We start from the raw sequence: 56,616 nt of genomic DNA on the forward strand, positions 1-56,616 counted from the left end.
TTCCACACGTACCCATCCCGAACACGACCGTTAAGCCCTCTAGCGCCGATGGTACTTGGACCGCAGGGTCCTGGGAGAGTAGGACGCCGCCAAGCGAAGAACCACTGCCGATGTTATTCGGTGGTGGTTTTTATTTGTTTATTTAAGGGGATGCGTAAGCATCTCTTATTTGACTTTGTAAGAATCCTCTGACACACTCTAAGGGGTACATATATCACATATCAGGCCATGATTTGGATTGATAATAACTCTAGCGAATGGGGTGTAGGACGACATGGAAATTCAAAAATTGACGGTAGATGATTTTGAACCAGCGATGGCACTCTCCGAATATGCTTTTCAGGTGGTAATGAATGATGAACAAAAAGAAAAGCGGCGGAGTCAGTTTTCGTCACAGGATATATGGGGTGTATATGAGGACGGGCAGCTAGGAGCCAAACTTCACATAATCCCTTTTCAAACCTATATTCATGGCAGATCGTTCGAGATGGGCGGTATTGCGGGTGTAGCCACCTGGCCAGAGTATAGACGCAAAGGCTGGGTAGCGGGTCTGCTGAAGCATGCATTGGAAGAAATGAATCGTAACAAACAAAGTATATCGTTCTTGCATCCATTCTCTTTTGGTTTCTATCGGAAGTATGGATGGGAGACTTATGTTGAATTTAAACGTTATAAAGTACCTACAGCTCATTTGCCTCTGAAAAAGGCGACACCTGGAACGATTCGGCGTGGGGATCCAGGTCTCAGCATATTAAAGGAAGTATACAGTGCTTATGCTGAGCGTTATAACGGAACTCTGGTTCGGGATGATGCAAGGTGGGAGAATTCAGTTCTTGTTAATGGGACCAGCCAGAAGGCTGTATATTACGATGAAGCTGATGCAGCACAAGGTTATCTTTTATATGAGGTTAAGGAAAATAAGTTTACCATTAAAGAGATCATCTATCTGAATGAAGAGGCTAGGCAAGGGCTGTGGACCTTCATTGCCAATCATGATTCCATGATTCAGGAAGTTACGTTGCAGGCACCAGCCAGTGATACGCTTGCTTTCCAATTGGATAACCCACGGATTCAGCAAGAAATCGTACCTTATTTTATGGCGCGTATCGTTAGTGTAGAGCAGTTTATATCCCAGTATCCATTTGCAAGCCAGGACTCACCGGTGCAGATTGTTCTACAGGTAGAGGATACCCACGCTCCGTGGAATGAAGGAGTATGGCAATTAAACGTAGCGATGAATGGAACAGCGTCCATATGGAAAACTTCAGAACCAATTACTGATGATCAGACCATTAAGGTGGATATTCAATCCCTTACCGCAGTGCTGATGGGGTATCGCAGACCAACGGAAATGGCACGGATCGGAAGAATTCACGGACCAGAAGCAGCAATTAAGGCTTTGGAACAAGCGATTCCTGAACGGGAAACCTATTTGCTCGATTTCTTCTGATGACTATTCCCACTGCTCCATTTAACTTGATTAGCTTATATAGAAATATGGCGTGATCGAAAGACAAATGGACTTCTCCAGCAATTTTGGGGAGGTTTTTTTGTGTCTGGGGAATATTTCGTGTAAAATCGTAAAAAATGAATAGTGACCCCACTTGGCAAAACCACAAAATATGCTATAATGGTTATAAAGTCAAAGAAAGTCAAAGTCAACTAAAGGTTTAATACTTAAGTAGCTTTCTTTCAACAATCTGATGCATGATCGCCAATATACGGGATTCATCTCATCGGAGGATCAAGGGAATATTAAAGGACCTTCGTGCTTCCTTCGCTCTCCTGTTGATACCTGTGGAAGCAAGATTCGCTGTTTTCCTGATTGGTTAAATGGGTAGAGAAGGTGTACTCTGTGGGGGCGTGTGGGTCCTTATTGACTTAACGTTTCAGACAGTGGAGGATGATTGGATGCGTAATATCTCTGATATTATCGAACGATATCTGAAGAGTATTTTGCATGAAAGTCCCGAAGGAATGGTTGAAATTCAGCGTAATGATCTGGCAGATCAATTCTCATGTGTACCTTCCCAGATCAATTATGTCATCAGCACACGTTTTACACTCGAGAAGGGATACCTGGTAGAGAGTAAACGCGGCGGTGGTGGTTATGTTCGCATACAGCGCATTGAATTACCGGCCCAATCAGCTCTGCATAATCATTTGCACCATAGTATTGGTGAAGAGATCGGGCAGACAGCTGCCGAAGGTCTGATCTATCAATTGGAAGAAGCACGCTTCTTGAGCAAGCGGGAAGCCGGGTTGATGCGAGCTGCTGTATCTAGAGAGGTTATATTAGTCAAACTTCCTTACCGGGATCAAATTCGTGCCAGAATGTTGAAGGCGATGTTAATATCTTTGCTCGGTAAATGAAAACTATCGGGGTCAAAGGAGGTACATCAATATGCTGTGCCAAGAATGCAATAAACGTCCGGCGACACTTCATTTTACGAAAATCGTAAATGGAGAGAAGACGGAATTCCATATTTGTGAGTCATGTGCCCGTGAAAAAGGGGAAATGATCCCTGGAACAGCAGGCGGGTTTTCCATTCACAACTTGTTGTCCGGATTGCTTGATTTTGATCCAGCCAGCAAAAGTGGATCGGCAGGAACACCACCTGCAAAAGCACTTCAGTGTGAAGAGTGTGGTATGACGTACTCACAATTCAGCAAGATAGGCCGATTTGGCTGCAGTTCATGTTATAAATATTTTGACAGCCGTTTGGACCCTTTGTTCAAGCGGGTTCATGGTAGTACGTCCCATGTAGGCAAAGTGCCTGCACGAGCTGGTGGTCGCATCAAGGTGAAACGGCAAATCGCTGATCTGAAGCGTGAGCTCCAGGAGAGCATCGCGCAAGAGGAATTTGAAGAGGCGGCTCAGATCCGTGACCAGATCAGAGGACTTGAAAAAGGAATAGCTCAGGAGTAAAGTTTGTCATGAGTAGGAGGGATGCGTAATGCCTAATCTGCGCTTTACAGAGAAGGCGCTCAGCGACTGGATGCGCAGTGATGCGGCTGATTCCGAAATTGTCATTAGCAGCCGTGTCCGGATTGCACGCAACCTTCAGCATGTTCCGTTTCCGATGCTGGCTTCCAATGAGCAATCGGAAGAGGTGCTGAATAAGCTGAGCGAAGTACTTCAATACGATGACGTTCATGTCTTTGGGGATTTTCATACGTTGGATCTGATCGATATTGACGAACTCGACAAACGGGTGCTGGTGGAGAAACATCTCATCAGTCCAAGTCTTGCGAATGAATCCAGGAATGGTGCGGTTATTCTCAGTGAGGATGAGTCGGTCAGTATTATGATTAATGAAGAGGATCATCTTCGTATCCAGTGCCTCTATCCGGGGTTCCAGGTGAAAGAAGCCTGGGAGAAAGCTTCCGCAATAGATGATGCTTTTGAAGCGCACGTGGACTATGCTTTTGATGATCGCAGAGGATACTTAACCAGCTGTCCTACCAATGTAGGTACAGGTGTTAGAGCATCGGTTATGATGCACTTGCCTGCCCTAGTGATGACGCAACAGATAGGCCGTATTCTAACCGCAGTTTCCCAAGTGGGATTAACTGTAAGGGGGATATATGGTGAAGGCAGTGAGGCGATGGGTAACCTGTTCCAGATCTCGAACCAGATTACATTGGGACAGACCGAACAGGAAGTCATCGAGAACCTGCATGGTGTTGTATTACAGATGATAGGTCATGAGCGTACAGCCAGAGAACGGTTAATTACCGACTCCAGACTTCGGATTACGGATCGTGTCATGCGTTCTTACGGCATATTGTCTCATGCAGCTATTGTTGATTCCAAGGAAGCTGCACAGCGATTATCGGATGTACGCCTTGGCGTGGATCTCGGCTTACTGGATGGATTGTCCATCACGGTAATGAATGAGTTGAATGTGATGACACAGCCGGGATTTTTGCAGAAAACATTCGGGGAAGATATGCGCACAGATGAGCGTGACATCTATCGTGCTCAGTTGATTCGTGATACGATCAATGCAGCGAAGCAGTCCTAGCTTAGCCTGATATTGTATTGAATTATGGTTTCATGCCGCATTGCGGCTTTTATATAATAAGGCATGTACGAATGCCAAATGACTTTATTCGCAGCACGGCTGCAAACAAAAATGATATGAAGAATACGACGGTTATTTTATTACATGACCCTCGTTTTATCCAAAACCATGGAGGTGCAGGAGATATGATGTTTGGAAGATTTACGGAACGGGCCCAAAAGGTGCTCGCACTCGCGCAGGAAGAAGCTGTCCGTCTCGGTCATAATAACATCGGTACTGAGCATATTTTGCTCGGCCTCATTCGTGAAGGCGAAGGCATCGCTGCCAAAGCACTGATCGGCCTGGGACTCGGATTGGAAAAAATTCAGGATGAAGTAGAAACGCTGATTGGCCGTGGCCAAGAGCAACCTACCAACATTGCATATACGCCACGTGCGAAAAAAGTAATTGAACTGTCTATGGATGAAGCTCGTAAATTGGGCCATACCTATGTAGGCACAGAGCATATCCTGCTCGGATTGATTCGTGAAGGCGAGGGTGTTGCAGCACGTGTGCTCAATAACCTGGGTATCAGCCTGAACAAAGCACGTCAACAAGTGTTACAGTTGCTTGGCAGCAGTGAAGCTGTATCCAGTCATAATGGAACACCTGCCAATGTCAGCACACCAACACTGGACAGTCTGGCACGTGACCTCACGGCTTACGCCAGAGAGAATAACCTTGACCCAGTCATTGGGCGTAGCAAAGAAATTGAGCGTGTCATCCAAGTGCTCAGCCGTCGTACCAAGAACAACCCGGTATTGATCGGTGAGCCAGGTGTAGGTAAAACAGCGATTGCTGAAGGCCTTGCACAAAAAATCATTGCAAATGAGATTCCGGAAACATTGCGCGACAAACGTGTAATGACCCTGGATATGGGTTCAGTAGTCGCTGGAACCAAATATCGTGGTGAGTTTGAAGATCGTCTGAAAAAAATTATGGATGAGATTCGCCAAGCAGGTAACATTGTCCTGTTTATCGACGAATTGCATACTTTGATTGGTGCAGGCGGAGCTGAAGGTGCCATCGATGCTTCTAACATTTTGAAACCGGCTCTGGCCCGTGGAGAACTGCAATGTATCGGTGCGACAACACTGGATGAATATCGTAAATACATCGAGAAGGATGCAGCGCTTGAGCGTCGTTTCCAACCGATTACTGTAGATCAGCCTTCTCCGGAAGAAGCGATTCAAATTTTGCATGGCTTGCGTGACCGTTATGAGGCGCATCACCGCGTGAAAATTACGGACGAAGCAATTGTACAGGCGGTTAAACTGTCTGACCGTTACATCACAGACCGTTTCCTGCCAGACAAAGCGATTGACCTGATTGATGAGGCGGGTTCCAAAGTAAGATTGAATTCTTACACGATCCCACCAAACCTGAAACAACTGGAAAGCCGTCTGGAAGATATCCGTAAAGAAAAAGACGCTGCAGTTCAAAGCCAGGAGTTCGAAAAAGCCGCAGCGCTTCGTGATACGGAACAAAAAATCCGTGAAGAGCTGGATGTAACGAAGAATCAGTGGAAAGAAAAACAAGGTCGCACGGATTCTGAAGTAACACCTGAGGATATTGCACAAGTGGTAGCCAACTGGACAGGAATTCCGGTGAACAAGCTGAAAGAAGAAGAGACACAACGCCTGATGAATCTGGAATCGATTCTTCATGAACGTGTCATTGGCCAGGATGAGGCTGTGAAATCGGTCAGCCGTGCGGTTCGTCGTGCTCGTGCGGGATTGAAAGATCCAAAACGTCCGATGGGTTCATTCATCTTCCTCGGTCCTACTGGGGTAGGTAAAACAGAACTTGCTCGTGCTCTGGCTGAAGCAATGTTCGGTGATGAAAATGCAGTAATCCGGATTGATATGTCTGAGTATGGCGAGAAACATTCAACTTCCCGACTCGTCGGAGCGCCTCCAGGATATGTTGGATACGAAGAAGGTGGTCAGCTGACAGAGAAAGTTCGTCGCAAACCATACTCCGTAGTCCTGCTTGATGAGATCGAGAAAGCACACCCAGAAGTATTTAATATCTTGCTGCAAGTGCTTGAAGATGGTCGTCTGACAGATTCCAAAGGTCGCGTTGTTGACTTCCGGAATACGCTGATTATCCTGACATCCAACGTGGGTGCCGAAGCGATCAAACGTAACTCTACACTTGGCTTCACAGCGGTTGTGGATGCAGGTGCGGATTACGATAACATGAAGGGTAAAGTTATGGATGAGCTGAAGAAAAGCTTCCGTCCAGAGTTCCTTAACCGGATTGATGAAATTATCGTATTCCACTCTCTGGAACAGAAACACATTGCAGAGATTGTTACCCTCATGAGTGAGGAACTTCGCAAACGGCTGCGTGAATACGAAGTTGACTTCGAACTCACCGACAATGCGAAGGACTTCCTTGCTAAAGCCGGCTTTGATCCAGCTTACGGTGCACGTCCGCTTCGTCGGGCAATTCAGAAGCATATCGAGGACAAATTGTCTGAAGAGTTGCTCACAGGTAACGTAACCAAAGGGGATTCATTGCTCATCGACGAAGAGAACGGTGCACTGTCTGTTACGAAAAAAGACGTGGTTGTTCCTTCGAATGAGGAAATCGAAACCAAATAATATACATCAAGCACTGGAGTTAAACTTAAGCTTGTATTAATCCTTAATCCTTCTCGGCTTCGGCCGGGGAGGATTTTTTGCACTTTGGACAGAAGACGGACATGATTATGTCAGGAACATGTGTAAAGTTTGCGATAATCCTTTACGAAAAATCTCAAACAATGGTAAACTTTTAGTAACCCTGCACGTCAGGGAGTTTGGGTGAAATTCGTCGAATAATGCAAAATGCTGTTATAAAACTAAATTATAGGAGTGCTGAAGTGGCCAAAGTTAAAACCAAGTTTCAATGTACGGAATGCGGCTATGAAGCCCCCAAGTGGTACGGTAAGTGTCCGGGTTGTCAGTCATGGAATTCAATGGTGGAAGAAACAGAGACGGTGGTCAAAACACAAGGGAGAAATTCTCCTCTGTTTGACAGTAAAGATAAACCGCTTCCTATCATAGATATAGATAGCGGTCAGGAACCGCGTGTACAGACTGGAATCGGAGAGTTGAACCGGGTATTGGGTGGCGGAATCGTTCCAGGTTCACTCGTTCTGGTGGGCGGAGATCCGGGTATCGGTAAATCAACGTTGATGTTGCAGACGTCTCATGCTTTGACGCACTCGGGTTTGCGTGTGTTATATGTTTCCGGTGAGGAATCAGTCAAGCAAACCAAATTGCGGGCAGACCGTCTCGGGGCACTCTCTGCCGAGTTGTATGTGCTGTGTGAAACCAATATGGAACGTGTAGAGGAAGCGGTGGATCAGATCCAGCCGCATTTTCTTGTCATCGACTCCATTCAGACGGTATATCTTCCCGAAGTTACCAGTGCGCCGGGTAGTGTAGCACAGGTAAGGGAATGTACGTCAAGGTTCATGCGCATTGCCAAAGGCAGAGGCATTGCAACGGTTCTTGTGGGGCATGTTACCAAAGAAGGTGCCATTGCCGGTCCACGTATGTTAGAACATATGGTGGATTGCGTGCTTTATTTTGAAGGAGAACGGCATCATACGTATCGCCTGCTGCGTGCGGTGAAGAACCGTTTTGGTTCAACCAATGAGATTGGCATTTTTGAAATGGGCGAGGATGGACTTCGTGAGGTGGGCAATCCGTCCGAACTCTTTTTGTCAGAACGTCCACTGGGTGTAGCAGGTTCAACGGTAGTTGCCAGTATGGAGGGTACACGCCCTCTGCTCGTGGAATTACAGGCGTTGATCTCGACTACTCATTTCCCTTCTCCCCGCCGTATGGCAACAGGGGTAGATCTGCATCGATTAAATCTGATCATTGCAGTGCTGGAGAAACGGATGGGCATGTTTTTACAGACCCAGGATGCATATCTGAACGTGGCTGGTGGAGTACGGTTGGATGAGCCCGCTGTAGATTTGGCGGTTGCTGTCAGCATTGCATCCAGTTTGAGAGATGTACCGACCAAGCCGGATGACGTCATCTTTGGCGAGATTGGTCTGACAGGTGAGGTTCGAGCCGTATCACGGGCCGAACAACGAGTGAAGGAAGCCGCGAAGCTGGGCTTCAAACGAGTCATTTTACCGGAAAAAAGCTTAAAGGGCTGGAAACATCCTCGCGGGATACAACTGATCGGTGTGAATACCGTGGCAGATGCACTAGCGGTTGCTTTAGATTAGGGGGCATAACAAGATGAAAGATTCGAGCCAACTGGATAATATGAATGAATTGTTAAGGCTGATCGCACCAGGTACACCTTTCCGCGAAGGTCTGGAAAATGTGCTGCGCGCCAAGACGGGCGCACTGCTTGTTGTAGGATACAGCCCTGAAGTAATGGAAGTGGTGGATGGGGGATTCTCAATTAACTGTGATTTCTCCCCGAACTACCTGTACGAACTTGCCAAGATGGATGGAGCCATTATTCTTAGCGAGGATTTGAAGCGTATTCTTTACGCCAATACCCAGTTAATCCCGGACTCTTCGATCTCTTCATCAGAGACGGGGATTCGTCACCGGACGGCAGAGCGTGTAGCAAAGCAAACGGGTAAATTAGTCGTATCCATATCACAGCGCCGGAATATCATTACCTTGTATCAGGGAACACTTCGTTATTCCCTCAAGGAAATCGGGGTTATTTTGACCAAAGCAAATCAAGCGATTCAAACCCTGGAGAAATACAAAGCGGTATTAACACAGTCCCTTACAAATCTGAGTGCCTCTGAATTTGAGGAACTGGTGACGATTCCTGAAGTGGTCAATGTAATTCAGCGTACCGAAATGGTGATGCGGATCAAAACGGAAATCAAACGATACATTCATGAACTCGGGAATGAGGGACGACTCATTTCCATGCAAATGGAAGAGCTTGTGGGTACAACGGAAGAAGAAGCCTGGTTGCTCTACAAAGACTATGCCCGTGACGACAGTGATGACAAAATCCGTGAAATTATCGTGGGACTGAAAAGATTGTCGGACGATGAGTTGCTGGATGCACATCATATTGTCCGTCTTCTCGGCTATCCTTCATCAGCCGCTACTTCTGAGGATTCGGTTGCACCTCGTGGATTCCGGGTATTAAATAAGATCCCCCGCCTGCCCAATGTCATTATCCATAACCTGGTGGATCAATTCGAACAATTGCCTCATGTTATTATGGCTACAATTGAAGAACTGGACGAAGTGGATGGTATTGGTGAAGTTCGTGCCCGGACCATTAAGGAAGGCCTCAAACGTTTGCAGGAGCAGATGTTTATCGACAGACAGATGTAAGGGTTTGCCTATATAAAGGCTTGAAATGGATGAGGTGAAACAACGATGCTAACCAGATTCATTCCGAATCTCTTTACCCTGGGTAATCTGTTTCTTGGAATGATGGCGATTTTGCTTGCGATTGATGGAAATTACAGTTTGGCTGCCATTATGGTCATTGTAGCGATGCTGCTGGATGGTCTGGATGGCCGAGTGGCACGTGCGCTTAATGCCCAAAGCGAATTCGGCAAGGAACTGGATTCCTTGTCTGACATGGTTTCCTTTGGTGCAGCACCAGCCTTGATCATATTTATGGTGTCGTTTCAAGATTCGATGCCGATCCTCGCCTGGATCGCAACAGCGGCTTTTCCGATCTGTGGAGCCATTCGTCTTGCTCGGTTTAATGTTCGTCCGGGAATCCCCGGTTACTTCACAGGTCTGCCGATTCCCGCAGCCGGTGGGGTGCTGGCTACACTGTCCTTGTTCAATAAGGATATTGGCCCGGTTAGCATGATGATTGCTACATTGCTGTTATCGTATCTGATGGTGAGTTCGCTTAAATATCCCAATTTCAAAAAGGTCGGTTTGCCACGCAAGGCAATCTGGATTGCACCGTGGGTTGTGTTATTTGCCATAGCCGTAGCCGTTATTTTTCCGGAGCAGTTATCCAAATTGATCTTTATTCCGCTGGTGTTATACGCCCTGTATGGAATGAAGCATAATGTGCGAACAGCGGCCTCGCGTAGTCGGGCGAAAAAGCGCAAGGATGAGAAATCTTCCCGTCCTTCCGATCGTTAAGTCGCCTTGGGGACAGACACTATACAAAGAAAGCACGTACTCTCCTGAACTGGAGAATGCGTGCTTTTTGTTTATTCAGATCTATTTACGGTAAAAGAAACCCTTGCGGACGACATGCATATCTTCTTACGACAGATTAAACATCCCTAACGTTGAACACTTCTGTGATTCGTGATTTACGACCTCTTCCATGTTAATGTCCAGTAGATTACAGAGAGCCGACATGTAGAACAGGTTCCGCCCTAGCTCAGAGCTGATGACCTCTCTGCAGTTCTCACACAACTCACCTTCCACATGCGTTTCCAGCAGGCCCTTGGTTTGAGCGATATCGCTCTCCGGGGCATATTTCTGCTTGGTGGCGTGCAGCTCGATGCAGCCGCATTCGGTAATGGCTTTGGACACGGCACGGTTAACAGACGCTCCGGCTTGTCCCGTTTTGGACAGTACATCAATCAGGCTGCGATGACGCAGCAACAGTTCAGAAACTTGATCCTGGAAAGCCTGTAAACTTAGCGTACTCATTTTGCCACTCACCTCGGGATATGAATTGAATTCATTATATGCCAATAATTTACCTACTTTCAACTGACGATTGCAACATTTCCAAAAAGTTCTTCCAGATGGGATTAGCAATTCAGGAATTGGATCATACTGGATATAAAGATCAAGATACATTGAAGGAGGTGCAGGGACTAATGTGGAAAAAAGGCATTTTAACTTTTACAGGATTGTGCGGTGCATGGTTCGGCTACACGGCATATCATCTGGCAGGAAAATCGGTCCCATGGATGGCTGAGTGGATTCAGTCAGCAGGATTACTGGGAGCTGGTATATCAACGCTGCTGGGAGCTGTAATGTTTATGGCTGTATGTAATATTGGTGGAACATTGATGGCAGACAGGCTGCATAGTGGGATCAATTCATTGGCGAAAGTACCTATGAACGAATTGGCTGCAGGTGCCGCAGGTACCGTTGCTGGGTTGCTGGTGGCTTTGTTGCTCTACCCTGTTGTGAGATGGATGGGGACGGCAGGAGAAGTGCTGCAAGTGGCGCTGACGGTGATTAGTGCTTATTCCGGTTATGCCCTTGCCATGGCGAAGAAAGACGATCTGGGGGCCTTCTGGATGTCTGGACGATGGGGTCATCCTGAGGTGGACGAGGATAGACGGATGGAAGAACATAAAATTCTGGATACCAGTGTTATTATCGATGGGCGTATAGCTGATATATGCAAAACCGGATTTATTGAAGGCACGATCGTAATTCCGGAATTTGTTCTTGAGGAGTTACAGCATATTGCCGATTCATCGGATCTGCTCAAGCGGAACAGAGGACGGCGTGGACTGGACATTTTGAACAAAATCCAGAAGGAACTCGATGTAAAAGTCCTGATCTACGAGGGGGATTTCGAGGAAATCTCCGAGGTGGACAGCAAACTGGTTAAACTGGCTAAAGTGCTCCAGGGTAAAGTGGTCACCAATGACTTTAACCTGAACAAAGTGTGCGAACTTCAGGGTGTATCTGTGTTGAACATTAATGATCTCGCCAATGCGGTTAAGCCAGTTGTTCTGCCAGGTGAGGAGATCATGGTGCAGATCATCAAGGATGGTAAGGAGCATGGTCAAGGTGTAGCCTATCTGGATGATGGCACAATGATCGTTGTGGAGGGCGGACGCGAGTATATCGGCATGATGATGGAAGTGCTGGTGACCAGTGTGCTGCAGACTTCAGCGGGGCGAATGATTTTTGCCAAGCCGAAACTGTTGGAAAAAGCCCAATAAAGCGGTATGATGGGTAGTGTATCGTTGAATGATATTGTATATCTTTGGACGATAAACTGACAGACAAGGCAGGGATTGCGGCATGGATAAAGGGTGGGGCGTTGTCATTGTGGCAGCAGGTCGCGGAACCCGGATGGGGACGACCGAGAGCAAACAGTTTCTGTTGCTGCAGGACAAGCCCGTTTTCATACATACGCTTGAGGTATTTGCTGCGCTGGACGAGATCCGCGAGATGGTGCTGGTCACAGGAGCCGCAGATGTTGAACGCTGCCAGGATTGGGTAAAAGAATACCAACTGGATTCACGTGTCCGTGTTATCCCCGGAGGGAAAGAGAGACAACATTCTGTCCATAAAGGCCTTGAGGCACTTGGGACTGATTGGGTTCTCGTTCACGACGGGGTACGTCCTTTTGTGAACCATGAGCAGATCAAGGGATGCATGGCGGCCGCCATATCCGGTGGTGGAGCAGCTGTACTGGCGGTTCCCGTGAAGGATACGATCAAACAAGTGAATGCGGAAGGAGTCGTTACGGCGACGCCAGACCGCAGCAGTCTGTGGAGCATTCAAACCCCGCAGGCTTTTCGTCTTTCCTCCCTGCTCTCCGCCTACGAATCAGCCGAGCAGGACGGATTTCTGGGGACAGATGACGCCATGCTGGCTGAACGTCAGGGAATGTCGGTCAAGGTTGTGGAAGGCAATTATACTAATATCAAATTAACAACGCCGGAAGATTTGCAATACGCTGCGTTTTTGCTGGGGGGAGAGAAGAAGCGATGATACGTGTAGGACAGGGATTTGATGTACATCAGCTGGTAGAGGGACGCCCGTGTATTATTGGCGGAGTAACGATTCCTTATGAAAAAGGACTGCTGGGTCACTCGGACGCAGACGTGCTGTTACACGCGATTAGTGATGCCATTTTGGGTGCGCTGGCACTTGGAGATATTGGAAAGCACTTCCCGGATACCGATCCGGAATTCAAAGATGCCGACAGCCTGAAATTGCTGGAGCATGTATGGCAGCTTGTGAAGGATCGCGGGTATAAGCTAGGGAATATCGACTCAACGATTATTGCCCAAAAGCCGAAGATGGCTCCTTACATTCCACAGATGGCTGAGGTTATTGCCAAGGCGCTAGAAGCGGATGTAACACAGGTGAACGTGAAAGCAACAACGACAGAGCAACTGGGATTCCCGGGACGGGGAGAGGGCATTGCCGCTCAATCCGTTGTTTGCCTTGTACGTGTGTGATATCATCAATCAATTAGTGACGGAGGGGATCATATGAGCACCGAAATTCGTGTGCGTTACGCGCCGAGCCCAACGGGACACCTGCATATCGGGAATGCCCGTACGGCGTTGTTTAACTATTTATATGCCAAACATAATAACGGTAAATTCATTATTCGTATTGAAGATACAGACGTGAAACGGAATATTGCCGGTGGTGAAGAAAGCCAACTGAAATACCTGAAATGGCTCGGAATTGAGTGGGACGAAAGTATTGACGTGGGCGGAGAATACGGACCATACCGTCAAACGGAACGTCTGGACCTCTATCGTAAATATACGCAGGAATTGCTGGATAAAGGTCTGGCTTACCGTTGCTTCTGCACGGAAGAAGAATTGGAGCAAGAGCGCGAGGAACAGTCAGCACGTGGAGAAACACCGCGTTATTCTGGCAAACACCGTGACCTGACTCCAGAGCAAATTAGTGCGTTTGAAGCGGAAGGCCGCGTAGCGAGTATTCGTTTCCGTGTGCCGGAAGAGCGCACATATACGTTTGATGACATGGTTAAAGGTACAATCTCGTTCAACAGCAAGGAATCCGGTGACTTCGTCATTGTGAAAAAAGACGGCATTCCCACATACAACTATGCCGTTGCTGTGGATGATCACTTGATGAAGATCTCCCACGTCCTGCGTGGGGAAGATCACATCTCAAACACGCCGCGTCAACTGATGATCTATGAAGCGCTTGGCTGGGAGCCACCGCAATTCGGTCATATGACGCTGATCGTGAATGAAAATCACAAGAAGCTGAGTAAACGGGATGAATCCGTCATTCAGTTTATTGAGCAGTATGATCAGCTCGGCTATTTGCCTGAAGCGATGTTTAACTTCATTTCCCTGCTTGGCTGGTCGCCGGAAGGGGAGGAAGAAATCTTCTCGCAAGAGCAGCTGATCTCCATTTTTGATACGAAACGTCTGTCCAAGAGCCCGGCGGTATTTGATACCCACAAGCTGGCTCACTTGAACAACCACTATATCAAACACGCTGATCCGGAACGTATTGCCGAAATGGCCATTCCGCATCTGCAAAAGGCTGGACGTATTTCTTCTGAGCTGTCTGCTGAACAAAAAGAATGGGCTTATACTCTGGTACACCTGTACCAGGAGCAAATGAATTCTGCCTCCGATATTGTCGAATTGTCGGAAGTATTCTTCCGTTCCAATCTAGAGCTTGAAAGTGAAGGAGAAGCAGTGCTTGCGGAGGAGCAGGTGCCAACCGTACTGAAGGCATTTGCGGATAAAGTACAGGCGAGCGAAGAGTTTACTCCAAGCAAAATGGCTGCATTGATCAAGGAAGTACAGAAAGAAACCGGCTTTAAAGGCAAACAGCTCTTTATGCCAATTCGTGTAGCCTTGACTGGACAGACGCATGGACGGGATTTGAACCAAACGATCGTGCTTCTGGGTCGTGATACGGTGATCGAACGTTTGCTTGCGCAAGTAAAATAATCTTAGTCGAGGACATTCCGTTTATTTGGAATCTGAACACAGTCCTATGATGTATGGATTACGTAGGAGGCTGTTGTCAGTCTGAAGCCTTTTCGCTATAATAACAACACAACGAATAATTGATATGATTTATCTAATAGAACAGCAAAGATCGGGAGGAGTAGACTGACCCGGACAGATTCAGAGAGGATGGTCCCGCAGCAAAGAAAGATTTCTTTGGTTGCGGTGGCTGTGAACCATCCACTGTCCATCAGTCGAAATGCGCCCGTGAGCTGCACAGCCGAATCCAGCCCCGCCTTTGTCGATCATGACATAGGAAAACGTTAGGATAGGTTGTGACGATTGGTTTCCGTTACCAAACCGCTTGAGGGCTTATTCTATTTAAGAATGAACCGAGCAGAGTGGGACCGCGATAAACGCCTCTGCAGCTAAATGCTGCAGGGGCGTTTTTTTGTTTAGGCGAGTGTGCAGTACACTACCAAGGAACGCGCCGTCCGGTAAGCCGGAGGACGGGAACCTGAACAAGAGGGGAACGAGCATGTTCAAGAAGATCAGATCAGATATCCAGGTGGTGTTTGAAAACGATCCGGCGGCCCGAGGTTGGTTTGAGGTGGTATTTACCTACTCAGGGCTGCATGCGATATGGGCACACCGGATCGCTCATTTTTTATACAAGCGAAGATGGTTCTCGGTTGCCAGGTTCATTTCGCAGGTTAGTCGATTTATGACAGGAATCGAGATACATCCTGGAGCTACGATCGGAAATCGGTTGTTTATTGACCATGGAATGGGCGTCGTTATTGGAGAAACATGTGAGATTGGCGACGATGTTGTTATCTACCAGGGGGTTACTCTTGGCGGAACAGGGAAAGAAAAAGGAAAGAGACATCCGACCATTGGTAATAATGTGGTTATCTCATCCGGAGCAAAGGTGCTGGGTTCATTTAGCGTGGGGGATCAATGCAACATTGGTGCGAACTCCGTTGTGCTTAAGGAGGTCCCTTCCAATAGTACCGTGGTAGGTATACCGGGCAGAATTGTAAAACAGGATGGCCGACGGGTAGATCGCCTCAGTCAGCAATTGCCCGATCCGGTCGTTGACTCCTTGCGCAGTATGCAAAAAGAACTCGAACGATTGCAGGAAGAAGTACGTACACTGCAGAATGCCCGTGAAAATGAGACTGTGCGTGATACGTGATACAATAAATAAAGGCAGTATAGTATGAAAGGATAAGTGACCATGACGCTTCAGATTTATAATACGATGAGTCGTACCAAAGAGGAATTTGTTCCCCAAGAGCCAGGGAAAGTAAAAATGTATGTCTGCGGACCAACGGTATATGACTACATTCATATCGGGAATGCACGCCCGGTTATCTTTTTCGACACGGTTCGTGGATACCTGGAACAGACAGGACATGATGTGAACTATGTGGTGAACTTCACGGATGTGGACGATAAGCTGATTCGCAAAGCAGAACAACTTGGAACAGACGTTCCTCACGTGGCTGAGAAATTTATTGCTGCCTATTATGAAGACCTTGAGGGATTGGGTATTCCCAAGGCGAGCAGTAATCCGAGAGTAACGGAAAACATGCCGCTGATCATTGATTTTATCCGTGAGCTCGTTGAAAAAGGATTTGCGTATGAAAATGGCGGTGACGTCTATTATCGTACAGGCAAATTCAGCGAATATGGCAAACTTTCGAAACAGAACCTGCAGGAGCTGCAGTTCGGAATCCGTGTGGGTGTAGACGAGCGCAAAGAGCATCCCGAAGATTTTGTGCTCTGGAAGGCTGCCAAACCAGGTGAGATCTATTGGTCCAGTCCTTGGGGCGATGGTCGACCAGGCTGGCATATTGAATGCTCCGCCATGGCTCGGGAGTACCTTGGGGATACACTGGACATTCACGGGGGTGGACAGGATTTGCAGTTCCCGCACCATGAGTGCGAATGCGCCCAATCCGAGGTATTAACAGGTAAACCACTTGCGAACTACTGGATGCATAATGGATTCATCCGGATTGATAACGAGAAGATGTCAAAATCACTCGGTAATGGTGTTCTTGTTAAAGACTTGCGGAATCAATATAAACGCGAAGCGATTCGTTATTTCATGTTGTCTACCCACTATCGCAACCCATTGAACTTCACGGATGATACGATGGAGCAGGCACAGAACAGTGTGGACCGGATTGCGAATGCGGTAGGTAACCTGAACCATCGTCTCAATGCAGTAACTGTTGATCAGGATATCACAGCAGAGTTTGCGGCAAGACTCGACCAAATTCGTCAACAATATCACGAGAAGATGCAGGATGATTTCAATACTCCTGATGCAATTACTGCGATGTTTGAGTGGGCAGGGGAAGCCAACCAACTGTTGCAGCAAGAAGTAGTTAATGCGGCAGACATTCGCGCGCTCCTCGAATTGTTCAGTGAATTGAATGCTGTACTGCGCATTTATACTGACGCAGAGCCAGAACTTCTGGATGAGGAAGTAGAACGTCTGATTGAAGAGCGTGTAGAAGCACGCAAGTCCAAAAACTGGGCAAGAGCGGATGAAATTCGCGATGAATTGTCTGCACGTGGCATTCTGCTTGAAGATACGGCGCAGGGCATGAGATGGCGGCGCAAATGAGCGAAGGACATCCAAATACACCAAAACAACAGGAGCAGGTCACAGAGGGAGGATGGTTCCCATATCCTCCTTCCAGACCTGCGAGGTTGATTCCACCTATTGCACTGGCCTATATTGGTGATGCGGTATATGAGGTAGCTGTTCGTCAATATCTGTTGTCGAAAGCCAACATGCGTCCCAATCATTTGCACCGTAGTGCAACAGGGCTGGTATCAGCGAAGGCACAGAGCCGCATACTTACAACGATTGAGGCTGAACTGACAGAGGAAGAACGGGATATCGTCCGGCAAGGGCGGAATGCCAAGTCGGGTAGTGTACCCAAAAATGCAGATGTGTTGGAGTACAGACATGCCACGGCTTTTGAATGTCTCATTGGTTACCTCTACAGTAGTGGTCATCATGATCGCATGATTGAACTGATCGGGCATGGCATTGAGCACGCGGAACAACAATCGCCATCACCGACAAAAAAATAGAAATTTCAACAAAACAACGCATTACAGAGAGGATCGAACAACGATGGAAGAAGAATGGATCGCCGGTAAACACTCCGTGACGGAGGCGCTGCGTTCAGGCCGGACCATTAATAAAATATGGATTGCCGATACAGCACAGAAACATCTGACTCAACCTATTATCTCAGAAGCTAAAAAACTAGGTATTGTCATTCAACACGTGGACAAGCGTAAGCTGGATCAAACGGTACCAGGCATTCAGCATCAGGGGGTAGTTGCACAAGCTGCACCTTACGCTTATGTGGAGGTAGAAGACATTCTTGCCGCAGCAAAAGCGAAGAATGAGCATCCTTTCCTGATTCTGCTGGATGAGATTGAAGATCCTCATAACCTGGGGTCAATTTTGCGGACAGCAGATTGCACGGGTGCACATGGCGTTATTGTACCCAAACGTCGTTCGGCAGCAGTAACCGTGACGGTATCCAAAACGTCAGCAGGCGCCGTGGAGTACGTGCCAGTGGCTCGTGTAAGTAATCTTGGTCAGACCATCGATCGCCTCAAAGAGGAAGGTGTATGGGTTGTAGGGACAGATGTCACAGCTCATGAAGGTGTCTTTGGTAATGGAGTCTTTACTGGTCCTGTGGCATTGGTAATCGGAAATGAGAACAAGGGAATGGGACGACTTATTCGCGAGAAATGCGATGTGCTGATCAAATTACCGATGCAAGGTCAGATTAATTCCCTGAATGCTTCCGTGGCAGCGGGTGTTGTCATGTATGAAGTGCTCCGCTCGCGTCAAGCGCAGGAATAGAAGGTATGGCTGATTCCCGTGATGTGCTTCTTGTAGACGGGTACAACATGATTGGTGACTGGCCGGAATTAACCAAACTGGCGGAAAGTGGGCTCGAAGAGGCGCGTAACAGGCTGCTCTTTCGTCTTGCAGACTACCAGGCTTTCTCCGGCCGTCGGGTCATTGTTGTGTTTGACGCCTACCTCGTGCCTGGACTCGGTAAATCCTTTACTCAGAGCAAAGTGCAGATCTATTTTACAAAGGAAAAAGAGACGGCAGACGAATGCATTGAGAGACTCGTTCGGGAACTAAGCATGCGAAGACGCCAAATCTATGTGGCTACGAGCGATATGGTAGAGCAACATGTCATTTTTGGACAAGGAGCGCTGCGTGTATCTGCAAGGGAATTGCTAATTGAAGTTGAGCAGAACGAAAAAGAATTAAAAAAACGACTGGAAGAAGATCAGGCGAAGACCACGCGTAACACACTTGGGGGCAAGTTGAGTCCGGATGTATTAAAAGAGTTTGAGCGATGGCGCCGGGAATAACAGCGCGTTTTTACAAAATTTAGAATATTGAAACTCTTGACATTTATGTTATTGATGTTCTTTTTTAGGCAGAGCGTGGTTGACGGTGTGAGGTACCATCATATATACTGATCCTATATTTCATAGAGTAGAGTAACGGGGTACCTTGCGTTGCAGCCGGAGGGATTGTCTGTGAGTGTCGACCTCAAAGATATCATGTTATCCAAGTATGATTACCAAAGTGACGAAGACATTGTCGAAGCTTTCCGTGAAGGCGAAAGCGAAGCGTTAGAGTTTCTAATTAACAAATATCGTAACTTTGTACGCGCCAAGGCAAGATCTTATTTTCTGATTGGGGCAGACCGGGAAGATATTATTCAAGAAGGAATGATTGGCCTCTACAAATCCATTCGAGATTTCAAAGGGGACAAGCTGGCTTCGTTCAAGGCTTTTGCCGAACTGTGTATCACAAGACAGATCATCACGGCGATTAAGACAGCAACACGTCAGAAGCATATTCCGCTTAATTCTTATGTATCTCTGGACAAGCCTATTTATGACGAAGAGTCTGATCGTACGTTACTCGATGTGATTTGTGGAACCCAGGTCAGTGATCCGGAAGAACTTATCATCAATCAGGAAGAGTTTGTGGGCCTGGAAGATAAAATGTCCGAGATTCTGAGTGATCTGGAACGTAAAGTATTGATGTTGTATCTGGACGGGAGATCTTATCAAGAGATTGCAGTAGATTTGGACAGACATGTGAAGTCCATTGATAATGCACTTCAGCGCGTCAAGCGCAAACTTGAAAAGTACCTGGAAGTTCGAGATAATTAAACACATGTTGTCGTTGACGGAAAAGGCTCGGTGTTTGAGTCTTTTTTTAGTGTCTCAAGTTTATAAAATCTAAGAATGTTCATACTAGTAATCGCTCGGTCCATGCAGGAGAAGAGAAAAACAGAGATGAGAAACGAATGTATGTTGTACGGAAGTAATACCCAATGAATGAAAGGCTATTCTTTCATTGACACGGTTATACCCTTGTGATAAAGTGTTTTAGGTAGGCCTAAATTTATGGCTTTTTTTCAGGATCAATTTAGAGACTCTGCTTGAATGTGGAAGTCTTCGGGAGGTGTACATCATGCGGGTAATTATTACTTTGGCTTGTACTAACTGCAAACAAAGAAATTACACTACGACAAAAAACAAGCGTAATCACCCCGACCGCATGGAGATGAAGAAATTTTGCAAGTTTTGTAACGAGCAGACTTCTCATCGCGAAACCAGATAGTTTTTGGAGGTGTCGGCGTGAAACGAAGTTTCAAATCTCTGATTTCCTTTTTCTCAGAAAGCTGGGCTGAACTTAAAAAAGTTCGCTGGCCTAATCGTAAAGAGCTGACCAACTACACATTGATCGTACTTGGTACTGTTGTGGTTATGACGCTGTTTTTTTGGGTCATTGACATTGGCATCTCCTTTGTGATCGAAGCGATTATTTAAGAAGGGTTCCGGTGGCTTGATATGGAAAAAAGATGGTACGTCGTTCATACCTATTCAGGGTATGAGAACAAGGTCAAAGCCAATTTGGAAAAACGCGTAGAGTCTATGGGCATGGAAGACAAGATATTCCGCGTTCTTGTTCCTATGGAAGAAGAAGTGGTAAACAAGGACGGTAAGAAAAAAACCGTTATGCGTAAAGTTTACCCTGGTTATGTCTTGGTGGAAATGGTACAGACGGATGATTCTTGGTATGTTGTTCGCAACACACCAGGTGTTACAGGATTTGTCGGTTCGACAGGTTCTGGGTCCAAACCAACTGCATTGTTGCCTGAAGAAGTGGAACAAATTCTGAAGCACATGGGTATGGTTGAACCTAAGCCGAAAATTGAGTTCGATATTAAGGAATCCGTACGTATTAAAGTCGGCCCTTTTGCGAATTTCGTAGGCTCCGTGGAAGAAATTTTGGTAGACAAAAGCAAGTTGAAAGTGCACGTGAACATGTTTGGACGGGAAACACCGCTTGAGTTGGAATACACGCAAGTGGAGAAGATATAGTCTCTTCAAGTTTCTTGTGGGAGGGTTGGAAAACCCGTTAACCACTATTTTGCAAGGAGGTGTCAATCATGGCGAAAAAAGTTATTAAAATGGTAAAACTGCAGATTCCAGCAGGTAAAGCAAACCCAGCACCACCAGTAGGTCCAGCTTTGGGTCAAGCAGGTGTCAACATCATGGCATTCTGTAAAGAATTCAACGCTCGTACAGCTGATCAAGCGGGATTGATTATTCCAGTTGAAATTTCTGTATTCGAGGACCGTTCCTTTACTTTCATCACTAAAACTCCACCAGCAGCAGTTCTGTTGAAAGTGGCAGCTAAAGTTGAAAAAGGATCCGGCGAACCGAACAAGAAAAAAGTTGCTACTGTTAAACGTGATGCGGTACGTCAAATCGCAGAAACAAAAATGCCTGACCTGAATGCAGCAGACGTTGAGTCCGCTATGCGTATGGTCGAAGGTACTGCCCGCAGCATGGGTATCACCATCGAAGACTAATTTTCATAAGAAACATGGCTTCGTAAAACCGGTCGATTCGCGACCGGTTGATGTGGGAGGTATATCCGCTAACACCACAAAGGAGGAATAAAACATGGCTAAACACGGTAAAAAATACCTGGAAGCTGCTAAGCTGATTGACAGCGAAGCAACTTACGAGCCTTCAGAAGCTGTAGAGCTTGTGAAAAAGGCAGCTACTGCAAAATTTGATGAAACAATCGAAGCAGCAGTTCGTTTGGGCGTAGACCCTCGTAAGCAAGACCAGGCTGTACGTGGTGTTGTTGTCTTGCCACACGGCACAGGTAAAACACAACGCGTATTGGTATTTGCAAAAGGTGACAAAGCGAAAGAAGCGGAAGCGGCTGGCGCGGACTATGTTGGTGATGCAGACATGATCAACAAAATCCAACAAGGCTGGTTCGAATTCGACGTCTGCGTAGCGACACCAGATATGATGAGTGAAGTAGGTAAATTGGGCCGACTGCTCGGCGGTAAAGGTCTGATGCCTAACCCTAAAGCCGGAACGGTAACTTTCGATGTAACTAAGGCTGTTCAAGAAATTAAAGCCGGTAAAATCGAATATCGTCTGGATCGTGCAGGTCAAATTCATGCACCGATTGGTAAAGCTTCTTTCTCTTCTGAGCAACTTAATGAGAACTTCAAAGCTCTCATGGAAGCTCTGAATCGTGCTAAACCAGCGGCAGCAAAAGGTGTTTATCTGAAGAATGTTAGTCTTTCTTCCACGATGGGCCCTGGCGCACGCGTGAACGCAGCAGCTTTTAGATAATATCTCTTGACAGGCTTGTCCTGTTTTTGATAAGATATAAAAGTTGTGAGTCCGAGTGACTGACCGTTGACATTTGAATATGCTTGCCGTAGACAGTAGGTGCCATTTGGCTTAATTTCCTGCCGAGGTGTGATTATAGAACTTAGAACGATGCAAATCGATGATGAGTATATATCAAGCCTTCGTGATTCTACGGAGGCTTTTCTTAATGGGATAAATTTGATCAGGAGGTGTACAGATTGGCAAACGCAAAAGTGATTCAAGCAAAACAAGAGTCCGTTGATGCAGTAACAGCAAAATTGCGCGAGAGCGTTACAACTGTTGTTGTTGACTATCGCGGATTGAACGTTGCCCAAGTAACTGAGTTGCGTAAGCAACTTCGTGAAGCAGGGATCGAATTCCAAGTGCTGAAAAACTCGTTGCTTCGCCGTGCAGCTGCAGCAGCAGAACTGACAGAACTCGATAGTGTTCTTACAGGTCCTACTGCAATTGCATTCAGCGTAGATGACGTTGTGGCTCCAGCTAAAATTCTGAACGACTTCGCGAAAAAGAACGATGCACTGGAATTGAAAGGTGCAGTTGTAGAAGGTCGCGTAATCGGAGTACAAGAAGTTAAAGCATTGGCAGAACTGCCATCCCGCGATGGTCTCCTCTCCATGCTCCTCAGCGTGCTTCAAGCGCCAGTGCGCAACTTCGCGCTTGCGGTTAAAGCAGTTGCGGAAAAAGAAGAACAAGGCGCGTAAGCAACTTGATCTGAATGCTGCTTAAGTGGCAAATGAATTAAAAAAATAATATTATATATGGAGGTTCACTCATGAGTAAAGAGCAAATCTTGGAAGCAATCAAAGGCATGACTGTACTGGAATTGAACGATCTTGTTAAAGCAATCGAAGAAGAATTCGGCGTAACTGCTGCAGCTCCAGTAGCTGCTGCAGGTGCAGTAGCTTCTGCTGAAGCTGAGCAATCCGAGTTCGACGTAATCTTGACTAACGCTGGTGCTTCCAAAATCAACGTTATCAAAGCAGTTCGCGAAATCACAGGTCTTGGCCTGAAAGAAGCAAAAGAACTGGTTGACAACGCTCCAAAAGCACTGAAAGAAAAAGTTGCTAAAGAAGAAGCAGAAGCGGTTAAAGCTAAGCTTGAAGAAGCTGGCGCTACAATCGAAGTTAAATAATTTAGCTTTTATAAGCTAGATGAACAAAACAACAAACCCCTTGACTTATATCAAGGGGTTTGTTGCTGTAATTGTAAATGGAAAGTGAGTGAGGGCATGTCCAATCATTATTATTCGGACAAACCGCAAGTAGCGCATGATCGCAGAGCAACTGAAGCGGTTCTTCGCGGATTCAGTCTGCGATTCGTGACGGACGCCGGTGTGTTTTCCAAAAACGGAATCGATTATGGCAGCAGAGTATTGATTGATGCGATAGAGTTGCCATCAGGGGCTCATGTTCTCGATGTGGGCTGTGGATACGGGCCAATGGGTCTTACAGCAGCCAAACTTGTACCGGATGGGCATGTCACCATGATCGATATCAACGAGAGAGCCGTTGAACTTTCCAGGGAAAATGCAAAAGCGAACGGAATTAACAATGTTACGGTATTACAAAGTAATCTACTGGCTGAAGTAAAAAAGCGAGATTTTGACGTTATCCTAACCAATCCGCCTATACGGGCTGGGAAAGAGACGGTTCATACTATTTTCGAACAGGCACATCGCCATCTGAAGGTAGGCGGTTCGTTGTGGATTGTCATTCAGAAGAAACAAGGAGCCCCATCAGCGAAAGCGAAATTGGAATCTTTGTTTGGAAGAGTGGAAGAAGTGACGAAGGATAAAGGCTATCGGATTTTCAAAGCGGTGAAATCGGAAGAGGTATCTACTAAAAGCTGAATCCGAGTTTGTAAAGTAAGCAGGGGATCATTTTTTTTGCAATAGGACTATTGACTTGAAATTCAGGTCGTGGTATAGTTGTAAAATGTCAGTATTAAGATGCCCTACTTGGCTTTAGCTAACTAAAAATGTCAACCTTTTTTTACGCCGAACGGGCTTATTATGCCTACGTTTGGCGTATAATATGTACATTTTGGGCAAACTGGGGATAAGAATGATTTGGAAAGACATCCGCCGATCAAAGTTGCTCTTTTTTCGAACGACATTTCGAGTAAGGGCTTTTCTTTATTTGTGGATGCATTGCTTTGCTCTGTATGTGTACCATTATAAGGTTACAAACAGAGGTTCGCAACGAAATTTTTAAAGTGAGTAGACATTGAGGGGTGAGTTTAAGTTGGCAGGACATCTTGTTCAATATGGTCGACGCACTCGGCGCAGTTATGCACGAATTAACGAGATACTCGAAGTTCCGAACCTGATTGAAATCCAACAAAAATCCTATGATTGGTTTTTGGAGGAAGGGTTGCGCGAAATGTTCCAGGATATCTCGCCGATCCAGGATTTTACAGGTAACTTGATTTTGGAATTTATCGATTACAGTCTCGGTGAACCGAAGTATACAGTAGACGACGCGAAAGAGCGTGACGTTACTTATGCAGCACCGCTTCGGGTCAAAGTCCGGCTCATTAATAAGGAAACCGGCGAAGTCAAAGAGCAGGAAGTATTCATGGGAGATTTCCCGCTGATGACCAACACGGGCACATTTATTATTAATGGTGCGGAACGGGTTATTGTCAGCCAGTTGGTTCGCTCTCCTAGCGTTTACTTCAGTACCAAAGTAGATAAAAACGCCAAAAAAACGTATACCGCTACAGTTATTCCTAACCGCGGCGCTTGGTTGGAACTGGAGATGGACGCGAAGGATGTTGTTTACGTCCGGATCGACCGTACACGTAAAATACCGGTTACGGTTCTCTTGCGTTCACTTGGTTTTGGCACAGATGCTGAGATTCTGGATCTGCTCGGTAATGACGAATATATCCGCAACACACTGGACAAAGACAACACGGATTCCACGGAGAAAGCACTCATTGAGATCTATGAGCGTCTTCGTCCGGGCGAGCCTCCAACGCTGGATAATGCGAAAAGCTTGCTCGTAGCACGTTTCTTTGATCCAAAACGTTATGACCTGGCTAATGTAGGTCGTTACAAAATGAATAAAAAACTTCACATCAAAAACCGTTTGTTTAACCAACGCTTGGCTGAGTCACTTGTAGACGCTGAGACAGGTGAAATCATTGCTGAAGCAGGTCAAATGGTTGATCGTCGTTTGTTGGATGAAATCATGCCGTATCTGGAGAAGAGCGTTGGATTCCGCACGTATCACGTGGGTAACGGCGTTTTGGATGCCAATGATATCCCTATGCAAACGATTGATGTGTTCTCACCAACTGAAGATGGTAAAGTGGTCAAACTGATTGCCAATGCAAACATTGACAAGTCCGTTAAAAACGTGACACCGGCGGATATCATTTCGTCCATCAGTTATTTCCTTAACCTTCTGCAGGGAATTGGTAGCACGGATGATATCGATCATCTGGGTAACCGTCGTTTGCGTTCGGTGGGTGAACTTCTGCAGAACCAGTTCCGTATTGGTTTGTCCCGTATGGAGCGTGTGGTTCGTGAGAGAATGTCCATTCAGGATGCTAACGTAATTACACCACAGGCTTTGATTAACATACGTCCTGTTATTGCATCGATTAAAGAGTTCTTTGGTAGCTCTCAGTTGTCACAGTTTATGGATCAAACGAACCCTCTGGGTGAGTTGACACATAAACGTCGTTTGTCCGCACTCGGACCCGGTGGTTTGACGCGTGAGCGCGCAGGTATGGAAGTGCGTGACGTCCATCCATCCCACTATGGCCGTATGTGTCCAATCGAGACTCCAGAGGGACCAAACATCGGTTTGATCAACTCCTTGTCTACGTTCGCCCGTGTGAATGAATATGGCTTCATTGAAGCTCCATATCGTTGGGTTGATCCGAAGACAGGTATTGTAACAGAACAAATTGATTACCTGACAGCGGACGAAGAGGACAACTATGTTATCGCGCAAGCGAATGCGAAGTTGAACGAAGACGGTACATTTGAAGAAGAAGCGATAATTGTACGTTACAACAAACAGTCGGATAACATCCTTACGATGCCGAGTGAGCGAGTTGACTACATGGACGTATCTCCTAAACAGGTTGTATCCGTCGCTACAGCGCTGATCCCGTTCCTTGAGAACGATGACTCCAACCGTGCACTCATGGGATCAAACATGCAGCGGCAGGCGGTTCCACTCTTGATTCCTAAAGCACCACTTGTAGGAACAGGTATGGAGCACAAAGCTGCAAAAGATTCTGGTGTATGTATTGTCTCCGATTATGACGGAATTATTGAACGTTCTTCTGCGAACGAAATTTGGCTCCGTCGTGTTGAAGAAGTGGACGGTCAGGAAGTTAAAGGCGATATCGTTAAATATAAATTACACAAATTTATGCGTTCGAACCAAGGAACATGCATTAACCAGCGTCCGATTGTCAAAAGAGGTGCTGCTGTCAAAGCTGGCGATATCCTCGCTGATGGTCCTTCAACGGAAATGGGTGAATTGGCTCTGGGACGTAACGTTGTTGTTGCCTTCATGACTTGGGAAGGTTACAACTACGAGGATGCGATCTTGCTCAGTGAAAAACTCGTTAAGGAAGATGTATACACATCCATCCATATTGAGGAATATGAGTCAGAAGCGCGTGATACCAAGCTCGGACCTGAAGAGATTACACGTGACATCCCTAACGTTGGGGAAGAAGCGTTGCGTAACTTGGATGAGCGCGGTATTATCCGCATCGGTGCTGAGATTAGCGCTGGAGACATTCTGGTTGGTAAAGTAACACCTAAGGGTGTAACAGAGCTGACTGCAGAAGAACGTCTCTTGCATGCGATCTTTGGTGAGAAAGCACGTGAAGTACGTGATACTTCCTTGCGTGTACCACATGGTACCGACGGTATCGTAGTAGACGTGAAAGTATTTACCCGTGAAAACGGTGATGAGCTGCCTCCAGGTGTTAACCAACTCGTTCGTGTATATATCGCTCAAAAACGGAAAATTTCCGAGGGTGATAAAATGGCCGGACGTCACGGTAACAAAGGGGTCGTGGCCCGCATCTTGCCGGAAGAAGATATGCCTTTCCTGCCAGACGGTACACCGGTTCAGATCGTTCTTAACCCACTGGGCGTACCTTCCCGGATGAATATCGGTCAAGTACTTGAGGTTCACTTGGGTATGGCGGCGATGCAACTGGGTATTCACGTAGCAACTCCTGTATTCGACGGAGCGAAGGAGTATGACGTCTTCGATACGATGGAAGAAGCAGGTATGCAACGTAATGGTAAAACTGTCCTGTATGATGGTCGTACAGGGGAAGAGTTTGAACGTGAAGTTACCGTAGGTGTCATGCACATGATCAAATTGGCACACATGGTTGATGATAAAATCCATGCCCGTTCCACGGGTCCTTACTCACTTGTTACGCAACAGCCATTGGGTGGTAAAGCCCAATTTGGTGGACAGCGTTTCGGGGAGATGGAAGTATGGGCGCTTGAGGCATACGGTGCAGCTTATACACTGCAAGAAATCTTGACTGTTAAATCCGATGATGTTGTTGGTCGGGTTAAAACGTATGAATCCATTGTCAAAGGTGAGAATGTTCCGGAACCAGGCGTTCCTGAATCATTCAAAGTATTGATCAAAGAGCTGCAAAGCTTGGGTATGGACGTTAAGATTTTGAGCGAAGATGAGCAAGAGATTGAAATGAGAGAAATGGACGATGAAGATGACGCTGCGAGCGATAAGCTCAGCCTCAACCTTGAGGGTACAGAGGTCGGAGCGGAATAAACCGCTTCGAGCGCATGATGACCGGCGTTTTTCATCAGGCTCGCGTCTTGCTCCGGCTTCGGCCGGAGTGGGCGTAACCTAGAATACAGGAATTGGTTAAGGAGGGTTGCTCCTTGTTGGACGTCAACAATTTCGAATACATGAAGATCGGGCTTGCTTCCCCAGAGAAAATTCGTTCTTGGTCCCGCGGAGAAGTGAAAAAACCGGAAACGATCAACTATCGTACGTTGAAACCGGAAAAAGAAGGGCTGTTCTGCGAAAAGATTTTTGGCCCTACAAAAGACTGGGAATGTCATTGCGGTAAATACAAACGCGTCCGTTATAAAGGCGTTGTCTGTGATCGTTGTGGCGTTGAAGTAACACGTGCGAAAGTACGCCGCGAACGGATGGGCCATATTGAGCTCGCTGCTCCGGTATCGCATATCTGGTACTTCAAAGGTATTCCGAGCCGTATGGGTCTTGCGCTGGATATGTCTCCAAGATCACTCGAAGAGATTATTTATTTTGCATCATATGTTGTAACTGATCCAGGAGAAACTCCACTGGAGAAAAAACAGCTGTTGTCCGAGAAAGAATACCGCAGCTACCGTGAAAAATACGGCTATGGTTTCCAGGCTGGCATGGGCGCAGAAGCGGTTAAAAAATTGCTTCAAGACCTTGACATAGACAAAGAGCTCGAGTTCCTGAAAGAAGAGCTCCGGACTGCGCAAGGACAACGTCGTAATCGTGCAATCAAACGTCTGGAAGTTATCGAAGCATTCCGTAACTCCGGCAACAAGCCAGAGTGGATGATCATGGATGTACTTCCTGTTATCCCACCGGAACTTCGTCCAATGGTACAGTTGGATGGTGGACGTTTTGCAACGTCTGACCTGAATGACTTGTATCGCCGTGTAATCAACCGGAACAACCGTCTGAAACGTCTGCTTGATCTGGGCGCGCCAGATATTATCGTGCAAAATGAAAAACGGATGTTGCAGGAAGCTGTTGACGCATTGATCGATAATGGTCGTCGTGGACGCCCGGTAACGGGTCCTGGTAACCGTCCATTGAAATCTCTCAGCCACATGCTGAAAGGTAAACAAGGACGTTTCCGTCAGAACTTGCTCGGTAAACGGGTTGACTATTCTGGTCGTTCCGTTATCGTTGTTGGACCTTACCTGAAAATGTATCAGTGTGGTCTGCCAAAAGATATGGCACTTGAATTGTTCAAGCCTTTTGTTATGAAAGAGCTTGTTAATAAAGGGCTTGCCCACAACATCAAGAGCGCGAAACGTAAAGTTGAGCGTGTGAGCCCTGAAGTATGGGATGTTCTTGAAGAAGTAATCAAGGAGCATCCGGTTCTGTTGAACCGTGCCCCTACGCTTCACAGACTCGGTATTCAAGCATTTGAACCGATTCTCGTTGAAGGTAAAGCAATTCGTCTTCACCCGCTCGTATGTACGGCATACAATGCCGACTTTGACGGTGACCAAATGGCCGTGCACGTTCCGTTGTCCGCTGAAGCTCAAGCGGAAGCACGTATCCTGATGCTTGCATCTGGTAACATTTTGAACCCGAAAGACGGTAAACCGGTTGTTACTCCTTCCCAGGATATGGTGCTTGGTTCTTATTACCTCACTATGGACAACAAGGAAGAAAAGGGTACAGGTATGATCTTGCGTACAGTTAACGAAGCTGTATCGGCATACCAACGTGGTACTGCTGGTCTGCATGCGCGTGTAGCTATTCCGGTTAAGGCGCTTGGTAAAACAAGCTTCACGGAAGAACAGCAAGAAGGAATGTTGCTGACAACTATCGGTAAAATTATCTTTAATGAAATTTTCCCGGCAAGCTTCCCGTATATCAATGATGCGACTCGTGCTAACCTATACCAAGGTACTGCAGATCACTCATTTGTATATGAAAAAGGTGCTGATCTCAGAGAAGCTATTATGAATGCTCCTCTGGCTGGCGGTGTCGGTAAAGAATACCTCGGCTCCATCATTGCACGTTGTTTTGAAATTTATCACACAACGGAAACAGCCGTTATTTTGGATAAAATCAAACAACTTGGATTCACATACTCTACACGTGCCGGTATTACGGTTGCGGTATCTGATGTTATCGTTCCGCCTGAGAAGTTTGAAATTCTTAGACAGTCTGAGGAAAAAGCACAAATCGTTACGAATCAGTACCGTCGTGGTCTGATTACGAATGAAGAGCGCTATGACCGTATCATTGATATCTGGTCAAAATCCAAAGATGACATCACTGAGATTCTGATGAAGTCCATGGATCGTTACAACTCGATCATGATGATGGTAGACTCCAAAGCACGGGGTAACAAATCGCAAATCACCCAATTGGGCGGTATGCGTGGTCTGATGGCCAACCCATCCGGTCGTATTATCGAACTCCCAATCAAATCGAATTTCCGTGAAGGTCTGACGGTACTCGAGTACTTTATCTCCACTCACGGAGCGCGTAAAGGTTTGGCGGATACAGCCCTGCGTACAGCCGATTCAGGTTACCTGACTCGTCGTCTCGTAGACGTAGCCCAAGACGTAATCGTGCGTGATGATGATTGTGGTACAGATAAAGGCTTTACGGTAAGTCGTATCCAGGATGGTAAAGAGGTTATTGAAGATCTCTACGACCGTATTGAAGGCAGATACTGCTTCGAGACAGTTCGTCATCCGGAAACAAAAGAAATCATTGCAGGTCGCAATGAATTGATTGACTCCGATAAAGCAGAAGCGATCATCAAAGCGGGAATCACCAAATTGCAAATCCGCTCCGTACTCAGCTGCCGTGCAAGTCACGGTGTCTGCAAGAAGTGTTATGGTCGTAACCTTGCGACAGGTAAACACGTGGAGATTGGTGAAGCAGTTGGTATTATTGCAGCACAATCCATTGGTGAGCCGGGAACACAGCTTACAATGCGTACGTTCCACACCGGCGGTGTAGCCGGAGACGATATTACGCAAGGTTTGCCGCGTATCCAAGAGTTGTTTGAAGCTCGTAATCCTAAGGGTCAAGCAACGATCAGTGAGATTGATGGTGTGGTTAAAGAGATTCGCGAAGCGAAAGATCGTCGTGAAATCGAAATTCAAGGTGAAGCGGAGTCCAAAGTATACTCTGTTACCTACGGTTCCCGTGTGCGCGTAAGCGAAGGCATGGAAATTGAAGCGGGTGACGAGTTGACAGACGGTTCCATCGATCCTAAAGAAATGCTGCGCATTAAAGGCGTACGTGGCGTACAAAACTACATTTTGCAGGAAGTACAGCGCGTATACCGTAACCAAGGCGTAGAAATCAATGACAAGCACGTTGAAGTTATGATCCGTCAAATGCTGCGTAAAATCCGCATCGTAGATGCAGGTGATACAACGCTGTTGCCAGGATCGTTCGTAGATACGCATGAGTACGAAAGAGCTAACAAAATTGCGATTCTTAGTGATAAAGAGCCAGCGGTTGCTAAACCAATCCTGCTCGGTATTACGAAAGCATCGCTGGAAACAGACTCCTTCCTCTCGGCGGCTTCGTTCCAAGAGACTACACGTGTACTGACAGATGCAGCGATCAAAGGTAAAGTCGATCAGTTGCTCGGTCTGAAGGAAAATGTAATCATCGGTAAATTGATTCCTGCAGGTACAGGTATGCACCGTTACCGCAGCATCAAATTTGCTGAGCCAGAAGATGGTCAATCTTCAGTAGAAGAACTTGAGCCAGTTTCGGTTGATTAAATAGATTCCTCCTCATTTAGAGGAGAATGAAAGTTTTGTACGTCAGGAGGCGGACGCTTGTATAATGCAGGCGGACGAATCCTGATGTGCGTAAACTTTTAAAAAATGTTTTAGGATTAGCATTGACAATGCTTGCGCTAGATGCTAATATATCAAAGGTGCGTGGGCAGCTGATTGTACATGGTTCTATTCGGAGGAATGCACAATGTCTAATGAAAAAGCCTTGCAAGATGCTCATGTCAAAATAGGTACCAAACAGACCATGCGGATGGTGCAGACAGGTATGGCTTCTGAAGTCTATGTCGCAGAAGATAGTGATCCGCAGCTCACTTCCAAAATCATTGCTTTGTGTGAACAACACAATGTGAAGTACACGAAAGTGGATACAATGAAAAATCTCGGCAAAGCTTGCGGGATTGGAGTGGGAGCAGCTATGGCTGCTGTCGTAAAATGATAGTGTAAGGAACGTTTTTGTCCGAGAACTTTTAGGGATTCTCCAAGGCAAAAACTTTTCATTTGTCTTTTTATGAACCGCCTGGGTCTGTGGACTTAGCGAAAAGAGGTTTATAAAGAAACATGAATATTTGAGGAAGGGGGTGGCAATCACATGCCAACTATTAATCAACTGGTTCGTAAAGGACGTCAAGCAAAAGTTGAGAAGTCAAAATCTCCAGCTTTGCAAAAAGGATTCAACGCTTTGAAACGTGAATCTACTAACATCAGTGCCCCACAAAAACGTGGTGTCTGCACTCGTGTAGGTACAATGACTCCACGTAAACCAAACTCTGCACTTCGTAAGTATGCTCGTGTTCGTTTGACGAACCGTCTCGAGGTAACTGCTTATATCCCGGGAATCGGACATAACCTTCAAGAGCACAGTGTGGTATTGATCCGCGGAGGTAAAGTTAAAGACCTTGCAGGAGTTCGTTATCACATCGTTCGTGGAGCTCTCGATACTGCAGGCGTAAACAACCGTATGCAAGCTCGTTCGAAATACGGTGCAAAACGTCCAAAAGCTAAAAAAGCCTAAACCATTATAAGCAGAGAACCTGAAAGCCTTCTGGCTTAGGTCTGGAAGGTACAGGGTCTGCTGAACAAGAAAGAAAGGGGGATATCCATGCCACGCAAAGGTCCAGTTACGAAAAGAGACGTGTTGCCAGATCCGGTATACAACAGCAAGTTGGTTACTCGTTTGATCAATCGCATCATGCTCGACGGAAAACGCGGTGTTGCTCAAAGCATTCTGTATAATGCGTTCAAGTTGATTCAAGAACGTACGGGTAATGACCCGATGGAAGTATTTGAAGCAGCAATCAAGAATATCATGCCAGTCCTGGAAGTTAAAGCTCGCCGTGTCGGCGGTGCCAACTACCAAGTACCAATCGAGGTAAAACCAGAGAGACGTACTGCTCTGGGACTACGTTGGCTCGTGAACTACTCCCGCAACCGCGGTGAGAAAACAATGGAAGAGCGTTTGGCGGCTGAGATCATCGACGCTTCCAACAACACAGGCGCTTCCGTTAAAAAACGTGAAGATACGCACAAAATGGCTGAAGCGAACAAAGCGTTTGCTCACTACCGTTGGTAGGATTCAGTTCACAATAAAAAACTTCAATTTTGAAGGGAGACCCATTTCATGGCTAGAGAGTTCTCCTTGAAAAATACACGTAATATCGGGATCATGGCTCATATTGATGCGGGTAAAACCACGACAACTGAGCGGATCTTGTTCTACACAGGACGTACGCACAAAATCGGTGAAGTACACGAAGGCGCTGCGACAATGGACTGGATGGAACAGGAACAGGAGCGCGGAATTACGATTACTTCCGCTGCAACTACCGCTGCTTGGAAAGGCCACCGCGTTAATATTATTGATACCCCGGGACACGTTGACTTCACTGTTGAAGTTGAACGTTCCCTTCGTGTATTGGACGGAGCAGTTGGTGTATTCAGTGCGAAAGAAGGCGTTGAGCCTCAGTCCGAAACCGTATGGAGACAGGCTGACAAGTACGGCGTACCTCGTATCGCATATGTAAACAAAATGGATATCATCGGTGCTGACTTCCTGAATGTTGTATCTGACATGCGTGATCGCCTTCAAGCGAACGCTGTTGCGATTCAACTTCCAATCGGCGCTGAAAATGATTTCAAAGGTATCATCGATATCGTTGCACAAAGAGCTCATATGTACAAAGATGATCTCGGACAAGATATCGAAGAAACCGACATTCCTGCAGAATTTGCAGATCAAGTTGAAGAACTTCGCAACGAGTTGATTGAGCGCGTTGCTGAACTGGATGAAGACTTGACAATGAAATACCTGGAAGGCGAAGAAATCACAATTGATGAGATCAAAGCCGTACTCCGTAAAGGTGTTGTAGATGTTAAGATCTTCCCAGTTATCTGTGGATCCTCATACCGTAACAAAGGTGTTCAACTGATGTTGGATGCTGTTATCGACTACTTGCCAGCTCCAACAGATGTACCATCAATCACTGGTCATCTTGAAGATGGAACTGAAGCAGTTCGTAAGTCCTCTGATGAAGAGCCATTCTCCGCATTGGCATTCAAAATCATGACTGACCCTTACGTTGGTAAATTGACATTCTTCCGCGTATACTCCGGTGTTCTTCAATCCGGATCATATGTATTGAATGCCACTAAAAACAAACGTGAGCGTATCGGTCGTATCCTTCAAATGCACGCGAACAGCCGTCAAGAGATCACTGAAGTTTACTCCGGTGATATTGCAGCTGCCGTAGGTTTGAAAGATACGGGTACAGGTGATACACTATGTGATGAGAAAAATCCGGTTATCCTGGAGTCAATGAACTTCCCTGATCCGGTTATCGAAATCGCCGTTGAACCTAAAACCAAAGCTGACCAAGATAAAATGGGTGTTGCTCTCGGTAAGTTGACTGAAGAGGATCCAACTCTTCGTGCTCATACTGACGAAGAAACAGGTCAAACAATCTTGGCAGGTATGGGTGAGCTTCACCTTGATATCATCATCGACCGTATGCGTCGTGAGTTCAAGGTTGAAACTACTGTGGGTAAACCACAAGTAGCTTACCGTGAAACATTCCGTGCTCCAGCGCGCGTTGAAGGTAAATTCGTACGTCAATCCGGTGGTCGTGGTCAATACGGTCACGTATGGGTTGAATTCGAACCTCTCGAGCCGGGTACAGGCAGCCAGTTCGAAAGTAAGGTTGTCGGTGGTTCCGTTCCAAGAGAATACATTCAACCTGCACTGTCAGGGATTGAAGAGCAAATGAAAAACGGCGTTATTGCAGGCTTCCCGCTTGTTGACGTTAAGGCTACAATCGTAGACGGATCTTACCATGATGTCGATTCCAACGAGATGGCATTTAAAATTGCCGGATCTATGGCGCTTAAAGCGGCTAAAGACAAGTGTAAACCAGTTCTGCTTGAGCCTATCATGAAAGTAGAAGTAACTGTTCCAGAAGAGTACATGGGTGACGTAATGGGTATGTTGAACTCCCGTCGTGGCCGCATCGAAGGTATGGATTCCCGTAGTGGAGCTCAAATCATCCGTGCTAAGGTACCTTTGTCTGAAATGTTTGGTTACTCTACAACTCTTCGTTCCGGTACTCAAGGACGCGGCGTATTCTCCATGGAACTCTCTCATTATGAAGAAGTTCCTAAGAGCATCGCTGAAGAAATCGTTGCTAAAACAAAAGGCACCGAGTAGTTTTCTCACACTGGATGCAAGTGCATAAGAATTCATTTCGGAGCACTTCATTCAGTGAAAACATAAAATTATAATTTTAAGGAGGCCACGTTCAAATGGCAAAGGCTAAATACGAACGTAATAAACCCCACGTTAACATCGGTACTATTGGTCACGTCGATCACGGTAAAACAACTCTGACTGCTGCAATCACAACTGTATTGTCCAAAACTTACGGTGGTGCTGCTGTAGCATTCGACCAAATCGACAAAGCTCCAGAAGAGCGCGAGCGCGGTATCACTATCTCCACAGCACACGTTGAGTACGAAACTGACACTCGTCACTACGCTCACGTAGACTGCCCAGGTCACGCCGACTATGTTAAAAACATGATCACTGGCGCGGCACAAATGGACGGAGCTATCTTGGTAGTATCCGCAGCTGACGGCCCAATGCCACAAACTCGTGAGCACATCTTGCTCTCCCGTCAAGTAGGCGTACCTTACATTGTTGTATTCTTGAACAAATGTGACATGGTTGAAGACGAAGAGTTGTTGGAATTGGTTGAGATGGAAGTTCGCGACCTTCTTAACGAATATGAGTTCCCAGGTGACGATACTCCAATCACTCGTGGATCCGCTCGTGAAGCACTGGCAAACCCAGATGGCGAATGGGCTCAAAAAATCGTTGAGATGTTCAAAGAGATCGACACTTACATCCCACTGCCTGAGCGTCAAACTGACAAGCCTTTCTTGATGCCTGTCGAGGACGTATTCTCCATCACTGGTCGTGGTACTGTTGCTACTGGCCGTGTAGAGCGTGGTACTGTTAAAGTCGGCGAAGAGATCGAAATCGTTGGTATCACTGAAGAAACTAAAAAATCTGTTGTAACAGGCGTTGAGATGTTCCGCAAATTGCTGGATTCCGCTCAAGCTGGTGACAACATCGGAGCACTTCTTCGTGGTGTTGACCGTAACAACATCGAGCGTGGCCAAGTTTTGGCTAAACCGGGTTCTGTTAAGCCTCACACAGAATTCACAGCTCAAATCTACGTTCTGACTAAAGAAGAGGGCGGACGTCACAAACCATTCTTCACTGGTTACCGTCCACAGTTCTACTTCCGTACAACTGACGTAACAGGCATCATCAACTTGCCTGAAGGTACTGAAATGGTAATGCCTGGTGATAACATCACTGTTACTGTTTCCCTGATCTCCCCAATCGCGATTGAAGAAGGAACTAAGTTCTCCATTCGTGAAGGCGGACGTACAGTAGGTGCCGGTTCCGTAGCATCTATCCAAAAATAATTCGGCTTAACGCTGAATAAAGCATATGCAACAGTGTACTGGAACGAGTAACATTGTATTGTAACGAAGCTTCGGAAGAGTTCTTTATCCGACATCGGATAGAGAACTCTTTTATTATGTTTAAAGTTTCGGAACCTGCGTCATACGAAATGAACATCATTTACGAGTTTAGAAGGATTGGCAAGGCAGCCTGGATATTGAAGAATAACACTGCAATAAACGAAGTCATTTCATCAGAAAAGATAAGTTTAAATGTTTTTCTTAAATATGCTTGCAATACGCCTATCTTTTCTATATAATAATGAATGTTGTTCTGTGACGTTGCGATGATGTGAGAGGTTACTGGCACACCCGGCCCCTTTGCCATGGGAGAGTGGCTAGAAAATTTTCACGGAGTATGTCCGATAAAAAATTGGGCGATAGAAGGAGGGACTAAAATGGCAAAGCAAAAAATTCGTATTCGTTTGAAAGCTTACGACCACAGAATTCTTGATCAATCCGCGGAGAAAATTGTTGAAACAGCAAAACGTTCGGGTGCTGGTGTATCCGGTCCGATTCCGCTTCCTACTGAAAAACAAATCATTACTATTCTTCGTGCGGTGCACAAGTACAAGGATTCTCGGGAACAATTCGAACAACGTACACATAAACGTTTGATCGACATCGTTAACCCGACTCCACAAACTGTGGATGCCTTGATGCGCTTGGATCTGCCGTCCGGTGTAGATATCGAAATTAAATTGTAATATAGCTACAACAAAGACCATGTATAGAGGAAAAGAGGTGTCAACATGAAAGCAATCTTAGGAAAAAAACTCGGAATGACTCAAGTATTTACTCCTGAAGGTAACGTAGTTCCAGTAACGGTTATCGAAGCAGGCCCTTGTGTTGTTTTGCAAAAGAAAGACATTGAGAACGATGGCTACGAAGCAATTCAAATCGGTTACTCCGATAAGAAAGAGAAAAATGCTAACAAGCCAGAAGCAGGTCACGCTAAAAAAGCGAACACTGCCCCTAAGCGCTACGTTCGTGAAGTTCGCGGTATCAACATCGCAGAATATGAAGTTGGCCAAGAACTGAAAGCTGACATTTTCGCTGAAGGCGAATTCGTTGACGTAACGGGTGTATCTAAAGGTAAAGGTTTTGCCGGCGTTATCAAACGTTGGGGACAAAGCACTGGACCTATGTCACACGGTTCGCGTTACCACCGTGGCCCTGGTTCAATGGGTTCGATCCAAGCTAACCGCGTTCCTAAAGGCAAACGCCTGCCAGGACACATGGGACATGATACTGTTACAATCCAACGTCTTGAAGTAGTTAAAGTAGACGCTGAGCGTAACGTGTTGCTCGTGAAAGGTTCCATTCCTGGACCGAAAAACAGTCTCATTAAAGTTAAAGAAACGGTGAAAAAATAACCACTGAAGAAAGGAGGAACACAAAATGCCAAAAGTATCAGTTTACAATGTAGATGGTAGCCAAGTAGGCGAAGTTGAATTGAACGATGCGGTTTTCGGAATTGAGCCGAACCAACACGTTCTGTACGATGCAGTTCTTATGCAACGCGCTTCCCTTCGTCAAGGTACCCACAAAGTAAAAGGACGTTCTGAAGTACGTGGCGGTGGACGTAAGCCTTGGAAACAAAAAGGTACAGGTCGCGCTCGTCAAGGTTCAATTCGTTCACCACAATGGAAAGGCGGCGGTATCGTATTTGGTCCAACACCACGGAGCTATGCGTACAAACTGCCTAAGAAAGTTCGCCGCTTGGCGATCAAATCAGCCCTTTCATCCAAAGTGCTTGACAATGACATTATCGTTTTGGACGCTCTCACATTGAGCACACCTAAAACTAAAGAATTCGCAGCCATCTTGAGTAACCTCAAAGTGGGACGTAAAGCTTTGATTGTAGCTCCTAGCTATGATGATAATGTAGCTCTTTCCGCACGGAATATTCCAGGCGTGAAATTCGTAGCTGCTGACGGCATTAATGTTCTTGACGTGCTTTCGCACGACAAATTGATCATTACGAAAGAAGCAGTTCAGAAGGTAGAGGAGGTGCTCGCGTAATGAAGGATCCTCGTGATATTGTAAAACGTCCGATTATTACGGAACGTACTGCTGACATGATGAACGACTTGAAATATGTATTTGAAGTCGATATCCGTGCAAACAAAACCGAGATCAAAAAGGCAGTAGAAGCTATTTTCAATGTAAAAGTGAAAAACGTGAACACGCTTCGTGTTCCAGCTAAGCCGAAACGGTACGGACGTTATTCCGGATATACTAGCGAATGGAAAAAAGCGTTTGTAACGCTGACAAAAGACAGCAAAACGCTTGAGTTCTTTGAAACTGTATAATTGAATTTTTGAAGTAAGGAGGGAAACCCAGTGCCAATCAAAAAGTATAAACCAACTTCCCCGGCAAGACGGAACATGTCCGTTTCTACATTTGAGGAAATCACCACAAATCAGCCGGAGAAATCGTTGTTGGCCCCGTTGAGCAAACAAGCAGGCCGCAACAACCAAGGTAAAATTACAGTTCGTCACCATGGTGGTGGACACAAACGTAAATACCGTATCATTGACTTCAAACGTACTAAAGATGGAATACCGGGCCGCGTTGCTACGATTGAGTATGACCCGAACCGTACATCCAACATCGCTCTGATTCACTATGCTGATGGTGAGAAACGTTATATCATCGCTCCTAAAGGTTTGAAAGTTGGAGATCAAGTATTCTCCGGACCTGAATCAGACATCAAAATCGGTAACGCACTGCCACTCGAAAACATTCCAGTAGGTACCGTTATCCACAACATCGAGTTGAAACCAGGTAAAGGCGGACAATTGGTTCGTGCTGCTGGTACAGAAGCTCAATTGCTTGGTAAAGAAGAAAAATACGTTTCCGTTCGTCTCTCTTCCGGAGAAGTTCGTCGTATTTTGAAAGTTTGCCGTGCGACAATCGGATCTGTTGGTAACCAAGACCACGAGCTCATCAAAATCGGTAAAGCCGGTCGTAGCCGTTGGTTGGGTAAACGTCCTGAGGTTCGTGGTGTAGTAATGAACCCTAACGATCACCCACACGGTGGTGGTGAAGGTCGTGCTCCAATCGGACGTAAATCGCCAATGTCACCATGGGGTAAACCTACTCTTGGTTACAAAACGCGTAAGAAAAATAAAGCTTCTGATAAATACATCATTCGCCGCCGCACGAAGTAATACACACTGTGCATAACTTCGTGAGGCATCTGCGGATGCATAATAGCTACGTTTGAAGGGAGGATCTCCACATGGGTCGCAGTTTGAAAAAAGGGCCATTCATTGATGGCTACATGCTCAAAAAGGTAGAAGAGATGGAAGCTTCAGGTAAGAAGAACGTAATCAAAACCTGGTCCCGTCGTTCTACAATTTTCCCACAATTCATCGGACACACATTTGGCGTTTACGATGGTCGTAAACACGTGCCAGTATATGTAACTGAGGACATGGTCGGACACAAACTGGGTGAGTTCGCTCCAACCCGTACGTACAAAGGCCATACTGATGATGATAAGAAAACAAGAAGATAAATGAACATCTTTAATGTTTGAGAGGAGGTTACACAATGGAAGCAAAAGCACATGCTAAGTTTATCCGGATTGCTCCTCGTAAAGTTCAACTCGTTGTTGACTTGATTCGCGGCAAGCAAGTAGGTGAGGCGGTTGCCATTCTCCGTCACACTCCGAAATCCGCTTCTCCAATCGTTGAGAAGTTGCTTAACTCCGCTATTGCGAATGCGGAACATAACTATTCTTTGGATGTTAACAACTTGGTTATCTCGCAAGCTTACGTGAACCAAGGACCGACAATGAAACGTTTCCGCCCTCGTGCAATGGGACGTGCAAGTCGTATTAACAAACGTACTAGCCACATTACTTTGGTGGTATCTGAGAAGTAGAAGGAGGGGAAATGTGTGGGCCAAAAGGTAAATCCAGTCGGACTCCGTGTCGGAATTATCCGTGACTGGGAATCTAAGTGGTATGCAGGCAAAGACTTCGGTGATCTTTTGATGGAAGACGTGAGAATTCGTGAATTCCTGAAAAATAAATTGAAAGACTCCGCTTTATCTCGTGTAGAAATTGAGAGAGCGGCTAACCGCGTAAACGTAACGATTCACACTGCTAAACCAGGTATGGTTATTGGTAAGGGTGGTTCGGAAGTTGAAAATCTTCGTAACCAAATTACGAAAATTGCTGGCGGTAAAAAAGTACACATCAACATTTCTGAAATTAAGAACCAAGACTTGGACGCTGTTCTTGTAGCTGAAAGCATTGCACAACAATTGGAACGTCGTGTTTCTTTCCGTCGTGCTCTGAAACAAGCAATTCAAAGAACTATGCGCTCCGGTGCTAAAGGTATCAAAACTCAAGTAGGCGGACGTCTTGGCGGTGCTGAGATCGCACGTTCTGAAGGCTACAGCGAAGGAACTGTTCCACTGCACACACTGCGTGCTGACATTGACTATGGTACAGCAGAGGCTCATACTACTTACGGACGTATCGGCGTAAAAGTATGGATCTATCGTGGAGAGGTTCTTCCTACGGCTAAGAAACAAGCTGCTAAGGAAGGAGGCAACTAATCATGTTGGTACCAAAACGTGTAAAACACCGTAAGCAACAACGTGGACATATGAAAGGCCAAGCTAAAGGCGGAACGACTCTGAACTTTGGCGAATACGGTCTGCAAGCTACGGAACCGGCTTGGATTACGAACCGTCAGATCGAAGCGGCTCGTATTGCGATGACTCGTTACATCAAACGTGGTGGTAAAGTTTGGATCAAAATTTTCCCAGACAAACCAATCACTCAAAAGCCTCTCGAGGTTCGGATGGGTAGCGGTAAAGGTAACGTAGAAAAATGGGTTGCAGTAGTGAAACCAGGTAAGATCATGTTTGAACTTGCTGGTGTACCGGAGGAAATTGCACGCGAAGCAATGCGTCTTGCCGCTCACAAACTGCCAATCAAAACGAAGTTCGTGAAACGTGAAGAATTGGGTGGTGAAGCAAATGAAAGCTAGTGAATTTCGCAACCTAACCTCTGCTGAAATCGAGCAAAAGATTGCCGGATTTAAAGAAGAACTCTTTAACCTCCGCTTTCAATTAGCTACCGGTCAGCTGGATAACCCGACTCGCATCCGTGATGTGCGGAAAGAAATAGCTCGTGCTAAAACCATTATCCGTGAGAGAGAATTGGGAATCGGTTAATTAGGGATAGGATGGACAATCCGTCCGTAATCAGGAAGGAGGCCAACAATGAGCGAAGAACGTAACGCACGTAAAGTGCAAACTGGTAAAGTGGTCAGCGATAAAATGGACAAAACAATTGTTGTTGCTGTAGAAACTTACAAAAAACACAACTTGTACCATAAACGCATTAAGGTTACTAAAAAATTCAAAGCACATGACGAAGAAAACACTGCGAAAATCGGTGACACGGTGAAAATCATGGAGACTCGTCCGCTTTCGAAAGATAAACGCTGGAGACTTACTGAAATCGTAGAAAAAGCGGTTATCATCTAATGCTCAGCAGCACTGCTGAAAGGAGGAATACTAAATGATTCAACCATTTACACGTTTGACTGTGGCTGACAACTCCGGTGCGAAGGAACTGATGTGTATCCGCGTACTCGGCGGTACGGGACGTCGTACAGCTCAAATCGGTGATCTGATCGTTTGTTCTGTTAAACAAGCAACACCAGGCGGCGTTGTCAAAAAAGGTGATGTAGTTAGAGCGGTTGTCGTTCGTACGAAACGTTCTGTACGTCGTAAAGACGGTTCCTACATCGGTTTTGATGAAAATGCAGCGGTTGTTGTAAAAGACGACAGAAGCCCACGTGGAACACGTATTTTCGGACCAGTTGCTCGCGAACTTCGCGATAAAGACTTCATGAAAATCGTTTCCTTGGCTCCAGAAGTAATCTAAAGCTTAATCTCGTGATGTTAGAAACAGGAGGTGTACGAAATGCCAAGAGTGAAAAAAGTTCTGGAATCCCATAACAACAAACTTCACGTTAAGAAGGAAGATACGGTTATGGTGATCAGCGGTAAAGACAAAGGTAAAAAAGGCCGTGTCATCGCTGCTTATCCTCGTGAGAACCGCGTCCTTGTGGAAGGTGTTAACATGGTGAAAAAACACCAGAAGCCTAACCAGCAAAATCCGCAAGGCGGCATTATCGAGAAGGAAGCTCCGATTCACGTTTCCAACGTAATGCACATCGATCCGAAGAGCGGAAAAGTAACCCGTGTAGGTTACAAAGTTTTGGATAACGGAAAGAAAGTGCGCGTTGCTAAACGTTCCGGAGAAATTATCGACTAATTGAACCGAATGAGAAAGGAGGGCTATGATTCATGGCATCAAGAATGAAAGAACGTTACCTGCAAGAAATCGCTCCTGCTTTGATGCAGAAGTTTAACTATACAACGGTAATGCAAGTGCCGAAAATCGAGAAAATCGTTATCAACATGGGTGTGGGCGACGCTGTCCAAAACTCCAAAGTGTTGGATTCCGCAGTAAGCGATTTGCAACTGATCGCAGGTCAAAAACCTGTAATCACTCGTGCTAAAAAATCTATCGCAGGATTCAAACTGCGTGAGAATATGCCTATCGGTGTTAAAGTAACATTGCGCGGCGAGCGTATGTACTTCTTCCTCGATAAACTGTTCAACGTTACGCTTCCTCGTGTCCGCGACTTCCGTGGTGTATCGAGCAAAGCTTTCGACGGACGTGGTAACTACACACTGGGTCTGAAAGAACAATTGATCTTCCCAGAGATCGAGTATGATAAAGTTGATAAAGTCCGCGGTATGGATATTGTCATCGTAACAACGGCGAAAACAGACGAAGAGTCCCGCGAATTGCTCACGCAAATGGGAATGCCTTTCGTTAAGTAATGTTGGCATAACGTTTCCGGGTGTCTGGAAAGACTCCCTTTTCTCCGAAATTATTTAGGAGGTGTCAGGCTAAGTGGCAAAAACTTCGATGAAAGTTAAACAACAACGTACACCTAAGTTTAAAGTACGTGCATATACACGCTGTGAGCGTTGCGGACGTCCACATTCGGTCCTGCAAAAGTTCAAAATTTGCAGAATTTGTTTCCGTGAATTAGCTTATAAAGGCCAGATCCCTGGCGTGAAAAAAGCAAGCTGGTAAAAAGTCCTGAACGGGAAGGAGGTTAACTCACAATGACTATGTCTGATCCAATTGCAGATATGCTTACTCGTATTCGTAATGCGAACACTGTTCGTCACGAAACGGTAGAAATGCCTGCTTCGACAATGAAAAAACAAATCGCCGATATCCTGAAGCGTGAAGGTTTCATCCGTGACGCTGAAGTTATCGATGATAACAAACAAGGGATTATCCGTGTTTTCCTGAAATACGGTCAAAATAACGAGCGCGTTATCACTGGTCTGAAAAGAATCAGTAAACCTGGTCTTCGTGTTTACACGAAAAGCAACGAAGTACCTCGTGTACTTGGTGGCCTGGGAATCGCGATCATCTCGACATCTAAAGGTATCATGACGGACAAAGAAGCTCGTCAATCGAAATCCGGCGGAGAAGTCGTTTGCTACGTTTGGTAATATAACGTCACAAGATAGGAGGTGCAACATATGTCTCGTATTGGTCGCAAACCAATCACAGTACCAAGTGGTGTAGACATCACCCTGGACAACACCGTTATTACGGTAAAAGGACCAAAAGGAACTTTGACTCGTGAGCTTCATAAAGACATGAAGGTTACAGTTGAAAATAACGAAATCACAGTTGTGCGTCCTTCCGATAACAAAACTCACCGTTCTTTGCACGGCACAACGCGTAGCGTTGTAAACAATATGGTGAGCGGCGTTACTGAAGGATTCGCGAAATCTCTGGAATTGGTTGGGGTCGGATATCGTGCAAGCAAATCCGGAGATAAAATCGTTCTAAACGTTGGTTACTCTCACCCGGTTGAAATTACACCGGAAGCGGGAATTGAATTCGAAGTACCTTCGAATACAAAAATCATCGTTCGCGGAATTGACAAAGAGCGTGTAGGTGCTTACGCTGCTAAAATCCGTTCCGTACGTGAGCCTGAGCCATACAAAGGTAAAGGTATTAAATATGAAGGCGAGCGTATCATCCGTAAGGAAGGTAAAGCCGGTAAGAAGAAATAAGATTTCTCTTACCGCCTTTGCGCGGCTTTCGGCTTGCTTGCTTCGTGTGTTTCTAATATACCCCGTGGCTTCTGCTTTGAAGCCAGCGAGGTAACCTGAAAGGAGTGAATCTTTGAGATGATTACGAAACCAGATAAAAATAAGGCTCGTCTGAAAAGACACCTTCGTGTTCGTAAGAAAATCCAAGGAACGGCAGCACGTCCTCGTTTGAACGTATTCCGTTCTGGTAAACATATGTATGCTCAAATCATCGATGATGTTGCTGGTGTAACAATCGCTTCTGCGTCTACTGTAGACAAAGAATTGAGCACTGACATCAAAAATGGTGCATCTGTTGAATCAGCTCGTAAAGTTGGCGAACTCGTTGCTAAACGTGCTAAAGATAAAGGTGTTTCCAACATCGTATTTGACCGTAGCGGTTATCTGTACCATGGTCGTATCGCAGCATTGGCTGAAGCGGCTCGTGAAGCAGGACTTGAGTTTTAAGATATTTTTCAAAAGGAGGTTAACGACTTGCGTGTAGATCCGAATACTTTGGAACTGACTGAAAGAGTTGTAAATATTAATCGCGTAGCTAAAGTAGTAAAAGGCGGACGCCGTTTCAGCTTTAGCGCACTGGTTGTAGTCGGCGACGGCAACGGCTGGGTTGGAGCTGGTATCGGTAAAGCGGGCGAAGTACCTGATGCAATTCGCAAAGGTATTGAAGACGCTAAGAAAAACCTTGTACACGTTCCACTCGTAGGAACATCGATTCCTCACTTGGTAACAGGTAAGTTCGGCGCAGGACGCGTGCTGTTGAAACCAGCATCTGAAGGTACTGGTGTTATCGCTGGTGGTCCTGTACGTGCGGTTCTCGAACTTGCTGGTGTAGGTGACATTTTGACAAAATCTCTGGGTTCTTCGAATTCCATGAACATGGTCAATGCGACTTTGGAAGGTTTGTCCCGTTTGAAGCGTGCTGAAGACGTGGCTAAACTGCGCGGAAAATCCGTCGAAGAGCTTCTGGGTTAAGGAGGGAATTCTCATGGCTAAATTAGAAATTACCCTCGTCCGCAGCTTGATCGGACGTCCGGAGACGCAAAGAACAACTGTGAAAACATTGGGTTTGCGCAAAATCAATAGCAAAGTGGTACAAAACGATAATCCTGCCATCCGTGGTATGATTAACAAAGTAAGCCACTTGGTTGCTGTTAAAGAAGTAGAAGCTTAAAAACGGGTTAATCCCACAAATCTTTAAGGAGGTGCAACGAACGATGAAGTTACATGAGCTTTCACCATCTCCTGGATCCCGCAAAGAACGTAAACGTCTTGGTCGCGGTCCAAGTAGTGGTACAGGTAAAACATCAGGTCGCGGTCACAAAGGACAAAATTCTCGTTCTGGCGGTGGAGTTCGTCCAGGCTTCGAAGGTGGACAAAATCCATTGTATCGTCGCTTGCCAAAACGTGGTTTTGTAAACCCAACTCGCAAAGAATATGCAGTTGTGAATACTGAAGACCTGAACAGTTTTGCTGCGGGTACTGAAGTAACTCCAGAATTCTTGATGACGAACGGCGTAGTTAAAAACGCTAAATCCGGAATCAAAATCCTGGGTAACGGTGATGTCACTGTGAAGCTGACTGTTAAAGCTAACAAGTTTTCTCAATCTGCTATTGAGAAAATTGAAGCTGCTGGCGGTACAACTGAGGTGATTTAATGTTCAAGACCCTAAAGAATATCTGGCGGGTTGAAGATCTGCGCAAAAGGGTATTATTTACCCTTTTTGTACTGATCATTTACCGCATCGGCTCCTTTGTCCCCGTGCCGGGAGTTAACAAAGATGTGTTCGAAGCGACAAATTCTGCGGGTAAAGAAGTTTTTGGACTTCTCAATACGTTCTCGGGTGGAGCGCTCTTCCAGTTCTCGATATTTGCGCTCGGGATCGTGCCTTACATCACTGCGTCTATCATAGTACAGTTGCTTTCCATGGACGTTATTCCTAAATTAGCGGAGTGGGCAAAGCAAGGTGAACAAGGTAAGAAGAAATCTGCACAGTTAACCCGTTATTTAACCATCGGGCTGGCATTGATTCAAGCGTTTGGTACGTCGATCGGATTCAACCGCTTGTACAATACAGAGATGGTGCCTAACGCTACATTTGCAGATTATATCTTGATCGCGATTGTACTTACGGCCGGTACTTCATTCCTGATGTGGCTTGGTGAGCAGATCACCGAGAAGGGCATAGGAAACGGGATTTCGATCTTGATCTTTGCGGGTATCCTATCTACGGTGCCTAACATTATCAAACAAACGATCGAATCTGACTTCATTCAACCTGACCAACTGTTTATGAATATTCTTAAAGGTGTTATCATCGCAATTGTTATTGTGTTGATCATCATAGGAGTCATTTACATTCAGCAGGCGATTCGGAAAATTCCTGTACAGTACGCTAAACGTGTCGTAGGTAACAAAATGTACGGTGGACAGAATACACATATCCCGCTGAAAATTAATGCAGCAGGTGTTATCCCTGTCATCTTTGCTTCATCGCTGTTGATGTTCCCAACGATCATCGCCAACTTCTGGGCAGATCGCCTCTGGGCACAGTGGATCGGACAGAACCTGACTACACACAAACCTCTGGGTATGTTGCTGTATGTCGTGATGATCTTCGGTTTCACATTCTTCTATACTTTTGTACAGATGAATCCACAGCAGATGGCTGATAATATGAAAAAGAACGGCGGTTACATCCCAGGCATTCGCCCGGGTAAAGCAACCGAGAAATATCTGACCCGTGTCATGACTCGTTTGACAATGGCCGGAGCCATCTTCTTGGCAGTCATTTCCGTTCTGCCTGTATTCTTAGGGGCACTTTCTGGTTTGCCTCAATCTGCGCAAATTGGAGGAACATCCCTCCTGATCGTTATCGGTGTTGCGCTGGATACGATGAAGCAAATCGAAAGCCAATTGATCAAACGCCACTACAAAGGTTTTATCAATAAATAGGCAATAGGTACCGGTCGAGTGAAGATTTACTTGCCGGCACCTATTGTGCTGTTTGTTGATGTAGGGTAGTCTTGGAGGGAGTGACATAACGTGAACATCCTATTCATGGGCCCTCCGGGGGCAGGAAAAGGAACGCAAGCAGACGTCATCGTGAAAGAGTTCGGTATTCCCCATATTTCAACAGGCGATGCATTTCGTCTCGCGATCAAACAGGGAACTCCCATTGGCATGAAAGCCAAGGAATATATGGATCAAGGATTGCTTGTACCAGATGATGTAACCATTGGCATCGTTGAAGAACGTTTGCAGCAGCCTGACTGCAGAGAAGGTTTCCTCTTGGACGGATTTCCAAGAACCCTTTCGCAAGCAGAAGCGCTTGATGGCATTCTGGATCGATTGAACTCAGGTCTCGATCATGTAATCAACCTGAAAGTGGATCGCAACAAATTGCTGGCTCGTTTGACGGGTCGTCGAATTTGTAAAAACTGTGGTTCCACTTATCATGTGGTATTCAATCCGCCTAAGCAGGAAGGTATTTGTGATAAATGCGCTGGTGAGTTGTATCAACGCTCTGATGATAATGAAGAGAGTGTAGGTACACGACTGGACGAGTATATCAACAAAACAGCACCACTCCTCACGTTCTATGAGACTAAAGGTCTTCTTCGTCAAATGAACGGAGAACAGGATATCGATCAAGTTTCTCAAGAAATCGTGTCCTTACTGAGAGGTTAATTGATGATCATTGGTAAGTCCGAAACGGAACTGGGCTTGATGAGGGAAGCAGGGAGAATTGTTGCGGAAACGCACCGTCTCTTGGCAGAGCATATCGCTCCCGGTATTACGACTGGAGAACTTGACCATATGGCCGATCAATATATCCGCAGTCAAGGAGCTGTGCCGTCTTTCAAAGGTTATAACGGTTTCCCTGCCAGTGTGTGCGCTTCAGTAAATGAAGAGTTGGTACATGGATTTCCCGGCAAACGCAAGTTGAACGAGGGCGATATCGTTACGTTTGACATTGGCGCGCAGTACCAGGGGTATCATGGAGATTCCGCCTGGACTTATCCGGTCGGCCGTATTTCCGAAGAAGCCCGTCGTCTTCTGGACGTTACCGAGGCTTCGTTATACGCAGGTCTGGCGCTGGTAAAACCGGACGTTCGCTTGTTTACAATATCTCATGCGATTCAGAAATATATTGAAGATGAAGGGTTCTCCGTAGTTCGTGAATATGTCGGTCACGGCATAGGCGCAGATCTGCACGAAGAACCACAGATTCCGAACTATGGTCTTCCCGATCGGGGACCACGGCTTAAAGCGGGCATGGTGCTGGCCATAGAGCCGATGGTTAACGTAGGTAGACGGTATGTGAAAACGTTGGAAGATAACTGGACTGTCGTCACGGTTGATGGTAAGTTATGTGCCCACTTTGAACACACCGTAGCAGTTACACCAGATGGTATGGAAATTTTCACGAAACTGAATGCGTAGGTGATGAGGCATGAACAGTCAGTCTAATCCGCAGCTCGGTCAACTTGTGAAGATCCGTAAAGGCCGCAATGCGGACCAAGCCGCAGTAATTGTTGCTATAGCGGACAGTAAGTTCGTATATATTGCGGATGGAGACAAACGTAAGTTTGATCAACCTAAGAAGAAGAATCTTCTTCATCTTGAACTCCAGCCCATGATTAGCAGCGAGGTTGTGAACAGTTTAAACGAGAGTGGTCGGGTGACAAATGGAAAGCTCCGTTACGCGGTTCATTCATTTCTGGAATCCACCAACATTCAAGCTGAAGAGAAAGGAGACTGACTAATGGCCAAGGAAGATGTCATTGAAGTGGAAGGTACGGTTCTCGAACCGCTACCGAATGCAACATTCAAGGTTGAGCTTGAGAACGGTCATCAAATTCTCGCTCACGTTTCCGGAAAACTGCGGATGCACTTTATCCGTATCCTGACTGGAGACAAAGTAGTTGTTCAGTTGTCGCCTTATGATTTAACAAAAGGTCGCATAACTTACCGTAAATAGTAGTAGACAGTTGCAATGAACTGTGAAGCTTATGTAGCGGGTTTTGCCCGGCAAAACTTGCGAAAGCTTCGAAGCCGGTTTTACAATAGTAGAACAAGGTCAATGCTTACGAAGAGGGTTTTGCTTAGCAAAACTTTGAGGAGGTAATTCACATGAAGGTAAGACCTTCGGTCAAGCCGATTTGCGAAAAATGCAAAGTCATTCGCCGCAAAGGGAATGTTATGGTTATCTGTGAAAATCCGAAACACAAACAAAAACAAGGTTAAAGAAGGGGGTGTAGCGTAAAATGGCACGTATAGCTGGTGTGGATTTGCCACGTGATAAGCGCGTTGAGATCGCCTTGACTTATATTTTCGGAATCGGTAAAACGACTTCCCAGAAAATTCTGAGCACAACAGGCATCAATCCGGACACTCGTGTTCGTGATTTGACGGAAGATGAAGTCAGCAAATTGCGTGAAAGTATCGATAAAGAGGTCAAAGTAGAAGGTGACCTGCGTCGAGAAATCTCTTTGAATATTAAACGTTTGACGGAGATCGGTTGTTACCGTGGAGTTCGTCATCGTCGTGGTCTGCCTGTTCGTGGACAACGTACGAAAACGAATGCTCGTACTCGTAAAGGTCCTCGTCGTACAGTAGCGAACAAGAAGAAATAATAAGGGGGGATAAGAGAAAATGGCTAAACCGAAAAAAGTCGTACGTACTAAACGTCGTGACCGTAAGAATATTGAATCTGGCGTGGCGCATATCCGTTCCACTTTCAATAACACTATCGTTACTATTACGGATCCTCACGGAAATGCAATTTCGTGGGCAAGCTCCGGCGGCCTCGGATTCAGAGGTTCCCGTAAATCGACTCCGTTTGCTGCACAAATGGCTGCTGAGACTGCTGCCAAAGCTGCAATGGAACATGGGATGAAAGCCGTTGAGGTTATGGTTAAAGGACCAGGCGCAGGCCGTGAAGCAGCGATCCGCTCTTTGCAAGCTGCTGGTCTTGAAGTTAACCTGATCAAAGACGTAACTCCAGTCCCGCATAACGGATGCCGTCCTCCAAAACGTCGTCGTGTCTAATGAGATTTGCCCCTGCGTGTGGTATATTTCCGGCACAATCTGCTAATAATGGTTGTTTAGGCATACTACTACATGTTTTCGCAAGAGAAGGTAAATGTTTCATAGAGGACCGACGTTTTGAAGGAGGGGTATTGCAGTGATTGAAATCGAAAAGCCGAAAATTGAGACGGTAGACGTCAACGATGATGGCACCTATGGGAAATTCGTAGTAGAACCGCTTGAGCGCGGATACGGTACGACGCTTGGAAACTCGCTTCGCCGAATCTTGCTCTCGTCACTGCCGGGTGCGGCAGTGTCTTCGGTTCAAATCGATGGCGTTCTGCATGAATTTGCTACAGTTCCTGGCGTAATGGAAGATGTAACGGAGGTTATTCTTAACCTGAAAGCTTTGTCGCTTAAGATTCATTCTGATGAGGAGAAAGTGCTCGAGATTGATGCTGAAGGCGAAGGAGCAATTACGGCTGGAGATATCCGTGCTGACTCCGATGTGGAAATCCTTAACCCGGATTTGCACATTGCTACGCTCGGACCAGGTTCGAGACTTCACATGCGTATTTTTGCCAATCGCGGTCGCGGCTACGTCCAGGCAGATCGGAATAAACGCGATGACCAGCCGATCGGCGTCATCCCAGTCGATTCCATCTTCACCCCGATCAGTCGCGTTAACTACGCTGTGGAAAATACGCGTGTCGGTCAAGTGACCAACTATGACAAGCTCACGTTGGAAGTTTGGACTGATGGAAGTATTCGTCCTGAAGAGGCTGTAAGCCTCGGCGCTAAAATTTTGACTGAGCATCTGATGCTCTTCGTGGGTCTTACAGACGAAGCGAAAGATGCAGAGATCATGGTCGAAAAAGAAGAAGACAAAAAAGAAAAAGTACTCGAAATGACGATCGAAGAGCTGGATCTCTCTGTTCGTTCCTACAACTGCCTCAAACGTGCCGGTATTAATACCGTGCAAGAGCTGACTACGAAAACGGAAGAAGACATGATGAAAGTCCGTAACCTCGGACGCAAGTCTTTGGAAGAAGTTCAAGAGAAGCTTGAGGAACTTGGTTTGGGACTCCGTACAGAAGAATAGACAGCCGAGTGCTTGAAGTGAAGGAGGGAAAACAATGGCATACCAAAAGTTGGGCCGTAATTCCAGCGCACGTAAAGCTTTGTTCCGTGACCTGGTAACCGACCTGTTCTTATACGAACGCATTCAGACAACTGAAGCGAAAGCAAAAGAGGTTCGCTCTATTGCTGAAAAACTGATCACTAAAGCGAAAAAGGGAGATCTTCATGCCCGTCGCCAAGTGGCAGCTTATGTTCGCCGCGAAACTATCGATGGTGAGCAAGATGCAATCCAAAAACTGTTTAGCGAATTGTCCGGTCGTTACGCTGAGCGTCCAGGTGGATACACTCGTATCCTGAAACTGGGACCTCGTCGTGGTGACGCAGCGCCAATGGTTTACTTGGAACTGGTAGACCGCGCGTAAAACAGATGAGATGAGGAAAGGGGACAGAATCAACGATTCTGGATTAACCCTTTTTTTCTCTTCATTTCGGAATTCGTGCTGTAATAGAAGCTCCGTAAGGGGCTTCTTTTGCTGTTCGGGATAGGGATATGTATAGTATGGAACAAAGGTGTGGTAATAATGCGGAACTTATGTATGACGTTAACTTATGATGGCACTGCCTATTACGGCTTCCAAGTACAGCCGGGTGGGAATACCATTCAGGATCATCTTGAAGATGCGATTCGTGCTTTAACCGGTGAGAAGGTTAAAATTACAGGTTCAGGCCGAACAGATGCAGGTGTTCACGCCCGCAGACAAATCTTCAATTTTCCTACGGAGTCCCAGATCCCGATTGAACGTTGGTGTATTGCACTCAACTCCAGATTACCCTCCGATATTGTCGTTATTGATGCGATTGAAGTTTCGGCTGATTTTCATTCTCGCTATGCAGCGAAAAAGAAAACGTATCGTTATACAGTCAATGCGAATCAATTCCCGGATGTATTCAACAGAAGACTGCAATATCATCATCATGCGAAGCTTGATATTATGGCAATGCAGGAGGGCTTACGACATTTCATAGGGACGTATGATTTCACCTCTTTTGCTTCACGCAAGTCTCAGAAAGAGAATCATGTCCGTTCGGTATACGAAGCATGGATGGAAGTGGACCGATCAATGTGCAGAGACCATCCGCGCGATCAGGGTGTCATTCACATTTATGTGAGTGGTAACGGCTTTTTGCAGCATATGGTTCGTATTATTGTTGGGACACTGCTGGAGATCGGAGAGGGCAAACGGAAAGCCTCTGATGTACCGAATATGATTGCTGCATGTAATCGATCTGCTGCAGGACCTACTGCAGTTAGCTGCGGTTTAATGCTCTGGGATCTTGAATACAAAAAAGATTAAATTTGGTGAGTGAAAAGCTTAATTAACACTTGCGATTTAATCGCCTATCATGTAATATAAAAGTTGTGTTTTCTTAATGGCTTTCCCACAGCCCCAATTAAGAGGTTCACATCAAATTTACAATCCATCAACACCTAAAGTTATAACTTAACGAACGAAGATAAATGAAAATGATGATTTTGAACATTTTAAGGAGGAACTTTTCATGCGTACTACGTACATGGCGAAGCCTAACGAAGTTGAGCGCCAATGGCACATCATTGATGCTGAAGGCAAAACCCTCGGACGTTTGGCGAGCGAAGCAGCTGCTTTGATTCGCGGCAAACATAAGCCACAATTCACTCCACATGTGGACACTGGCGATTTCGTTGTTATCATCAATGCTGAGAAAATCGTATTGACTGGTAAGAAAATGCAAGGTAAAAAATACTACCGTCACTCTATGCACCCAGGTGGTTTGAAAGTAACTACTGCTGAAGAGATGGTTAAAAACAAACCTGAGCGTATGTTGGAATTGGCTGTTCGCGGTATGCTTCCTAAAACTCGCATGGGCGAGAAAATGAAGTTGAGACTTAAAGCGTACAGAGGCACTGAGCATCCACATGCAGCACAAAAACCAGAAGTTTACGAACTTCGCGGTTAATTAAAAGGAGGACAGTTTCATGGCACAAGTACAATACTATGGGACAGGTCGTCGTAAACATTCGGTAGCACGTGTTCGCCTTGTACCGGGTGAAGGACGCATTGTCATCAATAAACGTGATATTAATGAATACTTCGGTTTGGAAACACTCAAACTGATCGTAAAACAACCACTGAACTTGACAGAAACGCTCAACAACTATGACGTTCTTGTTATTGCTCATGGTGGCGGAATCTCCGGTCAAGCCGGCGCAATCCGTCATGGTATCTCCCGCGCTCTGTTGAAAGCAGATCCGGAATACCGTGCATCCCTGAAAAAAGCAGGATTCCTGACTCGTGACCCACGTATGAAAGAGCGTAAAAAATACGGTCTTAAAGCGGCTCGTCGCGCACCTCAGTTCTCCAAACGTTAATATTAAAAGCCTTTGGCCTCGGTCAAAGGCTTTTTTATATATTCATGACCATTCAACCTTATACTATATATGTTTTGCAATAGCTCTCATCACTCTGATGTCTCTCCACATGCTTGTGCATTTTTCCTTCATTGCCTTTTCAATCTTCTTTTAATGTCCCTCAATACAGCCCTATAATATGTACGTTAATACATCTACATCTTACTGAACCTCTCTAATCGTTTTAGATCATTCATTTTGCGCTTACCCATCGGTCACCACACGATCAACACCTTCTTATAAAATCATCAATTGGCGCTTACGCTGGATTTCTTAAAGCGTTTGGTTTACTGGTTTTGCACTTAATTCTTTACTGCAAGTCTCATCAGTATTTCTTATGGAAACGATAAAAGTCCCTTACATATCAATCGATATATGTTGTCACTCACCTCCCTTTAAAACTTCATCTTCTTTTTCTTTATTTTTAATCGACTAGTCATTTTTTGATGCTGCTTTTGCCTGCAAGAACTGTCCAAACCTAGCGGCAGCAAAACTTTCCAAGCCGAAGAGATGTATTATCATCTGACCAATGACTTGGACCAACATCATTGTTTTTGTCTCATGAACTGAGAAATGGATAAATTGAACCAAAATATTGTGTAGAGCGACAATCAAAAATGGGCAAAAACTGATTTATTTTACCATATGGCAGGCATTGACATCCGCATTGAAAGATTTATACTAAACATAATTCATATTAGATTAGTCGGCTTTAAGATGTATTGAAATGCAGAATGGGGGAAATTCACAGATGAACTTGTTGGAGAAAGAAGAATTGGCACGGACGAAGGCAGAGGAACTGGAACATGCTAGTCCAGAGGATATTATTCGTTATGCTATTGAAACATTTCCTAATATCACTTTTGCATGTAGCTTTGGTGCGGAAGATGTTGTACTTGTAGATATGTTGCAGAAGATCAGCCCATCCACAGATATTTTTTATCTGGATACTGATTTCCACTTCAAAGAAACATATGAAACACGTGATAAGATGCAAGAGAACTACAACCTTGAATTTGTACGCGTGTCACCTAAGATTACTCCGGAAGAGCAGGCAGCTCAACACGGTGAAGAGTTGTGGAAGTCTGATCCCAATGCGTGCTGTAACATTCGCAAAGTCGAACCGTTAACACGAATTCTTTCTCAGTATGATGCATGGATTACAGGTATTCGTAGAGATCAAGCACCAACTCGTGCAAACTCCAAGAAGGTTGAGTATGATTCAAAATTTGGCCTGATGAAGTTTAATCCGATTGCACATTGGACGACGGAGGATGTATGGCAATATATTCGTGACAATAACGTTGTATATAATCCTCTACATGATCAGAACTACCCGAGTATTGGCTGTGAGCATTGCACACGTCAGGTTATGCCTGGCGAGGACCCTCGTGCTGGACGCTGGTCTGGTAATGATAAAACGGAATGTGGCCTTCATAAATAATAGATACACAAGGAACTGACAAGATGACATCGATTCTGCCACATGGAGGTACGCTGGTTCAGCGTATCGTACAAGGAGAAGAACGGGAGCAATTGTTGCAAGACAGTAAAAACTTATCCTCTTTGCGTATTAATACCTGGACGATATCAGATTTGGATCTGATTGGTGTGGGTGCGTTCTCACCACTTGAAGGTTTCTTGAATGAGGAAGATTACCTTTCGGTGGTGTCTCGCATGCGTCTCGCCGATGGAACAGCCTGGAGTATACCAATCACACTTGCTGTTGACGATAAACAAGCCGCATCCCTCCAGATTGGTGAACGTGTGAAACTTGTTGGTGATCAAGATGGAGTCACTTATGGATTGCTTGAAGTCCCAGGTGGA

69 protein-coding genes, 1 rRNA gene, 1 pseudogene and 1 other annotated feature (1 of these 72 only partly in view) are annotated in these 56,616 nt (G+C 45.8%); of the genes and pseudogenes, 70 read left to right on the top strand and 1 reads right to left on the bottom strand.

The window, feature by feature from the left end:
• The 9 genes from rrf to pssA all read left to right on the top strand — a co-directional run.
• Positions 1-95, top strand: a 5S ribosomal RNA gene (rrf, locus tag BLS69_RS30845); the annotation flags it as partial.
• A gap of 179 nt (positions 96-274) precedes the next feature.
• On the top strand, positions 275-1,450 hold the full coding sequence (gene eis, locus BLS69_RS30850; RefSeq protein WP_091039153.1) for a GNAT family N-acetyltransferase: 1,176 nt from the start codon (positions 275-277) through the stop codon (positions 1,448-1,450).
• Positions 1,451-1,911: 461 nt separating this feature from the next.
• Positions 1,912-2,373: a CtsR family transcriptional regulator gene (locus BLS69_RS30855; RefSeq protein WP_036607135.1), complete on the top strand. Its 462-nt coding sequence runs from the start codon at positions 1,912-1,914 to the stop codon at positions 2,371-2,373.
• Between the two features lie 31 nt (positions 2,374-2,404).
• Positions 2,405-2,929, top strand: a complete 525-nt coding sequence (locus BLS69_RS30860) for a protein-arginine kinase activator protein McsA (protein WP_091039155.1) — start codon at positions 2,405-2,407, stop codon at positions 2,927-2,929.
• A 28-nt stretch (positions 2,930-2,957) separates the two neighbouring features.
• A complete protein-coding gene (locus BLS69_RS30865) occupies positions 2,958-4,028 on the top strand; it encodes a protein-arginine kinase McsB (RefSeq protein ID WP_091039157.1) in 1,071 nt (356 codons plus the stop codon).
• A gap of 185 nt (positions 4,029-4,213) precedes the next feature.
• On the top strand, positions 4,214-6,676 hold the full coding sequence (locus tag BLS69_RS30870; RefSeq protein ID WP_062836200.1) for an ATP-dependent Clp protease ATP-binding subunit: 2,463 nt from the start codon (positions 4,214-4,216) through the stop codon (positions 6,674-6,676).
• A 260-nt stretch (positions 6,677-6,936) separates the two neighbouring features.
• Positions 6,937-8,304 (top strand): DNA repair protein RadA, encoded by a 1,368-nt coding sequence (gene radA, locus BLS69_RS30875; protein ID WP_036671578.1) that lies wholly within the window; start codon positions 6,937-6,939, stop codon positions 8,302-8,304.
• A gap of 13 nt (positions 8,305-8,317) precedes the next feature.
• Positions 8,318-9,394 (top strand): DNA integrity scanning diadenylate cyclase DisA, encoded by a 1,077-nt coding sequence (disA, locus tag BLS69_RS30880; RefSeq protein ID WP_062836168.1) that lies wholly within the window; start codon positions 8,318-8,320, stop codon positions 9,392-9,394.
• Between the two features lie 45 nt (positions 9,395-9,439).
• Positions 9,440-10,171 carry a CDP-diacylglycerol--serine O-phosphatidyltransferase gene (gene pssA / locus BLS69_RS30885; protein ID WP_017692048.1) on the top strand — a complete coding sequence of 244 codons (732 nt, stop codon included), beginning with the start codon at positions 9,440-9,442 and terminating at the stop codon, positions 10,169-10,171.
• A 126-nt stretch (positions 10,172-10,297) separates the two neighbouring features.
• On the opposite strand, the gene BLS69_RS30890 is transcribed toward pssA, so the two are convergent.
• The gene (locus tag BLS69_RS30890) at positions 10,298-10,693 is read right to left on the bottom strand and encodes a nucleoside triphosphate pyrophosphohydrolase family protein (protein WP_017692049.1); all 396 of its coding nucleotides are present in this window, start codon (positions 10,691-10,693) and stop codon (positions 10,298-10,300) included.
• A 173-nt stretch (positions 10,694-10,866) separates the two neighbouring features.
• Here BLS69_RS30890 and BLS69_RS30895 point away from each other — a divergent pair, with 173 nt between their 5' ends.
• The 61 genes and pseudogenes from BLS69_RS30895 to sat form a co-directional block, all read left to right on the top strand.
• Entirely contained in the window at positions 10,867-11,952 is a 1,086-nt protein-coding gene (locus tag BLS69_RS30895; RefSeq protein WP_091039184.1) for a PIN/TRAM domain-containing protein, read from the top strand.
• Between the two features lie 82 nt (positions 11,953-12,034).
• Positions 12,035-12,730, top strand: coding sequence for a 2-C-methyl-D-erythritol 4-phosphate cytidylyltransferase (ispD, locus tag BLS69_RS30900; RefSeq protein WP_091039159.1), 696 nt, complete (start codon positions 12,035-12,037; stop codon positions 12,728-12,730).
• Entirely contained in the window at positions 12,727-13,203 is a 477-nt protein-coding gene (gene ispF, locus BLS69_RS30905) for a 2-C-methyl-D-erythritol 2,4-cyclodiphosphate synthase (protein ID WP_017692052.1), read from the top strand. The genes ispD and ispF overlap by 4 nt, the downstream gene beginning before the upstream one ends.
• Before the next feature lie 33 nt (positions 13,204-13,236).
• Complete coding sequence (gene gltX / locus BLS69_RS30910) at positions 13,237-14,694, top strand: glutamate--tRNA ligase (RefSeq protein ID WP_076334125.1); 1,458 nt, start codon at positions 13,237-13,239, stop codon at positions 14,692-14,694.
• Between the two features lie 538 nt (positions 14,695-15,232).
• Positions 15,233-15,892 carry a serine O-acetyltransferase gene (cysE, locus tag BLS69_RS30915; protein WP_091039161.1) on the top strand — a complete coding sequence of 220 codons (660 nt, stop codon included), beginning with the start codon at positions 15,233-15,235 and terminating at the stop codon, positions 15,890-15,892.
• 42 nt (positions 15,893-15,934) lie between these two features.
• Positions 15,935-17,335: a cysteine--tRNA ligase gene (gene cysS / locus BLS69_RS30920; RefSeq protein ID WP_091020524.1), complete on the top strand. Its 1,401-nt coding sequence runs from the start codon at positions 15,935-15,937 to the stop codon at positions 17,333-17,335.
• Positions 17,332-17,811, top strand: a complete 480-nt coding sequence (locus BLS69_RS30925; protein WP_076334124.1) for a Mini-ribonuclease 3 — start codon at positions 17,332-17,334, stop codon at positions 17,809-17,811. The genes cysS and BLS69_RS30925 overlap by 4 nt, the downstream gene beginning before the upstream one ends.
• 43 nt (positions 17,812-17,854) lie before the next feature.
• A complete protein-coding gene (gene rlmB / locus BLS69_RS30930; protein WP_017692057.1) occupies positions 17,855-18,601 on the top strand; it encodes a 23S rRNA (guanosine(2251)-2'-O)-methyltransferase RlmB in 747 nt (248 codons plus the stop codon).
• A 5-nt stretch (positions 18,602-18,606) separates the two neighbouring features.
• A complete protein-coding gene (locus BLS69_RS30935; RefSeq protein ID WP_036607162.1) occupies positions 18,607-19,128 on the top strand; it encodes an NYN domain-containing protein in 522 nt (173 codons plus the stop codon).
• A 171-nt stretch (positions 19,129-19,299) separates the two neighbouring features.
• Positions 19,300-19,944 carry an RNA polymerase sporulation sigma factor SigH gene (gene sigH, locus BLS69_RS30940; protein ID WP_017692059.1) on the top strand — a complete coding sequence of 215 codons (645 nt, stop codon included), beginning with the start codon at positions 19,300-19,302 and terminating at the stop codon, positions 19,942-19,944.
• 304 nt (positions 19,945-20,248) lie between these two features.
• On the top strand, positions 20,249-20,398 hold the full coding sequence (gene rpmG, locus BLS69_RS30945; protein WP_072735843.1) for a 50S ribosomal protein L33: 150 nt from the start codon (positions 20,249-20,251) through the stop codon (positions 20,396-20,398).
• A 17-nt stretch (positions 20,399-20,415) separates the two neighbouring features.
• On the top strand, positions 20,416-20,607 hold the full coding sequence (gene secE, locus BLS69_RS30950; protein ID WP_017692060.1) for a preprotein translocase subunit SecE: 192 nt from the start codon (positions 20,416-20,418) through the stop codon (positions 20,605-20,607).
• Positions 20,608-20,628: 21 nt separating this feature from the next.
• Positions 20,629-21,162 carry a transcription termination/antitermination protein NusG gene (gene nusG, locus BLS69_RS30955; RefSeq protein ID WP_024633599.1) on the top strand — a complete coding sequence of 178 codons (534 nt, stop codon included), beginning with the start codon at positions 20,629-20,631 and terminating at the stop codon, positions 21,160-21,162.
• A 68-nt stretch (positions 21,163-21,230) separates the two neighbouring features.
• Positions 21,231-21,656 carry a 50S ribosomal protein L11 gene (rplK, locus tag BLS69_RS30960; RefSeq protein WP_017692062.1) on the top strand — a complete coding sequence of 142 codons (426 nt, stop codon included), beginning with the start codon at positions 21,231-21,233 and terminating at the stop codon, positions 21,654-21,656.
• A gap of 94 nt (positions 21,657-21,750) precedes the next feature.
• Positions 21,751-22,443, top strand: coding sequence for a 50S ribosomal protein L1 (gene rplA, locus BLS69_RS30965; protein ID WP_017692063.1), 693 nt, complete (start codon positions 21,751-21,753; stop codon positions 22,441-22,443).
• Positions 22,444-22,511: 68 nt separating this feature from the next.
• Positions 22,512-22,659 (top strand) — a sequence feature (ribosomal protein L10 leader region).
• 23 nt (positions 22,660-22,682) lie between these two features.
• Entirely contained in the window at positions 22,683-23,186 is a 504-nt protein-coding gene (gene rplJ / locus BLS69_RS30970) for a 50S ribosomal protein L10 (RefSeq protein WP_062836175.1), read from the top strand.
• 71 nt (positions 23,187-23,257) lie between these two features.
• Positions 23,258-23,617: a 50S ribosomal protein L7/L12 gene (rplL, locus tag BLS69_RS30975; RefSeq protein ID WP_062836176.1), complete on the top strand. Its 360-nt coding sequence runs from the start codon at positions 23,258-23,260 to the stop codon at positions 23,615-23,617.
• Between the two features lie 96 nt (positions 23,618-23,713).
• Positions 23,714-24,334, top strand: a complete 621-nt coding sequence (locus BLS69_RS30980; RefSeq protein ID WP_091039163.1) for a class I SAM-dependent methyltransferase — start codon at positions 23,714-23,716, stop codon at positions 24,332-24,334.
• A 394-nt stretch (positions 24,335-24,728) separates the two neighbouring features.
• Positions 24,729-28,274 carry a DNA-directed RNA polymerase subunit beta gene (gene rpoB / locus BLS69_RS30985; protein ID WP_091039164.1) on the top strand — a complete coding sequence of 1,182 codons (3,546 nt, stop codon included), beginning with the start codon at positions 24,729-24,731 and terminating at the stop codon, positions 28,272-28,274.
• A 113-nt stretch (positions 28,275-28,387) separates the two neighbouring features.
• Positions 28,388-32,002, top strand: coding sequence for a DNA-directed RNA polymerase subunit beta' (rpoC, locus tag BLS69_RS30990; protein ID WP_091039166.1), 3,615 nt, complete (start codon positions 28,388-28,390; stop codon positions 32,000-32,002).
• A gap of 205 nt (positions 32,003-32,207) precedes the next feature.
• On the top strand, positions 32,208-32,456 hold the full coding sequence (locus tag BLS69_RS30995) for a ribosomal L7Ae/L30e/S12e/Gadd45 family protein (protein WP_047841123.1): 249 nt from the start codon (positions 32,208-32,210) through the stop codon (positions 32,454-32,456).
• A gap of 153 nt (positions 32,457-32,609) precedes the next feature.
• Positions 32,610-33,032 (top strand): 30S ribosomal protein S12, encoded by a 423-nt coding sequence (gene rpsL / locus BLS69_RS31000; RefSeq protein ID WP_017692070.1) that lies wholly within the window; start codon positions 32,610-32,612, stop codon positions 33,030-33,032.
• A gap of 87 nt (positions 33,033-33,119) precedes the next feature.
• Positions 33,120-33,590 carry a 30S ribosomal protein S7 gene (gene rpsG / locus BLS69_RS31005; protein ID WP_018753997.1) on the top strand — a complete coding sequence of 157 codons (471 nt, stop codon included), beginning with the start codon at positions 33,120-33,122 and terminating at the stop codon, positions 33,588-33,590.
• A gap of 48 nt (positions 33,591-33,638) precedes the next feature.
• Entirely contained in the window at positions 33,639-35,717 is a 2,079-nt protein-coding gene (gene fusA / locus BLS69_RS31010; protein WP_091039168.1) for an elongation factor G, read from the top strand.
• A gap of 95 nt (positions 35,718-35,812) precedes the next feature.
• Positions 35,813-37,003 (top strand): elongation factor Tu, encoded by a 1,191-nt coding sequence (gene tuf, locus BLS69_RS31015; protein ID WP_062836181.1) that lies wholly within the window; start codon positions 35,813-35,815, stop codon positions 37,001-37,003.
• A 437-nt stretch (positions 37,004-37,440) separates the two neighbouring features.
• Positions 37,441-37,749 carry a 30S ribosomal protein S10 gene (rpsJ, locus tag BLS69_RS31025; protein ID WP_017692074.1) on the top strand — a complete coding sequence of 103 codons (309 nt, stop codon included), beginning with the start codon at positions 37,441-37,443 and terminating at the stop codon, positions 37,747-37,749.
• A 45-nt stretch (positions 37,750-37,794) separates the two neighbouring features.
• Positions 37,795-38,418 carry a 50S ribosomal protein L3 gene (rplC, locus tag BLS69_RS31030; protein ID WP_053779208.1) on the top strand — a complete coding sequence of 208 codons (624 nt, stop codon included), beginning with the start codon at positions 37,795-37,797 and terminating at the stop codon, positions 38,416-38,418.
• Positions 38,419-38,443: 25 nt separating this feature from the next.
• The gene (gene rplD, locus BLS69_RS31035) at positions 38,444-39,067 is read left to right on the top strand and encodes a 50S ribosomal protein L4 (protein ID WP_017692076.1); all 624 of its coding nucleotides are present in this window, start codon (positions 38,444-38,446) and stop codon (positions 39,065-39,067) included.
• Complete coding sequence (rplW, locus tag BLS69_RS31040; protein ID WP_017692077.1) at positions 39,067-39,357, top strand: 50S ribosomal protein L23; 291 nt, start codon at positions 39,067-39,069, stop codon at positions 39,355-39,357. Before rplD ends, rplW begins: the two co-directional genes overlap by 1 nt.
• A 30-nt stretch (positions 39,358-39,387) precedes the next feature.
• Positions 39,388-40,218, top strand: a complete 831-nt coding sequence (gene rplB, locus BLS69_RS31045; protein WP_017692078.1) for a 50S ribosomal protein L2 — start codon at positions 39,388-39,390, stop codon at positions 40,216-40,218.
• Positions 40,219-40,289: 71 nt separating this feature from the next.
• Positions 40,290-40,568 (top strand): 30S ribosomal protein S19, encoded by a 279-nt coding sequence (gene rpsS / locus BLS69_RS31050; protein ID WP_062836183.1) that lies wholly within the window; start codon positions 40,290-40,292, stop codon positions 40,566-40,568.
• A 35-nt stretch (positions 40,569-40,603) separates the two neighbouring features.
• Positions 40,604-40,936 carry a 50S ribosomal protein L22 gene (gene rplV, locus BLS69_RS31055; protein WP_024633583.1) on the top strand — a complete coding sequence of 111 codons (333 nt, stop codon included), beginning with the start codon at positions 40,604-40,606 and terminating at the stop codon, positions 40,934-40,936.
• A gap of 15 nt (positions 40,937-40,951) precedes the next feature.
• Positions 40,952-41,617, top strand: coding sequence for a 30S ribosomal protein S3 (gene rpsC, locus BLS69_RS31060; RefSeq protein WP_076216858.1), 666 nt, complete (start codon positions 40,952-40,954; stop codon positions 41,615-41,617).
• Positions 41,618-41,619: 2 nt separating this feature from the next.
• Positions 41,620-42,054: a 50S ribosomal protein L16 gene (rplP, locus tag BLS69_RS31065; RefSeq protein WP_017692082.1), complete on the top strand. Its 435-nt coding sequence runs from the start codon at positions 41,620-41,622 to the stop codon at positions 42,052-42,054.
• Complete coding sequence (gene rpmC / locus BLS69_RS31070) at positions 42,044-42,241, top strand: 50S ribosomal protein L29 (protein ID WP_017692083.1); 198 nt, start codon at positions 42,044-42,046, stop codon at positions 42,239-42,241. The genes rplP and rpmC overlap by 11 nt, the downstream gene beginning before the upstream one ends.
• Before the next feature lie 48 nt (positions 42,242-42,289).
• Positions 42,290-42,556, top strand: a complete 267-nt coding sequence (rpsQ, locus tag BLS69_RS31075) for a 30S ribosomal protein S17 (protein ID WP_017692084.1) — start codon at positions 42,290-42,292, stop codon at positions 42,554-42,556.
• A 34-nt stretch (positions 42,557-42,590) separates the two neighbouring features.
• On the top strand, positions 42,591-42,959 hold the full coding sequence (gene rplN, locus BLS69_RS31080; RefSeq protein ID WP_017692085.1) for a 50S ribosomal protein L14: 369 nt from the start codon (positions 42,591-42,593) through the stop codon (positions 42,957-42,959).
• Between the two features lie 39 nt (positions 42,960-42,998).
• The gene (rplX, locus tag BLS69_RS31085; RefSeq protein WP_017692086.1) at positions 42,999-43,352 is read left to right on the top strand and encodes a 50S ribosomal protein L24; all 354 of its coding nucleotides are present in this window, start codon (positions 42,999-43,001) and stop codon (positions 43,350-43,352) included.
• A 32-nt stretch (positions 43,353-43,384) separates the two neighbouring features.
• Positions 43,385-43,927: a 50S ribosomal protein L5 gene (rplE, locus tag BLS69_RS31090; protein ID WP_062836185.1), complete on the top strand. Its 543-nt coding sequence runs from the start codon at positions 43,385-43,387 to the stop codon at positions 43,925-43,927.
• 73 nt (positions 43,928-44,000) lie between these two features.
• Positions 44,001-44,186: a type Z 30S ribosomal protein S14 gene (locus BLS69_RS31095; RefSeq protein WP_013312154.1), complete on the top strand. Its 186-nt coding sequence runs from the start codon at positions 44,001-44,003 to the stop codon at positions 44,184-44,186.
• 32 nt (positions 44,187-44,218) lie between these two features.
• Positions 44,219-44,617, top strand: a complete 399-nt coding sequence (gene rpsH, locus BLS69_RS31100) for a 30S ribosomal protein S8 (protein ID WP_017692088.1) — start codon at positions 44,219-44,221, stop codon at positions 44,615-44,617.
• A 30-nt stretch (positions 44,618-44,647) separates the two neighbouring features.
• Positions 44,648-45,190 (top strand): 50S ribosomal protein L6, encoded by a 543-nt coding sequence (rplF, locus tag BLS69_RS31105; protein WP_017692089.1) that lies wholly within the window; start codon positions 44,648-44,650, stop codon positions 45,188-45,190.
• A 117-nt stretch (positions 45,191-45,307) separates the two neighbouring features.
• Positions 45,308-45,676, top strand: a complete 369-nt coding sequence (gene rplR / locus BLS69_RS31110; protein ID WP_017692090.1) for a 50S ribosomal protein L18 — start codon at positions 45,308-45,310, stop codon at positions 45,674-45,676.
• A gap of 27 nt (positions 45,677-45,703) precedes the next feature.
• Positions 45,704-46,201: a 30S ribosomal protein S5 gene (gene rpsE, locus BLS69_RS31115; protein ID WP_017692091.1), complete on the top strand. Its 498-nt coding sequence runs from the start codon at positions 45,704-45,706 to the stop codon at positions 46,199-46,201.
• A gap of 13 nt (positions 46,202-46,214) precedes the next feature.
• Complete coding sequence (gene rpmD, locus BLS69_RS31120; protein WP_017692092.1) at positions 46,215-46,400, top strand: 50S ribosomal protein L30; 186 nt, start codon at positions 46,215-46,217, stop codon at positions 46,398-46,400.
• A gap of 43 nt (positions 46,401-46,443) precedes the next feature.
• Positions 46,444-46,884 carry a 50S ribosomal protein L15 gene (gene rplO / locus BLS69_RS31125; RefSeq protein WP_017692093.1) on the top strand — a complete coding sequence of 147 codons (441 nt, stop codon included), beginning with the start codon at positions 46,444-46,446 and terminating at the stop codon, positions 46,882-46,884.
• Complete coding sequence (gene secY / locus BLS69_RS31130) at positions 46,884-48,182, top strand: preprotein translocase subunit SecY (RefSeq protein WP_047841120.1); 1,299 nt, start codon at positions 46,884-46,886, stop codon at positions 48,180-48,182. Before rplO ends, secY begins: the two co-directional genes overlap by 1 nt.
• Before the next feature lie 90 nt (positions 48,183-48,272).
• Positions 48,273-48,917 carry an adenylate kinase gene (locus BLS69_RS31135; RefSeq protein WP_036607188.1) on the top strand — a complete coding sequence of 215 codons (645 nt, stop codon included), beginning with the start codon at positions 48,273-48,275 and terminating at the stop codon, positions 48,915-48,917.
• A 3-nt stretch (positions 48,918-48,920) separates the two neighbouring features.
• Positions 48,921-49,673 (top strand): type I methionyl aminopeptidase, encoded by a 753-nt coding sequence (map, locus tag BLS69_RS31140; protein ID WP_036607191.1) that lies wholly within the window; start codon positions 48,921-48,923, stop codon positions 49,671-49,673.
• A 10-nt stretch (positions 49,674-49,683) separates the two neighbouring features.
• Complete coding sequence (locus BLS69_RS31145; RefSeq protein ID WP_091039171.1) at positions 49,684-49,992, top strand: KOW domain-containing RNA-binding protein; 309 nt, start codon at positions 49,684-49,686, stop codon at positions 49,990-49,992.
• 3 nt (positions 49,993-49,995) lie between these two features.
• Positions 49,996-50,211, top strand: coding sequence for a translation initiation factor IF-1 (gene infA, locus BLS69_RS31150; protein WP_017692098.1), 216 nt, complete (start codon positions 49,996-49,998; stop codon positions 50,209-50,211).
• 152 nt (positions 50,212-50,363) lie between these two features.
• Positions 50,364-50,477: a 50S ribosomal protein L36 gene (gene rpmJ / locus BLS69_RS31155; protein WP_003333770.1), complete on the top strand. Its 114-nt coding sequence runs from the start codon at positions 50,364-50,366 to the stop codon at positions 50,475-50,477.
• A 20-nt stretch (positions 50,478-50,497) separates the two neighbouring features.
• The gene (gene rpsM / locus BLS69_RS31160) at positions 50,498-50,866 is read left to right on the top strand and encodes a 30S ribosomal protein S13 (RefSeq protein ID WP_062329455.1); all 369 of its coding nucleotides are present in this window, start codon (positions 50,498-50,500) and stop codon (positions 50,864-50,866) included.
• 19 nt (positions 50,867-50,885) lie between these two features.
• The gene (rpsK, locus tag BLS69_RS31165; RefSeq protein WP_017692100.1) at positions 50,886-51,281 is read left to right on the top strand and encodes a 30S ribosomal protein S11; all 396 of its coding nucleotides are present in this window, start codon (positions 50,886-50,888) and stop codon (positions 51,279-51,281) included.
• Between the two features lie 136 nt (positions 51,282-51,417).
• Positions 51,418-52,362 carry a DNA-directed RNA polymerase subunit alpha gene (locus BLS69_RS31170; RefSeq protein ID WP_017692101.1) on the top strand — a complete coding sequence of 315 codons (945 nt, stop codon included), beginning with the start codon at positions 51,418-51,420 and terminating at the stop codon, positions 52,360-52,362.
• A 34-nt stretch (positions 52,363-52,396) separates the two neighbouring features.
• Positions 52,397-52,762 carry a 50S ribosomal protein L17 gene (rplQ, locus tag BLS69_RS31175; protein WP_017692102.1) on the top strand — a complete coding sequence of 122 codons (366 nt, stop codon included), beginning with the start codon at positions 52,397-52,399 and terminating at the stop codon, positions 52,760-52,762.
• Positions 52,763-52,921: 159 nt separating this feature from the next.
• Positions 52,922-53,695, top strand: coding sequence for a tRNA pseudouridine(38-40) synthase TruA (truA, locus tag BLS69_RS31180; protein ID WP_076216861.1), 774 nt, complete (start codon positions 52,922-52,924; stop codon positions 53,693-53,695).
• A gap of 205 nt (positions 53,696-53,900) precedes the next feature.
• Positions 53,901-54,338, top strand: a complete 438-nt coding sequence (gene rplM, locus BLS69_RS31185; protein ID WP_024633564.1) for a 50S ribosomal protein L13 — start codon at positions 53,901-53,903, stop codon at positions 54,336-54,338.
• A gap of 19 nt (positions 54,339-54,357) precedes the next feature.
• Positions 54,358-54,750, top strand: coding sequence for a 30S ribosomal protein S9 (rpsI, locus tag BLS69_RS31190; protein WP_017692105.1), 393 nt, complete (start codon positions 54,358-54,360; stop codon positions 54,748-54,750).
• Positions 54,751-55,540: 790 nt separating this feature from the next.
• Complete coding sequence (locus BLS69_RS31195) at positions 55,541-56,233, top strand: phosphoadenylyl-sulfate reductase (RefSeq protein WP_091039173.1); 693 nt, start codon at positions 55,541-55,543, stop codon at positions 56,231-56,233.
• 23 nt (positions 56,234-56,256) lie between these two features.
• Positions 56,257-56,616, top strand: a pseudogene (sat, locus tag BLS69_RS31200) (sulfate adenylyltransferase) (it continues 799 nt past the right edge of the window).

This window comes from Paenibacillus sp. CF095 (assembly GCF_900101225.1).
In the GTDB taxonomy this organism is placed as follows: domain Bacteria; phylum Bacillota; class Bacilli; order Paenibacillales; family Paenibacillaceae; genus Paenibacillus.

Coding starts and splice junctions, on each gene's coding strand:
- rpsL (WP_017692070.1), top strand. CDS start 32,610: ATGCCAACTATTAATCAACTGGTTCGTAAAGGACGTCAAGCAAAAGTT.
- map (WP_036607191.1), top strand. CDS start 48,921: ATGATCATTGGTAAGTCCGAAACGGAACTGGGCTTGATGAGGGAAGCA.
- BLS69_RS30925 (WP_076334124.1), top strand. CDS start 17,332: ATGAGCGAAGGACATCCAAATACACCAAAACAACAGGAGCAGGTCACA.
- rpmJ (WP_003333770.1), top strand. CDS start 50,364: ATGAAGGTAAGACCTTCGGTCAAGCCGATTTGCGAAAAATGCAAAGTC.
- rplN (WP_017692085.1), top strand. CDS start 42,591: ATGATTCAACCATTTACACGTTTGACTGTGGCTGACAACTCCGGTGCG.
- rpmG (WP_072735843.1), top strand. CDS start 20,249: ATGCGGGTAATTATTACTTTGGCTTGTACTAACTGCAAACAAAGAAAT.
- BLS69_RS30890 (WP_017692049.1), bottom strand. CDS start 10,693: ATGAGTACGCTAAGTTTACAGGCTTTCCAGGATCAAGTTTCTGAACTG.
- rpsS (WP_062836183.1), top strand. CDS start 40,290: ATGGGTCGCAGTTTGAAAAAAGGGCCATTCATTGATGGCTACATGCTC.
- rplQ (WP_017692102.1), top strand. CDS start 52,397: ATGGCATACCAAAAGTTGGGCCGTAATTCCAGCGCACGTAAAGCTTTG.
- rplP (WP_017692082.1), top strand. CDS start 41,620: ATGTTGGTACCAAAACGTGTAAAACACCGTAAGCAACAACGTGGACAT.
- rlmB (WP_017692057.1), top strand. CDS start 17,855: ATGGAAGAAGAATGGATCGCCGGTAAACACTCCGTGACGGAGGCGCTG.
- BLS69_RS30980 (WP_091039163.1), top strand. CDS start 23,714: ATGTCCAATCATTATTATTCGGACAAACCGCAAGTAGCGCATGATCGC.
- rplE (WP_062836185.1), top strand. CDS start 43,385: ATGGCATCAAGAATGAAAGAACGTTACCTGCAAGAAATCGCTCCTGCT.
- BLS69_RS30935 (WP_036607162.1), top strand. CDS start 18,607: ATGGCTGATTCCCGTGATGTGCTTCTTGTAGACGGGTACAACATGATT.
- infA (WP_017692098.1), top strand. CDS start 49,996: ATGGCCAAGGAAGATGTCATTGAAGTGGAAGGTACGGTTCTCGAACCG.
- tuf (WP_062836181.1), top strand. CDS start 35,813: ATGGCAAAGGCTAAATACGAACGTAATAAACCCCACGTTAACATCGGT.
- rplF (WP_017692089.1), top strand. CDS start 44,648: ATGTCTCGTATTGGTCGCAAACCAATCACAGTACCAAGTGGTGTAGAC.
- rplC (WP_053779208.1), top strand. CDS start 37,795: ATGAAAGCAATCTTAGGAAAAAAACTCGGAATGACTCAAGTATTTACT.
- rplD (WP_017692076.1), top strand. CDS start 38,444: ATGCCAAAAGTATCAGTTTACAATGTAGATGGTAGCCAAGTAGGCGAA.
- secY (WP_047841120.1), top strand. CDS start 46,884: ATGTTCAAGACCCTAAAGAATATCTGGCGGGTTGAAGATCTGCGCAAA.
- rpmC (WP_017692083.1), top strand. CDS start 42,044: ATGAAAGCTAGTGAATTTCGCAACCTAACCTCTGCTGAAATCGAGCAA.
- rpsG (WP_018753997.1), top strand. CDS start 33,120: ATGCCACGCAAAGGTCCAGTTACGAAAAGAGACGTGTTGCCAGATCCG.
- gltX (WP_076334125.1), top strand. CDS start 13,237: ATGAGCACCGAAATTCGTGTGCGTTACGCGCCGAGCCCAACGGGACAC.
- rpsJ (WP_017692074.1), top strand. CDS start 37,441: ATGGCAAAGCAAAAAATTCGTATTCGTTTGAAAGCTTACGACCACAGA.
- BLS69_RS31195 (WP_091039173.1), top strand. CDS start 55,541: ATGAACTTGTTGGAGAAAGAAGAATTGGCACGGACGAAGGCAGAGGAA.
- BLS69_RS30855 (WP_036607135.1), top strand. CDS start 1,912: ATGCGTAATATCTCTGATATTATCGAACGATATCTGAAGAGTATTTTG.
- disA (WP_062836168.1), top strand. CDS start 8,318: ATGAAAGATTCGAGCCAACTGGATAATATGAATGAATTGTTAAGGCTG.
- BLS69_RS30870 (WP_062836200.1), top strand. CDS start 4,214: ATGATGTTTGGAAGATTTACGGAACGGGCCCAAAAGGTGCTCGCACTC.
- rplM (WP_024633564.1), top strand. CDS start 53,901: ATGCGTACTACGTACATGGCGAAGCCTAACGAAGTTGAGCGCCAATGG.
- rplA (WP_017692063.1), top strand. CDS start 21,751: ATGGCTAAACACGGTAAAAAATACCTGGAAGCTGCTAAGCTGATTGAC.
- rpsQ (WP_017692084.1), top strand. CDS start 42,290: ATGAGCGAAGAACGTAACGCACGTAAAGTGCAAACTGGTAAAGTGGTC.
- ispF (WP_017692052.1), top strand. CDS start 12,727: ATGATACGTGTAGGACAGGGATTTGATGTACATCAGCTGGTAGAGGGA.
- rpsI (WP_017692105.1), top strand. CDS start 54,358: ATGGCACAAGTACAATACTATGGGACAGGTCGTCGTAAACATTCGGTA.
- rplR (WP_017692090.1), top strand. CDS start 45,308: ATGATTACGAAACCAGATAAAAATAAGGCTCGTCTGAAAAGACACCTT.
- truA (WP_076216861.1), top strand. CDS start 52,922: ATGCGGAACTTATGTATGACGTTAACTTATGATGGCACTGCCTATTAC.
- cysS (WP_091020524.1), top strand. CDS start 15,935: ATGACGCTTCAGATTTATAATACGATGAGTCGTACCAAAGAGGAATTT.
- rplK (WP_017692062.1), top strand. CDS start 21,231: ATGGCGAAAAAAGTTATTAAAATGGTAAAACTGCAGATTCCAGCAGGT.
- ispD (WP_091039159.1), top strand. CDS start 12,035: ATGGATAAAGGGTGGGGCGTTGTCATTGTGGCAGCAGGTCGCGGAACC.
- BLS69_RS30995 (WP_047841123.1), top strand. CDS start 32,208: ATGTCTAATGAAAAAGCCTTGCAAGATGCTCATGTCAAAATAGGTACC.
- rplL (WP_062836176.1), top strand. CDS start 23,258: ATGAGTAAAGAGCAAATCTTGGAAGCAATCAAAGGCATGACTGTACTG.
- BLS69_RS30895 (WP_091039184.1), top strand. CDS start 10,867: ATGTGGAAAAAAGGCATTTTAACTTTTACAGGATTGTGCGGTGCATGG.
- rpmD (WP_017692092.1), top strand. CDS start 46,215: ATGGCTAAATTAGAAATTACCCTCGTCCGCAGCTTGATCGGACGTCCG.
- rpsM (WP_062329455.1), top strand. CDS start 50,498: ATGGCACGTATAGCTGGTGTGGATTTGCCACGTGATAAGCGCGTTGAG.
- nusG (WP_024633599.1), top strand. CDS start 20,629: ATGGAAAAAAGATGGTACGTCGTTCATACCTATTCAGGGTATGAGAAC.
- BLS69_RS30860 (WP_091039155.1), top strand. CDS start 2,405: ATGCTGTGCCAAGAATGCAATAAACGTCCGGCGACACTTCATTTTACG.
- rplV (WP_024633583.1), top strand. CDS start 40,604: ATGGAAGCAAAAGCACATGCTAAGTTTATCCGGATTGCTCCTCGTAAA.
- fusA (WP_091039168.1), top strand. CDS start 33,639: ATGGCTAGAGAGTTCTCCTTGAAAAATACACGTAATATCGGGATCATG.
- rplX (WP_017692086.1), top strand. CDS start 42,999: ATGCCAAGAGTGAAAAAAGTTCTGGAATCCCATAACAACAAACTTCAC.
- rplW (WP_017692077.1), top strand. CDS start 39,067: ATGAAGGATCCTCGTGATATTGTAAAACGTCCGATTATTACGGAACGT.
- BLS69_RS30865 (WP_091039157.1), top strand. CDS start 2,958: ATGCCTAATCTGCGCTTTACAGAGAAGGCGCTCAGCGACTGGATGCGC.
- eis (WP_091039153.1), top strand. CDS start 275: ATGGAAATTCAAAAATTGACGGTAGATGATTTTGAACCAGCGATGGCA.
- pssA (WP_017692048.1), top strand. CDS start 9,440: ATGCTAACCAGATTCATTCCGAATCTCTTTACCCTGGGTAATCTGTTT.
- rpsH (WP_017692088.1), top strand. CDS start 44,219: ATGACTATGTCTGATCCAATTGCAGATATGCTTACTCGTATTCGTAAT.
- rpsK (WP_017692100.1), top strand. CDS start 50,886: ATGGCTAAACCGAAAAAAGTCGTACGTACTAAACGTCGTGACCGTAAG.
- cysE (WP_091039161.1), top strand. CDS start 15,233: ATGTTCAAGAAGATCAGATCAGATATCCAGGTGGTGTTTGAAAACGAT.
- rplO (WP_017692093.1), top strand. CDS start 46,444: ATGAAGTTACATGAGCTTTCACCATCTCCTGGATCCCGCAAAGAACGT.
- BLS69_RS31145 (WP_091039171.1), top strand. CDS start 49,684: ATGAACAGTCAGTCTAATCCGCAGCTCGGTCAACTTGTGAAGATCCGT.